This window comes from Pinibacter soli (assembly GCF_029961145.1).
In the GTDB taxonomy this organism is placed as follows: Bacteria; Bacteroidota; Bacteroidia; order Chitinophagales; family Chitinophagaceae; genus Pinibacter; species Pinibacter soli.
This window is the reverse complement of sequence record NZ_JASBRG010000007.1, coordinates 2,088,189-2,145,859: the sequence shown is the minus strand read 5'-3', so window position 1 is coordinate 2,145,859 and position 57,671 is coordinate 2,088,189. Positions and strand designations below refer to the sequence as shown.

General features: G+C 41.0%; 44 protein-coding genes and 3 tRNA genes (1 of these 47 only partly in view). 34 read left to right on the top strand and 13 right to left on the bottom strand.

Annotated elements, in window-relative coordinates; all coding sequences use genetic code 11:
- Positions 1–344, top strand: partial view of a BT_3987 domain-containing protein gene (locus tag QJ048_RS19115; RefSeq protein ID WP_282336011.1) — the 3' portion only. The gene continues 1,108 nt to the left of window position 1, outside the view; 344 of the gene's 1,452 nt are visible here — the last part of the coding sequence; its start codon lies off the left edge, out of view; its stop codon occupies positions 342–344.
- Positions 345–644: 300 nt separating this feature from the next.
- Here QJ048_RS19115 and QJ048_RS19110 read toward each other — a convergent pair whose 3' ends face one another.
- The 4 genes from QJ048_RS19110 to QJ048_RS19095 form a co-directional block, all read right to left on the bottom strand.
- On the bottom strand, positions 645–1,826 hold the full coding sequence (locus QJ048_RS19110) for an RsmB/NOP family class I SAM-dependent RNA methyltransferase (protein ID WP_282336010.1): 1,182 nt from the start codon (positions 1,824–1,826) through the stop codon (positions 645–647).
- Positions 1,827–1,842: 16 nt separating this feature from the next.
- Positions 1,843–2,022 carry a hypothetical protein gene (locus tag QJ048_RS19105; protein WP_282336009.1) on the bottom strand — a complete coding sequence of 60 codons (180 nt, stop codon included), beginning with the start codon at positions 2,020–2,022 and terminating at the stop codon, positions 1,843–1,845.
- Between the two features lie 128 nt (positions 2,023–2,150).
- Positions 2,151–3,380 carry a 2-oxoglutarate dehydrogenase complex dihydrolipoyllysine-residue succinyltransferase gene (gene odhB / locus QJ048_RS19100; protein ID WP_282336008.1) on the bottom strand — a complete coding sequence of 410 codons (1,230 nt, stop codon included), beginning with the start codon at positions 3,378–3,380 and terminating at the stop codon, positions 2,151–2,153.
- Between the two features lie 130 nt (positions 3,381–3,510).
- Positions 3,511–6,273: a 2-oxoglutarate dehydrogenase E1 component gene (locus tag QJ048_RS19095; protein WP_282336007.1), complete on the bottom strand. Its 2,763-nt coding sequence runs from the start codon at positions 6,271–6,273 to the stop codon at positions 3,511–3,513.
- Positions 6,274–6,483: 210 nt separating this feature from the next.
- Between QJ048_RS19095 and rpsT the strand changes: the two genes are divergently transcribed.
- Positions 6,484–6,744 carry a 30S ribosomal protein S20 gene (gene rpsT, locus QJ048_RS19090; RefSeq protein WP_217790345.1) on the top strand — a complete coding sequence of 87 codons (261 nt, stop codon included), beginning with the start codon at positions 6,484–6,486 and terminating at the stop codon, positions 6,742–6,744.
- A 168-nt stretch (positions 6,745–6,912) separates the two neighbouring features.
- Here the strand turns inward: rpsT and QJ048_RS19085 are convergent, their stop codons facing one another.
- Positions 6,913–7,356, bottom strand: a complete 444-nt coding sequence (locus QJ048_RS19085) for a GNAT family N-acetyltransferase (RefSeq protein ID WP_217790342.1) — start codon at positions 7,354–7,356, stop codon at positions 6,913–6,915.
- Positions 7,357–7,694: 338 nt separating this feature from the next.
- Between QJ048_RS19085 and QJ048_RS19080 the strand changes: the two genes are divergently transcribed.
- The 4 genes from QJ048_RS19080 to QJ048_RS19065 all read left to right on the top strand — a co-directional run bounded on the left by QJ048_RS19080 (position 7,695) and on the right by QJ048_RS19065 (position 15,021).
- The gene (locus QJ048_RS19080) at positions 7,695–10,757 is read left to right on the top strand and encodes a glycosyltransferase family 117 protein (RefSeq protein ID WP_282336006.1); all 3,063 of its coding nucleotides are present in this window, start codon (positions 7,695–7,697) and stop codon (positions 10,755–10,757) included.
- A 345-nt stretch (positions 10,758–11,102) separates the two neighbouring features.
- The gene (locus QJ048_RS19075) at positions 11,103–12,200 is read left to right on the top strand and encodes a vWA domain-containing protein (RefSeq protein WP_282336005.1); all 1,098 of its coding nucleotides are present in this window, start codon (positions 11,103–11,105) and stop codon (positions 12,198–12,200) included.
- Between the two features lie 96 nt (positions 12,201–12,296).
- Complete coding sequence (locus QJ048_RS19070) at positions 12,297–13,832, top strand: sigma 54-interacting transcriptional regulator (protein ID WP_282336004.1); 1,536 nt, start codon at positions 12,297–12,299, stop codon at positions 13,830–13,832.
- Between the two features lie 133 nt (positions 13,833–13,965).
- Entirely contained in the window at positions 13,966–15,021 is a 1,056-nt protein-coding gene (locus QJ048_RS19065) for a proline iminopeptidase-family hydrolase (protein ID WP_282336003.1), read from the top strand.
- Positions 15,022–15,156: 135 nt separating this feature from the next.
- On the opposite strand, the gene murB is transcribed toward QJ048_RS19065, so the two are convergent.
- Positions 15,157–16,173 (bottom strand): UDP-N-acetylmuramate dehydrogenase, encoded by a 1,017-nt coding sequence (murB, locus tag QJ048_RS19060; RefSeq protein ID WP_282336002.1) that lies wholly within the window; start codon positions 16,171–16,173, stop codon positions 15,157–15,159.
- 21 nt (positions 16,174–16,194) lie between these two features.
- On the opposite strand from murB, the gene QJ048_RS19055 reads away from it, so the two are divergent.
- From QJ048_RS19055 to QJ048_RS19035, 5 genes are all read left to right on the top strand, one after another.
- Positions 16,195–16,866, top strand: coding sequence for an NAD(P)H-binding protein (locus tag QJ048_RS19055; RefSeq protein ID WP_282336001.1), 672 nt, complete (start codon positions 16,195–16,197; stop codon positions 16,864–16,866).
- Between the two features lie 75 nt (positions 16,867–16,941).
- Positions 16,942–17,955, top strand: coding sequence for a ligase-associated DNA damage response exonuclease (locus tag QJ048_RS19050; RefSeq protein WP_282336000.1), 1,014 nt, complete (start codon positions 16,942–16,944; stop codon positions 17,953–17,955).
- Between the two features lie 23 nt (positions 17,956–17,978).
- A complete protein-coding gene (locus QJ048_RS19045; RefSeq protein ID WP_282335999.1) occupies positions 17,979–19,643 on the top strand; it encodes an ATP-dependent DNA ligase in 1,665 nt (554 codons plus the stop codon).
- Between the two features lie 224 nt (positions 19,644–19,867).
- A complete protein-coding gene (locus QJ048_RS19040; RefSeq protein ID WP_282335998.1) occupies positions 19,868–21,262 on the top strand; it encodes a c-type cytochrome in 1,395 nt (464 codons plus the stop codon).
- 273 nt (positions 21,263–21,535) lie between these two features.
- Entirely contained in the window at positions 21,536–24,034 is a 2,499-nt protein-coding gene (locus QJ048_RS19035) for a ligase-associated DNA damage response DEXH box helicase (RefSeq protein ID WP_282335997.1), read from the top strand.
- Between the two features lie 93 nt (positions 24,035–24,127).
- Here QJ048_RS19035 and QJ048_RS19030 read toward each other — a convergent pair whose 3' ends face one another.
- Positions 24,128–24,637, bottom strand: coding sequence for a hypothetical protein (locus tag QJ048_RS19030; RefSeq protein ID WP_282335996.1), 510 nt, complete (start codon positions 24,635–24,637; stop codon positions 24,128–24,130).
- 158 nt (positions 24,638–24,795) lie between these two features.
- Between QJ048_RS19030 and pdeM the strand changes: the two genes are divergently transcribed.
- The 10 genes from pdeM (at position 24,796) to QJ048_RS18980 (ending at position 38,704) form a co-directional block, all read left to right on the top strand.
- On the top strand, positions 24,796–25,473 hold the full coding sequence (gene pdeM, locus QJ048_RS19025) for a ligase-associated DNA damage response endonuclease PdeM (RefSeq protein WP_282335995.1): 678 nt from the start codon (positions 24,796–24,798) through the stop codon (positions 25,471–25,473).
- A gap of 220 nt (positions 25,474–25,693) precedes the next feature.
- Complete coding sequence (locus QJ048_RS19020) at positions 25,694–26,134, top strand: nuclear transport factor 2 family protein (RefSeq protein ID WP_282335994.1); 441 nt, start codon at positions 25,694–25,696, stop codon at positions 26,132–26,134.
- Between the two features lie 67 nt (positions 26,135–26,201).
- Positions 26,202–26,792, top strand: coding sequence for an RNA polymerase sigma factor (locus QJ048_RS19015; protein WP_282335993.1), 591 nt, complete (start codon positions 26,202–26,204; stop codon positions 26,790–26,792).
- 78 nt (positions 26,793–26,870) lie between these two features.
- The gene (locus QJ048_RS19010; RefSeq protein WP_282335992.1) at positions 26,871–27,998 is read left to right on the top strand and encodes a FecR family protein; all 1,128 of its coding nucleotides are present in this window, start codon (positions 26,871–26,873) and stop codon (positions 27,996–27,998) included.
- Between the two features lie 502 nt (positions 27,999–28,500).
- Positions 28,501–32,187, top strand: a complete 3,687-nt coding sequence (locus tag QJ048_RS19005) for a SusC/RagA family TonB-linked outer membrane protein (RefSeq protein WP_282335991.1) — start codon at positions 28,501–28,503, stop codon at positions 32,185–32,187.
- A 13-nt stretch (positions 32,188–32,200) separates the two neighbouring features.
- Positions 32,201–33,655: a RagB/SusD family nutrient uptake outer membrane protein gene (locus QJ048_RS19000; RefSeq protein WP_282335990.1), complete on the top strand. Its 1,455-nt coding sequence runs from the start codon at positions 32,201–32,203 to the stop codon at positions 33,653–33,655.
- Positions 33,656–33,689: 34 nt separating this feature from the next.
- On the top strand, positions 33,690–34,601 hold the full coding sequence (locus tag QJ048_RS18995; protein WP_282335989.1) for a zinc-binding metallopeptidase: 912 nt from the start codon (positions 33,690–33,692) through the stop codon (positions 34,599–34,601).
- Positions 34,602–34,633: 32 nt separating this feature from the next.
- The gene (locus QJ048_RS18990) at positions 34,634–35,938 is read left to right on the top strand and encodes a DUF4302 domain-containing protein (RefSeq protein ID WP_282335988.1); all 1,305 of its coding nucleotides are present in this window, start codon (positions 34,634–34,636) and stop codon (positions 35,936–35,938) included.
- A 1,206-nt stretch (positions 35,939–37,144) separates the two neighbouring features.
- A complete protein-coding gene (locus tag QJ048_RS18985) occupies positions 37,145–37,720 on the top strand; it encodes a hypothetical protein (protein ID WP_282335987.1) in 576 nt (191 codons plus the stop codon).
- A 369-nt stretch (positions 37,721–38,089) separates the two neighbouring features.
- The gene (locus QJ048_RS18980; RefSeq protein WP_282335986.1) at positions 38,090–38,704 is read left to right on the top strand and encodes a hypothetical protein; all 615 of its coding nucleotides are present in this window, start codon (positions 38,090–38,092) and stop codon (positions 38,702–38,704) included.
- Positions 38,705–38,914: 210 nt separating this feature from the next.
- Here the strand turns inward: QJ048_RS18980 and QJ048_RS18975 are convergent, their stop codons facing one another.
- A complete protein-coding gene (locus QJ048_RS18975; protein WP_282335985.1) occupies positions 38,915–39,640 on the bottom strand; it encodes a head GIN domain-containing protein in 726 nt (241 codons plus the stop codon).
- A 203-nt stretch (positions 39,641–39,843) separates the two neighbouring features.
- On the opposite strand from QJ048_RS18975, the gene guaA reads away from it, so the two are divergent.
- The 6 genes from guaA (at position 39,844) to QJ048_RS18945 (ending at position 46,047) form a co-directional block, all read left to right on the top strand.
- A complete protein-coding gene (gene guaA / locus QJ048_RS18970; RefSeq protein WP_282335984.1) occupies positions 39,844–41,385 on the top strand; it encodes a glutamine-hydrolyzing GMP synthase in 1,542 nt (513 codons plus the stop codon).
- A 181-nt stretch (positions 41,386–41,566) separates the two neighbouring features.
- Positions 41,567–42,736 (top strand): ABC transporter substrate-binding protein, encoded by a 1,170-nt coding sequence (locus QJ048_RS18965; protein WP_282335983.1) that lies wholly within the window; start codon positions 41,567–41,569, stop codon positions 42,734–42,736.
- A 275-nt stretch (positions 42,737–43,011) separates the two neighbouring features.
- On the top strand, positions 43,012–43,458 hold the full coding sequence (locus tag QJ048_RS18960; protein WP_282335982.1) for a single-stranded DNA-binding protein: 447 nt from the start codon (positions 43,012–43,014) through the stop codon (positions 43,456–43,458).
- 222 nt (positions 43,459–43,680) lie between these two features.
- A complete protein-coding gene (locus QJ048_RS18955; protein ID WP_282335981.1) occupies positions 43,681–44,475 on the top strand; it encodes a thymidylate synthase in 795 nt (264 codons plus the stop codon).
- A gap of 163 nt (positions 44,476–44,638) precedes the next feature.
- Positions 44,639–45,133, top strand: coding sequence for a dihydrofolate reductase (locus QJ048_RS18950; protein WP_282335980.1), 495 nt, complete (start codon positions 44,639–44,641; stop codon positions 45,131–45,133).
- Between the two features lie 116 nt (positions 45,134–45,249).
- Positions 45,250–46,047, top strand: a complete 798-nt coding sequence (locus tag QJ048_RS18945; protein WP_282335979.1) for an O-methyltransferase — start codon at positions 45,250–45,252, stop codon at positions 46,045–46,047.
- On the opposite strand, the gene QJ048_RS18940 is transcribed toward QJ048_RS18945, so the two are convergent.
- Positions 46,037–46,321, bottom strand: a complete 285-nt coding sequence (locus QJ048_RS18940; RefSeq protein ID WP_282335978.1) for a hypothetical protein — start codon at positions 46,319–46,321, stop codon at positions 46,037–46,039. The two genes, QJ048_RS18945 and QJ048_RS18940, sit on opposite strands and share 11 nt — an antisense overlap.
- 64 nt (positions 46,322–46,385) lie before the next feature.
- Between QJ048_RS18940 and QJ048_RS18935 the strand changes: the two genes are divergently transcribed.
- The 4 genes from QJ048_RS18935 to QJ048_RS18920 all read left to right on the top strand — a co-directional run bounded on the left by QJ048_RS18935 (position 46,386) and on the right by QJ048_RS18920 (position 53,049).
- The gene (locus tag QJ048_RS18935) at positions 46,386–47,510 is read left to right on the top strand and encodes a Re/Si-specific NAD(P)(+) transhydrogenase subunit alpha (RefSeq protein WP_282335977.1); all 1,125 of its coding nucleotides are present in this window, start codon (positions 46,386–46,388) and stop codon (positions 47,508–47,510) included.
- A gap of 40 nt (positions 47,511–47,550) precedes the next feature.
- The gene (locus QJ048_RS18930; protein WP_282335976.1) at positions 47,551–47,859 is read left to right on the top strand and encodes an NAD(P) transhydrogenase subunit alpha part 2; all 309 of its coding nucleotides are present in this window, start codon (positions 47,551–47,553) and stop codon (positions 47,857–47,859) included.
- Between the two features lie 92 nt (positions 47,860–47,951).
- Positions 47,952–49,394 (top strand): NAD(P)(+) transhydrogenase (Re/Si-specific) subunit beta, encoded by a 1,443-nt coding sequence (locus QJ048_RS18925; protein WP_282335975.1) that lies wholly within the window; start codon positions 47,952–47,954, stop codon positions 49,392–49,394.
- A gap of 337 nt (positions 49,395–49,731) precedes the next feature.
- The gene (locus tag QJ048_RS18920; RefSeq protein WP_282335974.1) at positions 49,732–53,049 is read left to right on the top strand and encodes a glycoside hydrolase family 38 C-terminal domain-containing protein; all 3,318 of its coding nucleotides are present in this window, start codon (positions 49,732–49,734) and stop codon (positions 53,047–53,049) included.
- A gap of 84 nt (positions 53,050–53,133) precedes the next feature.
- Here QJ048_RS18920 and QJ048_RS18915 read toward each other — a convergent pair whose 3' ends face one another.
- The 4 genes from QJ048_RS18915 to QJ048_RS18900 all read right to left on the bottom strand — a co-directional run bounded on the left by QJ048_RS18915 (position 53,134) and on the right by QJ048_RS18900 (position 56,791).
- Complete coding sequence (locus QJ048_RS18915) at positions 53,134–53,436, bottom strand: hypothetical protein (protein ID WP_282335973.1); 303 nt, start codon at positions 53,434–53,436, stop codon at positions 53,134–53,136.
- A gap of 171 nt (positions 53,437–53,607) precedes the next feature.
- A complete protein-coding gene (locus tag QJ048_RS18910) occupies positions 53,608–54,885 on the bottom strand; it encodes a hypothetical protein (RefSeq protein ID WP_282335972.1) in 1,278 nt (425 codons plus the stop codon).
- A gap of 196 nt (positions 54,886–55,081) precedes the next feature.
- Complete coding sequence (locus QJ048_RS18905) at positions 55,082–55,903, bottom strand: SAM hydrolase/SAM-dependent halogenase family protein (protein WP_282335971.1); 822 nt, start codon at positions 55,901–55,903, stop codon at positions 55,082–55,084.
- A 78-nt stretch (positions 55,904–55,981) separates the two neighbouring features.
- Positions 55,982–56,791 carry an SDR family oxidoreductase gene (locus QJ048_RS18900; protein WP_282335970.1) on the bottom strand — a complete coding sequence of 270 codons (810 nt, stop codon included), beginning with the start codon at positions 56,789–56,791 and terminating at the stop codon, positions 55,982–55,984.
- Between the two features lie 326 nt (positions 56,792–57,117).
- On the opposite strand from QJ048_RS18900, the gene QJ048_RS18895 reads away from it, so the two are divergent.
- The 3 genes from QJ048_RS18895 to QJ048_RS18885 all read left to right on the top strand — a co-directional run bounded on the left by QJ048_RS18895 (position 57,118) and on the right by QJ048_RS18885 (position 57,662).
- A tRNA-Lys gene (locus QJ048_RS18895) sits at positions 57,118–57,190 on the top strand.
- Positions 57,191–57,431: 241 nt separating this feature from the next.
- Positions 57,432–57,504, top strand: a tRNA-Lys gene (locus QJ048_RS18890).
- An 83-nt stretch (positions 57,505–57,587) separates the two neighbouring features.
- A tRNA-Lys gene (locus QJ048_RS18885) sits at positions 57,588–57,662 on the top strand.
- Positions 57,663–57,671: the final 9 nt, after the last annotated feature.

Sequence of the window (57,671 nt, the reverse complement as noted above, 5' to 3'; positions counted from 1 at the left end):
ATGGCTTAACGGTAGGGCAGTACATCGACTACACATACCAGGGTTCTTATAACAGATATTCTGTGCCTTCTATGCCGGGTCTTACCGATAAAAGTAAAATAGGGGCCTATTCACTGAATCTGTCCAGCCCACAAACAAGCACTTCGTTTAATACCAACGTCAACACGGTAAAGACAAACGGTTATGGCGGAACCTTTATGTGGTATAACCTGGGAGCCGCAGATCAGGTAACTTTAAGTAATGGTACCAAAGCGAACTTATCGACCTACTTCACTTACGTATCAAATCTATATTATGGCGAAACTGTAACTTACACCAATCAGCCATATGCGAAAGATTATTAGACGCAAAGAATAGCGCCAATACAAAATAGCCGTCTCAAAAGTGATTGAGACGGCTTTTTTTATTCGGGTTCCTGACGGAGCGTTGTATCGTTTAAACGAATTCTCAGGACCCCTTTTTGCTTTTGAAACAACCTCTTAATGGCAATCGCAATTCGGAAAACGCCATGTGAAACTATGAGTTGAACAGCTTTGCAACCAGAGAATAATCAAGTGTCAATGCTTGTCTCAATCAAATAATTTCAAATAACCATAGTCATTTGAAATTTATATGCGACACAAGAACATTTCACACGCCGGGTATTAAACTTTTCTCAGCAAGGCCGCAAACATCGTATCTGCTTTTTTATCGTAGCCTGAAAGCGTTTGCTTCCTTATCAATTTCAACCCTTTTTCTTCCAGATGTTTTACTGCCTCTTCATTTTCTTTTTTAAACACTGAACAGGTGATATAAAGAAAATAACCACTGTCAGCTAGTGCTTCAACAACATTTGCGGTTATATTAGTTTGCAATCTTGAGTAGTGATCAATTTTTTCTGTGGGAAAAAAAGACAATTGTTCAGGAGTTCTTCCCCATGTGCCGCTGCCTGAGCAAGGCACATCTGCAATAATGAGGTCGAAGTTTTTTGCGGGTAATTTTGCCTGAGGATTTGAAAGATCAATAGTAAATGATTGATACTTTGTGATGCCGGCTTCTTTAAAGCGTTCGTGTAAGTTGGCCAGAATGCTGTTTCGAATATCAGATACCGTCAGGTTTATGTTTTTGTTGAAGTCGTAAAACATAATCGACTTGCCGCCACTTGCTGCGCAGCAATCCCACACATTAACGACTTTTTTAGCGACGTTAATTTCTCCGAAAAAAGAGGCCACAATCTGCGAACTTAGGTCCTGAATAACTGCTTCTTTGTTTAGCTCAATGACATCATCAATTTTTACGGCGCTCGAAACCGACAAAGTATTTTGGCCAATTGTGTTGAACGTGATTTCAGCAGCATTTAACTTGCTCGCAACTTTCGTTTCATTGCCTGGTCTTACTCTCAAAAAAACATCCGGTTGAATTAAATGAGACGTGCTAAATGCTGGGGGATCGATGCTTGCGCACAATTCATCCTGCCATGAAAATATTTCGTCGATGATATTTTTTTCTGAAAGATGAAATTCATTTGCAATAAAATGTAGCTTCTCTTCTAGTGAAAGTATTGTCTGCTCTTTCCAATTTGGTTTAAAGTAGTGGAGAAAATCATTTGAACTATTGCTTGTAAGAAACAAACCTGCAAGGATTTTTTCATCCACCCCAACTTTCGCCAAAGCTTTGCCCAGTCTGAAGTAGCAGAAACACAAATGGGAAATCTGTTTTCTGTCTTTAGAGCCAAACTTCTTATGCTCCTTAAAATAATTTTTGATCCATGCACTGAAAGGAATAGTTCCTTTGTACTGGCTGATTAATTCTGAAGCGTTGCGTAAATGATGTTCGAAGATTTTCAAATCAAGTTGTTTGTTGTTAGTTGATAGATGTTAGTAGTTGCTTTGCTTGTTCGGCAGAAATTGTTTCCCCGTTCAACGATTGTTGTAGCCCCTTTTTAACTTTTTCAAGAAAAACAATTTTGTTGACCAATTGATCTATAGTAAACTTTTCGGGGAGCTGCTCAATTATACGTAAAACTTCTTCTTTTATCAGCATACAAAGTCTTTAATGAACTATGGGATAAAATTAAGGCAGGACAAATAAACAATCTTATTTGCCCTGCCTTTTATGTTTACGATAGTTAGTTATTGCTAACAACTATCAACTAAAAACCAACAACTTTCTTACAGTTCCAAGAGCGCCTTTAGCGGATCTTTACCGAACAAAAGCAACTCTGGTTTTTCCAGCAATTCTTTTACTCTAACCAGGAAGCTTACAGATTCACGACCATCAATGATACGGTGATCGTAGCTCAAAGCGAGATACATCATTGGCCTGATCTCTACTTTACCATTGATCGCCATCGGTCTGTCCTGAATTTTGTGCATACCCAGGATAGCAGATTGAGGAATATTGATGATTGGAGTACTCATCAAAGAACCGAATACGCCACCATTTGTAATGGTAAATGTACCGCCCTGCATTTCTTCCATGCTCAATTTGTTATCGCGAGCTTTAGTAGCAAGTTCCACTACTTTCTTCTCAATGCCTGCCATATCAAGGCTTTCAGCATTGCGAATAACTGGAACCACCAAACCTTTAGGTGCAGATACTGCTATGGAAACGTCGCAATAATCGTGGTAAATAATAGAGTCACCATCGATGTAAGCATTTACAGCCGGCCACTCTTGCAATGCGTAGCAAACTGCTTTTGTAAAGAAGCTCATGAAACCAAGGTTGACACCGTGTTTTTCTTTGAACTTGTCTTTGTATTGAGCGCGGATTGCCATGATGTTTGTCATGTCCACTTCGTTAAAAGTGGTTAGCATCGCAGTTGTGTTCTTTGCTTCAACCAGGCGGCGGGAAACTGTTTTGCGCAGGTTGCTCATTTTTTCACGTTTCTCCTCACGCGTAAATGCAGTAGAACCTGGGCGGCGTCCTGGATTATTTAAAGCTTCCAATACATCATTTTTCAGGATCTTACCGCCCGTGCCTGATGCGTGAATAGAAGACGGGTCAACTTTTTTATCAGCGATAATTGCTGAAGCAACCGGTGTTGCTTTAATATCATTTGAAATAGCTGTAACCGGCGCTTGTTGAGCGGCAGGTGCAGCTTTTGCTTCTTCTTTTTTAGGAGCTTGTACTGCTACTGCAGGAGCAGCTTTCCCTTCTGGTTTTGGAGCAGTTTCATCAATTTGGCAAAGTACATCACCAATTTTTAGTGTGTCGCCTTCTGCGGCTTTTGTTTTCAGGGCTCCGGCTTGTTCTGCATTCACTTCAAAAGTTGCTTTTTCACTTTCAAGCTCTGCAATTACTTCATCTCTGTCCACATATTCTCCGTCCTTCTTTAGCCATTTTACCAGCGTTACTTCGCTGATAGATTCACCTACTGTTGGTACTTTAATATCAATCATTCGATGCGTTTTTATTGATGGGGATTTATCATGAAACATGAATCGTCGATCGTGAATAAGGTGCGCTATACTCAAAATTTTTAGGCAGTGAGCAACCCGTTCACGATTCAAGTTTCACCATTCACGATCACTAAATAGAAAATGCTGTTTCGATTATTTCTGCTTGTTCCTGAGCGTGTACTTTAGCATAACCAGTAGCAGTAGCTGCACTTGGCTGTCTGCTGATTACGCCATAGTTAATAGACTTCAGGTTCATTTGCAGGAATGAAGCCGCACCCATGTTCAATGGCTCTTCCTGAACCCAGAACCATGTTGCTTTTGCGTATTTTTTATACAGGCCTTCCAGTTGAGCAGTAGGTAAAGGATACAATTGTTCCATACGAACGATTGCCACATCTTTCCTGTTGTCTTTTTGCTGGCGCTCCGCAAGATCATAATATACTTTACCTGAGCAGAACAATACTTTTTTCACGTCACTGGCTTCACCTACAAAAGAATCGTCGATCACTTCTTTAAATGCAGTGCCGGTAGCAAATTCTTTTTTATCAGAATAAGCGGCAGGCAAACGCAGGTTTGCTTTTGGCGAAAAGTTGATCATTGGTTTTCTGATCGGCCATGTTTGCTGACGACGCAGTGCGTGGAACAAGTTCGCTGCTGTTGTAATGTTGGTAACGATCATGTTCAGTTCAGCACACTGTTGCAGGTAGCGCTCCAGTCTTGCACTACTGTGCTCTGGTCCCTGACCTTCGTAACCGTGTGGCAATAACATTACCAGGCCACTCATCTGTTGCCATTTTGTTTCGGCAGCACTGATGAACTGGTCGATCATTGTTTGTGCGCCATTGCTAAAGTCTCCGAACTGTGCTTCCCAAAGAACCAAAGCTTTAGGGTTGGCAACAGAGTAGCCATATTCAAAACCTAACACACCGTATTCGCTCAACAATGAATTGAATATTCTGAAAAGACCTTTTGCATCAGGGATCTGACTAAGTCTGTTATAAGCCTGGTCATTTTCTTCGTCTCTCAAAACAGCGTGGCGATGTGAGAATGTACCACGGCGAACGTCCTGGCCGCTCATGCGTACATCGTTGCCATCCAGAAGCAAACTACCATAAGCCATTAACTCCGCAGTTGCCCAGTCAAGTTTACTTTCGTCAGTATATAATTTCACTTTGTCTTGCAGCAATTTCTCCACTTTACGAAGCGGTTTGAAATCGGATGGCAAAGTCATTATCGCATCAAAAACTTTTTTGAAATCAGCTTCGTTGATACCGGTTGCGGGAGATTTTTCAAAGTCTGCGGCAGTTGCTTTGCGCAGATCTTTCCACCAGAGTTCCGGTTTCTGATATGAGTAAGGCAAAGGATTTTGCTTGATATCATCCAGGCGTTCTTGCAGGTCGGCCCAGAATTTTTTCTCCATTTCCTTTGCAAGATCCTGTGCATCAGCTTCGCCGTTTTGTATCAGGAACTGGGTATACACTTCACGAGGGTTAGCATGCTTTTCAATCAAAGCATACAATTTCGGTTGTGTATATTTTGGATCGTCGCCTTCGTTGTGACCATGTCTGCGATAGCAAACCATGTCAATGAAAACGTCGCAATTAAACTCCTGGCGATAACGTGCAGCAATTTCGGCGCATTTCACAACGGCCTCAGCATCGTCACCATTTACGTGGAAAACAGGCGCATGAACTGTTGCAGCAAGGCTCGTACAATAGTCGGAACTTCTTGCATCGTTGAAATCAGTTGTAAAACCGATCTGGTTGTTAATTACATAGTGAATAGTTCCACCTACATAATAACCGTCCAATTCGCTCATTTGCAATACTTCGTAAACGATACCCTGGCCCGCTACGGAAGCGTCACCGTGGATAAGGATCGGAAGTATTTTATCGTAGTCGCTATTATATATTACGTCTGCCTTACTTCTTGAAAAACCGATCACCACAGGGTCAACGGCTTCAAGGTGAGAAGGGTTAGGGCAAAGCTGAAGATTTACTTTTTTGCCATCCGGAGTAGAATGTTCAGCGCGGAAACCAAGGTGATATTTTACGTCACCGCTTCCCATTGTTTGATCAGGAACAGATTTTCCTTCGAACTCGCTGAAAATTTGCTCGTAAGTTTTTCCCAATGTATTAGCCAGCACGTTCAAACGACCGCGGTGTGCCATACCAATCACTACTTCCTGAACGCCGTAGTCTGCACCAGTATTAATGATGGCATCCAATGCAGGAATAGTTGTTTCGCCACCCTCCAGTGAGAAACGTTTCTGACCAACATATTTTGTGTGAAGGAATTTTTCGAAGATTACACCCTGGTTCAATTTCTCAAGGATGCGTTTTCTTTTTTCGATCGGAAGGGGCTGGTTGAATTTCTTTTCCATTTCATTGTACAGGAAATCAACTTTTGCCTGATCGCTAATGTATTTAAACTCAACGCCTACATTGCCCGCATAGGCTTTTTGCAGGTAGTTGCGGATATCCCTAAGAGTAGCCTGACCCAGACCGATAAAGTCACCGGCGTAAAATTTAGAGTCCAGATCTGCCTCTGTAAATCCGTAAAATTCAAGTGTAAGGTTAGCCCCGCGGTCAATACGTGGACGAATCGGGTTTGTCGTAGCAATCAGGTGACCCTTATTGCGGTAGCCTAAAATCATACGATAAGCACCGATTTCTTTTTTCCAGTCGATACCACTCACTGCGGTTCCGTTTCCAGACGGAGCGACTGCTGCAGACGCGTTGCCGTTGGTTGCGTTGTTGGAGACTGCGAAATCAAAACCTTCAAAAAACTTTTTAAATTCCGGATCTACATCATTTGGGTTCTTTACAAAATCCTGATATAAACTTTCAATGTAGGCCGGAGAGGAGCTGGTTATGTACTGAAAATCCTTCATGGGAATAGTAGCTTTTTATGGAAGCCAAAAAATTGGTACGCAAATATCGGGAAATAGTGCCACGATATAATTAAATTTTTGAAGGATTACGCAAACGATAGGCAAAAAGACAATGATTTTCGTCATTTTTGAGGCAGATATATTTTTTTCAATAAAATTTGGCAGACAAAGAATAGCGTCTTACCTTTGCCGTCCTAAAAATTTCGAATAATGGCTAATCATAAAGCTACCAAAAAAGATGTGCGTCAGGCAGCAAAACGCAGAGACAGAAACCGTTATCATGGTAAAACTACCCGTAACGCTATCCGTGATTTGAAAGAGAACAAGGAGAAAAAAGCTTTTGATGAAAGCCTTCCAACCGTTGCAGCTATGATCGACAAATTAGCTAAACGTGGCGTTATCCATAAAAATAAAGCAGCTAACCTTAAAAGCAAATTGGCTAAAAAGTCAAACGCTTTAGCTACTGCTTAATTGGATTAGAAGGTATTTCTCAATAAATCGAACTTCTTTTTAATCAATAATATTAGAAGCCTGTTGTTTGTGCAGCAGGCTTTTTGTCGTATTAATTAAAAAGTAAAAATTTAAAAGTCAAAAAGGTTTTGCAAACGCGCCTCGGACTTTTTAATTTTCACTTCTTACTTACAAATGTCTCTGCTTCCAATCGGCATAGGACATTTCGAATTTGATTTCCCCCGTTTTCAGTAAACCGGCATCTCTCCAGCCTGATTTTCTGTAAAAATTCTCTGCCCGTGTGCCAGGCATGGTGCTCAACCAAATGGTCCGATGTGATTGCTCAAACCCCCAATGAAGCATCAGGTCATGCAATCTTTTTCCGATTCCTTTGCCCTCGTAAGATGGGTCGACAAATAAGGCCCAGACATTGGGATCACTTTTGGAGATGATTGAAAAACCTATTATTTCGTTTTCCAATTCGCAAACCCAGCCTTTGCCTCCAACCGTAATAAATCTTACGTAATCTTCGTGTGTAACCAGGTTGGGGTTGTCCAGCACATTTTCCTTAACCGCCATTCTTACCCTATGCATGCCCGCGATATCGTTTATGTTAGCTTCCCGAATGTTCATAATAGTAATAGAAATTGATGTTTACGGATACTGTGAAGATATGGGTTTTCACAAACCGAATCTTGGATGGGGCTTTATAGTAGGAGATATTGAATCGAAAAGATGAGAAACAGAGTATAATGTTAGTCTTCTCATGACAATTTTCAAAGCTTTATTTTTAAAAAATTAACGTTAAAAGGGAAGTGCGGCTCTCCAATTTTGTTTGCAACCATTATATTTACCCTTTATTAATAAAAATACCTAAACTATTTGAGCAGGAAGCCTCATTTTTAGAACATTATAGTAATAGCGTGTTCAAAATTCTTGTAGGTTTGCCCGGTTTAAAAAAAGAACGATTTATGACTTTTAACAAAGTGAACAACATTGTCGGATGGATTGTTTGCGCGGTTGCCTGCGCCGTTTATCTGATGACAATGGAAGCTACTGCCAGCTTATGGGATTGCGGTGAATTTATTTCCAGTGTATTTAAAATGCAAATCCCTCACCCGCCCGGAGCGCCTCTTTTCGTTATGCTGGGCAGATTATTTGTAGTTGTTTTTGGCGGAAGCAATCCAGCGAAAGCCGTAAACATTATGAGTGCTCTTAGCAGTGGGTTTACCATTCTTTTCTTATTCTGGAGCATTACCCACTTTGCGAGAAAAATATTTTTAAAAGGTGCTGCTGAACTGAACGCACAGCAATTGTTCATTACCATGAGCGCCGGCGTTGTTGGTGCATTGGCATATACATTCAGTGATTCATTTTGGTTCAGTGCAGTGGAAGGCGAGGTGTACGCTATGTCATCTTTGTTTACCGCTTTGGTTTTTTGGGCCATGCTTAAATGGGAGCACACCGCCGATCAGCCGAATTCAGATAAATGGATACTTTTCATATTCTTTATGATGGGGCTTTCAATCGGTGTTCACTTGCTGGGATTGTTAACAATTCCCGCAATCGTGATGATCTATTATTTTAAACGTTATAATGCAACTCCATGGGGCACGTTCTGGGCCTTCATCATTGGTTGCGCTGTAACAGGCTTTGTACAATTGGTGGTAATTCAGTATTCCGTGAAATGGGCCGGTATGTTCGACATCTGGTTCGTAAACGGCTTCCATTTACCATTCTTCTCAGGTTTCGTTTTCTTCTTTGTATTGCTGGCAGTTGTATTCTTTGTTTTACTGCGTTATGCAAACAAGAACAATTATACATTCCTTCGTTTGGGTATCTGGTGTTTCATTTTCATGTTGTTGGGTTACTCAAGTTATTTGACAACGATGATCCGTTCGAATGCAAATCCTGCGGTGGATATGTATAATGTAGATAATCCTAACTCATTGGTAGGATATTTGGGCCGTGATCAGTATGGTGATTTTCCTTTGATTTATGGACAGGTGTTTACCGCCACTCCAACTGATTACAAGGAAACATCCATGAAATACACAAAGGGCAATGACAAGTATGAAGAAATAGGTAAAGATGTAAAACCTGTGTACAGCTCTGATGACATGATGCTTTTTCCGCGTGTGTGGGACGCCAGCAACGACCAGGGACATGCTCAGTTCTATAAAGACTGGTTGGGATTGGAAAATGGTGAAAAACCAACAATGGCGAACAACATTAATTTCTTTTTGACCTACCAGGTTAACTGGATGTATTTCCGTTATTTCATGTGGAACTTTGCAGGCAGACAGAATGATATTGAAGGTTTTGCTCCTGGCAATGTTCGCGATGGTAACTGGATCTCCGGTATTTCTTTCCTTGATAACATGCGTCTCGGCGATCAGTCTACTTTGCCGGATAGCATTAAGAATAATAAAGCAAACAACAAGCTTTTCTTCCTTCCGTTAATTCTTGGTTTAATAGGTGCTTATTTCCAATACAGAAAGGACAAAAAAGACTTCCTTGTAGTGGGGTTGTTATTCTTCTTCACGGGTCTTGCAATTGTTCTCTATCTGAATCAGGCGGGAAATCAGCCACGTGAGCGTGATTACGCTTATGCAGGTTCGTTCTATGCTTATGCATTCTGGATCGGTTTGGGTGTAATGCAGGTGGCAGAATGGCTGAACAGGAAAATGGCACTGTCTTCTTCCAATTATGTTGCCGCAGGTTTGTGCTTCCTGGCTGTACCCGTAATTATGGGCAACCAGGAGTGGGATGACCATGATCGTAGCAAAAAAGTTTTGGCGAGAGATCTGGCTAAAGATTATCTCGAAAGCTGTCCTCCAAATGCAATCCTGTTTACTTACGGTGATAACGATACTTATCCATTATGGTACGCACAGGAAGTTGAGCATATCCGTCCTGATATCCGCGTAATCAACAACAGCTTGTTGGGCATCGACTGGTATATCAACCAATTGCGCTACAAAGTGAACGAAAGCGATCCGATTGATGTGATTCTTACTTCGGAGCAAATCCAGGGTCGTAACCGTGATTATATTGTTTACAACCCTCAAAAGAACGTAAGCCCTAATAACTACTACGATCTGTATGATGTAATGAAAAACGTGGTGGGTAGTGATGATCCTAACATGCAGGTTGCAATGCAGGGCGGCGACAGATTAAACATTATGCCAGCCAAAAAATTCCGTGTTCCTGCGGATGAGGCTGTTGTACGCGCAAACGGAACGGTGAATCCTGCTGATACTGTAACCGATGTGATGATAGATATTCCTGAGGCTAAGAACTATATCATGAAAAATGATATAGCTATTCTTAACATCATCGCGGCAAACAAATGGAAACGTCCGATCTGCTTTACTGCTGCGTACTCTGCTCAGGAGTTGGGCTTCGGTAATTTCGTTCGCAAAGATGGTTTAACATACAGACTGGTGCCGGTGAAAAATAACTCTGGCGTGAACGTAGACTGGATGGTAGACAAACTGATGAATAAATTTGGATTTGGCAGCGCCGATATCAAAGGTGTTTATTTCGACGAAACAAACCGTCTGCATTTAAATACTATTCGTATGGCATACGCAGAAGCTGCTGCAGCGGCTGCTGACCAAGGAAATAAAGATATCGCGAAGAAAGTGTTGGATAAAGCAGACAAAGGCATTCTTGAAGAAAATATGCCTTATGCAATGGTAAGCTCTAACAACAGGCACAATTACTTTACTTTCAAATTCTTAGAAGCTTGCTATAAAGCGGGTTATAAAGAATTGGCGGATCATGTGTCAAAAGCGCTTCACAAAGATTTCGATCAGCAGATGAGCTATTATAGAAATCTTTCTGAAGGAAGACAGGAATCAATGAAGCAGGAGATTGCGGGTGCGCAGCAATTGTCGCAAATGTTGCAAATGCTGGATGCACAATATAATAACGGCAATGCCCCGAAAGTAAATCCGGAAATGCAGGGTGTTATATCAAATGATACCAATGTTAAAGCGGGTGCAAAGACTAAAGATTCCAATAAATAATGACACAATAATGTGGTACAGGACAAGAACCTGTTCTGTTAATGAAAACGCTTCGCACTTGTGCGGAGCGTTTTTGTTTACAACCAAACTGATTGTAAATTGTTGTTCTGATATGGCGATTATAATGTGTAGAAATCGCCCCAAATACTTAACCCACCGTAGTCAATGTTATCGAAATGTAAACTGGAGAAAAACGGTAGACTAATTGCTATTGAAGATTTTATAGTCATTTCTTGAAAAGATAACACTCCGGAAATCCTTTTTACTTTTTGAATTTTTACTTTTAATTTAATCCCAAGGTTCTTTAATTATAAATCGTAAATTGTAGTCAAGGGAGGAAAGTTTATGAAGGGATATCTATTTAGCGGCTTCGATCCGAACGAACAAGGCAAATCTGCTTTTGAAAAACTTCTGGAAATTTTTATGCAGCTTCTCACTTATACCAACGGCGACGTGGGTGAAGCTTTGCAATGGCTCAATCAACTTGACAGAGAATACCAGATCACTGATAATGATTATGGTATGGGAGATTTTGTAGATGAGTTGAAAGACAAGGGTTATATTGATGAAAACAAGCAAACTGGTGAAATAAAAATCACACCTAAAACAGAACGCGGCATTCGTAAACGGTCGCTGGAAGAGATTTTTGGTAAGCTCAAAAAAACAAAACAGGGAAATCACAACACATTCAAGCCGGGGCTGGGAGATGAGTTAAATCCGGAAACGAGACCCTTCCGCTTTGGTGATATGCTTGAGCAAATTGATTTTACGGAGTCGATCAGAAACGCGCAGATCAATCATGGCGTGGAAAGTTTTTCGATGAAAGAAGATGACCTGCAAATCCGCGAAACTGATTTCAAGGCACAAACATCTACGGTGCTTATGATCGATATTTCCCACTCAATGGTTCTGTATGGAGAAGATCGCATTACACCTGCGAAAAAAGTAGCGATGGCATTGAGCGAACTGATCACAACGAAATATCCGAAAGACACGTTGGACATTGTTGTTTTTGGTAATGATGCGTGGCCGGTTGAAATCAAGGATCTTCCTTATCTGCAGGTGGGACCGTATCACACAAACACAGTCGCCGGACTGGAACTCGCGATGGATCTGCTGCGCAGAAGAAGAAATCCTAACAAGCAAATTTTTATGATAACTGATGGTAAACCTACCTGCCTGAAAATTGGCAAGCGTTATTATAAAAATAGTTTCGGGTTGGACAGACGTATTACAAACCGATGCCTGAACCTTGCGGCACAATGTAAAAAACTGAAGATTCCGATTACAACATTTATGATCGCAAGTGACCCATATCTGCAGCGATTTGTAAATGAATTTACAGAAACTAATAACGGTAAGGCTTTCTTCGCGTCACTCGATCATCTGGGAGCGTTTATTTTTAAGGATTTTGAAAGTGGTAAAAGAAAAACAGTGTACTAATTAGGAATTAGGAATTAGGAATTAGAAATTATTTCATTTACTACCCTTCTTAAATCTTACAACTTATTACTCAAAACTTATTACTCAGAACTTAACATGGACATAAAAAATATTGCAACATTAGGTCAGCTTAAAAAGTCGGGATATAAAAGCAAAACGGTGAAAGAAGAGATTCGTCGCAATCTTATAACCAAACTGAAACAAAAAGAAACTTCATTCAATGGCATTATAGGATATGAAGATTCTGTGATCCCCGACACTGAAAGAGCATTGCTAAGCAAACACAATATACTTTTTCTCGGATTGCGAGGACAGGCGAAAACCCGCATGGCACGTATGATGACGGGATTGATGGATGAGTACATTCCCTTTGTTTCAGGAAGTGAACTGAACGACGATCCGCTGAATCCTATTTCCAAGTACGCGAAATTATTGATCGCGGAAAAAGGTGATGATACACCCATTGAATGGTTGCACAGAAGTGAACGTTATGGTGAAAAATTAGCAACGCCTGATGTAAGCGTGGCGGATTTGATTGGAGACATTGATCCTATTAAAGCAGCAAATTTAAAACTCAGTTTTGCTGATGAGGGTGTGATCCACTACGGCATTATACCTCGCAGCAACCGCGGCATTTTTGTGATCAACGAAATTCCGGATCTGCAGGCTCGCATACAGGTTTCGTTATTTAATATTCTTGAAGAAGGTGATATTCAAATTCGTGGTTTCAAATTGCGCATGCCCTTGGATATACTTTTTGTATTTACGGCCAATCCTGAAGATTATACGAATCGCGGTTCTATCGTAACGCCATTAAAAGATAGAATTGAAAGCCAAATATTGACACACTATCCGAAGACATTGGAGACGTCGCTTGCTATTACAGAACAGGAAGCTGCTATACATGAAGAGCAAAAAGACATCGTGAATGTAAGTGACCTTGTAAAGAGATTGATAGAGCAAGTAGCGTTTGAAGCAAGAAGCAACGAGTATGTAGATAAAAAAAGTGGTGTGTCTGCAAGGCTTACCATTAGTGCGTTTGAGAATGCAGTGAGCGCTGCCGAAAGACGTGCCATTGTAAACGGCGATGCCAAAACCCAGGTTTGGATAAGTGATCTCACTGGCATTATTCCTTCCATTACCGGAAAGATTGAATTGGTATATGAAGGCGAGCAGGAAGGCCCTTACCAGGTGGCGATGAATTTACTCGACAAGGCATTGCGTTCGCAGTTTGTACAATTTTTCCCTAATCCTGAATCTTTCAAAAAGCGCCGTGGCACTGGCAAAGAGAGCATGAAGGAGAAAGAGGAAGATCCATACAAACCAATTACACGCTGGTTTGATGCCGGCAACACACTTGATATTTTCTTCAACGTAACTGATAAGGATAAGATCGCACGTTTGTACAAAGTAGATGGACTACATTCATTGGTGAAAAAGTATTTTCCTAAAGCAAATGAGTTACAAGCTGCATTGCTGATGGAGTTTGTATTACACGGCCTTGCCGCTTATTCGTTGATCAGTAAAAAAGTAATCGATAATAAAGTTGAATTCAAAGATTTGATTGGTTCTATGATGAACATGGGCCCGACAAGCTTTGGGCAAGAGGAAGACTTTGATTTCGATTCATAAGGAAAGTTGTTAGTTGATGGTTGTTGGTTATTAGACTTTATATGCGAGCTGCGTTTACTAACAACCAACAACTATTAACTATAAACTATCATAGCTTTTTGCTAAATTTATTTCACCAACCTAACCACTGAAAATGAATTTAGTAAAAAGATTATCAGGCGTAATTCTGTTAAGTTTTGCGGTATTATTTCTCGGATGTAGCGAAGACGCGACTACAACGCAAAACAGAGTTGAAAGTATAAATTATCTTACACCCGTAGATACTGGTGTATTAACAGGCGGTGTGAAAGTTATTCCTATCAAAACACCGAAGGGAACCTTTAAAATTTGGACGAAGCAGATTGGGAATAGTCCAAGAATGAAGGTTCTGCTACTTAACGGTGGGCCCGGATGCACACATGAATATTTTGAATGCCTGGAAAGTTTTTTTCCGAAAGAAAGAATTGAATTTATTTATTACGACCAGTTGGGCTGTGGTAATTCGGACAATCCAAAAGATACATCGCTGTGGGATCTGCCAAGGTTTGTGGATGAAGTAGAGCAGGTAAGAACGGCGCTTCATCTGGACAGCACTAATTTCTATTTGTTAGGGCATTCCTGGGGCGGTATTCTTGCTATGGAATATGCATTGAAATATAAACACAGTTTGAAAGGATTGATCATTTCAAACATGATGTCGAGCTGTCCTGATTATGGCAAATATTCCAGAGATGTGTTGGCTAAACAGATTGATCCAAATGCGCTTGCTTCCATTAGAGCCATAGAAGCTAAAGGCGATTTCGAAGATCCACACTATATGGATCTGTTGATGAACAATTTCTATGTGAAACATATTTGTCGTATTCCTTTAGATCATTGGCCGGAACCAGTTACCCGTTCTTTCGGTAAGTTGAATCAATCGTTGTATGTTACTATGCAAGGCCCGAGCGAGTTTGGCATTTCCGGAAAACTTGCCAATTGGGATCGTAAGGCTGATTTGAAAAGTATAAAAATTCCAGTGCTTGTAATAGGTGCGCAATATGATACAATGGACCCCGATCATATGAAATGGATGTCAACACAATTTTCCAATGGTAGTTTCCTGTATTGCCACAACGGCAGTCACATGGCGATGTATGACGATCAACAAACTTACATGAAAGGATTGGTGAGGTTTGTGAAAGGAGTGAATGAGTGGCAGAATAAGTAGAGAGAATTAATAATTAATAATTAAAAATTAATAGGGGTAACATTTTATAAAGAATGCTTCCCTGTGTTTATGTAAATCTGATGAAAGTGGCATTTCATTCATCGCACCTATTAATTATTCTTTATTAATTATTAATTACAAAATGTTCACTTCTCTTTCCAATTCTACCCCAAACTTTTCTTCTACACTTTTCAAAATGTCGGTGCTGAGATCGAAAACTTCTTTGCCTGTGGCATTGCCATAGTTGACCAAAACAAGTGCCTGTTTTGCATGACAACCTGCATCTCCTTTGCGGAAGCCTTTCCAGCCGCATTGTTCAATCAACCAGCCTGCCGCAAGTTTAAAGTGATTGCCTTGTAGCGGATAGCCTACAATGTGAGGAAATTCTTTTTTTAATGATTCGAATTTTTCAGTAGTAACTGAAGGATTTTTGAAGAAGCTTCCGGCGTTGCCAATGTCTTTGGGATCAGGAAGTTTAGAGGACCTGATATTAATAACGGCTTGCGAAATGGCTTGTATGCTTAAGTCTTTCACATTCATTTTTTCAAGCTCTTGTTCAATCGCGCCATAGGTTGTATTGAACTGAGGTTGTTTCCGCAGTTTGTAGGTAACATTTGCGATGGCAAATTGGTTCTTATAAATATTCTTGAAAACACTTTCACGATAACCGAAATGACAATCGCTCAATGTGAATTTTACTGATTTTCTATCATGCAAATGAAATGCTTCCAACTCGTGAAAAACGTCTTTTATCTCAACTCCATATGCTCCGATATTCTGCATGGGGCTTGCGCCAACATTGCCAGGGATCAAAGAAAGGTTTTCAACGCCGGCATAATTATACCGAATGCAGTACAAAACAAACTGGTGCCAGTTCTCACCAGATCCTGCTTTTACGTACACGAAATCGTCGTCCTCTGCCACTTTTTCAATGCCTTTGATTTCATTTTTCAAAACGATGCCATCAAAGTTTTTGGTAAAAAGAATGTTGCTGCCTCCACCTAAAATCATCTGGTTGTTATTCTCCGCAGGTTTTGCTGCAAGCAATTCATTCAGTTCGTCTATTGTAGAAAATTTGGTAAATTGTTTGGCAATAACATTAATACCAAAAGTGTTGTAACTTTTAAGAGAAACGTTTTCGAGAATTTGCATACGCAATAATACTTTAAAAAAATGAGTAGAACAGCAGCATTGATCGGTGCAACTGGATTAATTGGCGGACATATACTGGATTTGTTGATGAAGGACAATAGCTATGGCAAAATAAAAGCGATTGTGCGTCGGCCGTTGGAAATACCTGTAAACAGTAAGGTTGAACAAATTATTGTTGATTTTGGAAATCAAAAGGCATTGGAAAATGCAATTGCCGGAAGCGATGTTGTGTTCAGTGCGATCGGGACAACCAACAAACAGGTAAAAGGCGACAAAAATGCGTATCGCAAAATTGATTATGATATTCCTGTAAATGCAGCCAAAGCTGCTGCGAAATATGGTGTGTATTCTTTAGCTATGGTTTCGGCGATCGGAGCCAATGCTGGAAATAACAATAACTTTTATATCAAGTTAAAGGGCGTAGTGGAAGAAGCAGTTTCCAAAGAACAAATTCCGCAGATCGTCATCACGCGTCCGTCGCTGTTAATGGGCAAGCGAAAAGAATACCGTTTGATGGAGAAAATATTTCAGGACATCATGCCCGTTTTTGCCATTTTCTTTTTTGGAGCCTGGAGAAAATATAAACCCATCAAGGGAGAGGATGTTGCGAAGGCAATGATCAATGCCGTGGGCGAAGGGAAAAAAGGAATATTCATTTATGAGTATGATGATATGAAGAAGTTAGCGCGGTAGAGACAAGGCGCTGCCTTGTCTCTACGGGCATGCATCCCCAGAATGCGGGCACAAAATTAGTAGATTCATATACCTATGGCGCTCATTCAATTTACCGATAAAGGGCTTTACTGTGCCGAAGGAAATTTCTACATCGATCCCTGGCAGCCGGTTGATAAAGCCGTCATCACACACGCCCATAGCGACCATGCCAGATGGGGCAGCAAATCCTATTTGTGCCATACTTTCACAAAGCCACTATTACAACAACGTTTAGGTGACAACAATTACGAAACGCTTGATTGGGGACAAGCTGTTTTAATAAACGGAGTAAAAGTATCGCTGCATCCTGCCGGGCATATCATCGGGTCGTCGCAAATCAGAGTCGAGCATAACGGAGAAGTGTGGGTAGTGAGCGGTGATTATAAAACAGAGAATGATGGCATCAGCGGTGAGTTTGAACCGGTAAAATGCAACACGTTTATTACTGAGTCTACTTTTGGATTACCTATTTACAATTGGAAAAAGCAAGCAGATATTTTTATTGATATTCAAAACTGGATTAAAGATTGTTTTGAAAAAAATACCAATGGGGTGATCATCGCTTATAGTTTAGGCAAGGCACAACGCATCATTGCACCGATTGCAGAAGTTACCTCCAACATCCACGCACATGGAGCTGTTTGGAATATTTTTCAAACACTAAAAAACACTGGCTTTAATTTTCCCGACATAAAAAGAATTGAAATTGATGCGCCTAAAGAGAAATACAAAAATGCTGTGATTATTGCGCCGCCAAGCGCCGAAGCATCTTTGTGGATGCGGAGATTTACGCCTTTCGAAGTGGGTGTGTGCAGCGGCTGGATGCAGGTGCGGGGTAATGTGAGAAGACGCAATATTGATGCAGGCTTTGCGCTAAGTGATCATGCGGATTGGAACGGATTGCTGCAGGCCATTGAAGCAACAGGCGCATCAAAAGTTTTTGTAACACATGGCTTTCAATCAGCTTTTAGTCGTTATTTAAATGAAAAGGGAATTGAGGCTGCGGAGGTGAAGACGGAGTTTGGGAATGATGAGGAAGCAAGCGAGGAATTGAAAATTGAAAGTTGAAAATTGAAAATGATTAGGAGTTCGTGGATGAAATACTAACATATGGTGAAGATGTGAACGAAGCGCCGATGCAGGTCGGTGGTATGTCGCTGTTTGCAGAATTGATCATGTCGTTGGGAACTTCCACTAAAATCAATGACAAGCTCGAAGCATTATCAAATTATTTTTCTGTTGCGGGTGATAAAGACAAAGTGTGGATGATAGCAATTTTTAGTGGAAGAAGGCCTCGCAGATCGGTGAGTGCTGCGCTGCTACAGCTATGGTGCCTTGAATTGGTAAATCTTCCGCAATGGCTATTTGCAGAATGTTATTTAACTGTTGGTGATTTGGCAGAAACTATTTCATTGCTCATACCGCCGGAAATAATGGCACCGAAAGAAGAGCAATCTTTGCATTATTATATCGAACAACTCATCGCCATTGATAAGCAAAGTGAAGAAGTGAAGAAACAGTTTGTAATTGATGCGTGGCGGCAAATGAATCAGCAGGAACGTTTTGTTTTCAATAAATTGATTACGGGAAATTTTCGAATCGGCGTGTCGCAACAATTGATGGTAAATGCTTTGTCGAAAGTTACTGAGCTTCCAGCTGCAACGGTTGCTCATCGTATCAGTGGCAACTGGGATCCGGTGATGACAACATTTTCAGCGCTCTTGCATGAAAGTAACACAGATGACTCAAAGCCTTATCCATTTTATCTGGCTTATGCCATCGAAGGAGAGCCGGCTGAACTTGGTGCACCGGATGAATGGCAGGCAGAGTGGAAATGGGATGGCATTCGCGGACAAATCATCAGACGCAATAACGAGTTATTTGTTTGGAGCAGGGGAGAAGAATTGATCACGGAAAAATTTCCCGAATATCATTTTTTAAAAGACAAACTACCGGATGGAATCGTAATGGATGGCGAAATTATTTCCGGGCGGCAAAGCGATGAAGGCTTTTTGGTATTGCCATTTGCTAATTTGCAAACACGTATCGGCAGAAAAAATATTTCCAAAAAGCAATTGCAGGAAGCGCCTGTTATTTTCATTGCATATGATCTGTTGGAGTACAATCATGAAGACCGGCGCGAAAAAACAATGCAGGAACGAAGAACGCAATTAGAACAAATAGTTGCAGCATTACATAGCAGCACCGTGTTTCTTTCTCCCCTTATACAATTCAACTCATGGGCGGAACTGGCCACGACTCGTGAAACGGCGCGATTGATCAATTCAGAAGGAGTGATGTTAAAAAGAAAATCGTCAATCTATCAAGTCGGTAGAAAAAGAGGTGACTGGTGGAAATGGAAAATAGATCCATTGACCATCGATGCGGTAATGATCTATGCACAAAAAGGAAGCGGCAGAAGAAGCAATCTTTATACCGATTATACATTTGCTGTAAAAGATGGCGACAAGCTAGTGCCGTTTACAAAAGCTTATTCTGGTCTTACGGATAAAGAGTTTGGAGAGGTGGATTATTTTGTAAAAAGAAATTCTTTGGAAAAATTTGGTCCCGTGCGCACCGTTAAACCTGAACTTGTTTTTGAAATCGCTTTCGAAGGAATCGCAGCGTCCAATCGCCACAAATCTGGTGTCGCGCTTCGTTTTCCAAGAATCAGCCGCTGGCGCAAAGACAAGAAACCAGATGAAATCAATACGCTGGAAGATTTGAAGCAGATGCTGGAACAATACGGGAAATAATTGCCTCCATCGTCTACCTGTAGAGACGCTTTGAAAGCGTCTCTCTCAAACATCCATTATGTTATTCAAAATACACACGATTGTAACAGAGACGCTTTCAAAGCGTCTCTACAAATGATACCCAAAATCTGTGTAAATCAGTCTAATCTGTGTCATTTGCGTGCCTTCTCTCTGCCACCGATTTTTCCTTAAATTTATACCTCTTAAAAACAAGTATGCCTGTAATGAAATCAATGATAGTGGGACTGGGAGTGCTGGCATCTGCGGCTGTCATTTTGAGTAGTTCCACAAAATCATCCGAGCCTGGAAGAGAAGAAAATCCTGTGCCTATTCCTGCAAGCGTGCAGCGTACTGGAAATGCAGAGCAAGGTTATAGTTATTTAACAACGGGCGATTATGTGAAAGGCGGCATCCCCTACAGTTTCTTTAAAATGGCGATGGGAAAGGAGAAGAAGAATTATTTGCAACGCGAAGGCCTCAATGCAAATGTGAGCTATGACTATACTGTAGTAAAAGCCTCAAATGGCGAGAATCTTGTTGCACCAAATTGTATGCAATGCCATGCTCAAGTGTTCAACGACTCTGTGTACATAGGCATGGGCAATACTTTTATTGATTTTAGCAATGGTCAAAAGCTCGATATAAGACAACTCAATACACTCGAAAAAGTATTAAAAACAGCTGCCCCAAAAAAATATCGTGCGGCACTTCCATTTATAACAGTCGCTAAAACAATCGGTCCTAAACTCATAACAGAAGTTCGTGGCGTAAATGCGGCGGACAGGCTGGCGGCGGTTCTTGCGGCACATCGCAATCCCGAAACTTTTGAGTGGAGCGATGAGCCGTTGCTCGATATTCCTGATGAAGTCTATCCCACAGATGTGCCTGCATGGTGGTTGTTGAAAAAGAAAAACGCTATGTTTTACACGGGCTTTGGTCGCGGTGATTTTGGAAGATTCTTAATGGCGTCAAACCTGCTCACTGTAAATGATACTTCGGAGTCGAGAGAAGTGGATAGCAAGATAAATGATGTGCTTGCTTATATTTACTCAATTCAACCGCCAAAATATCCTGGCAATATCGATGCGAATTTAGCCATGAAAGGGAAAGAGCTTTTTATAAATTACTGTTCTGAATGTCACGGAACATATGGGAATGATAGCGAGTACCCAAATTTGCTGATTCCGGAATCTGTTATTAAAACAGATTCAATGTTGTTCAAAAGCAATTATCAAAATCCGCAATTCGTAAAGTGGTTCAATAATAGCTGGTTTTCCAAAGGTGATCATCCGGCAAAGTTGCAGCCATTCAATGGTTACATTGCTCCACCGCTGGATGGCGTTTGGGCAACAGCTCCTTATTTACACAATGGCTCAGTGCCAACGATTGAAGGTGTTTTAAACAGTAAAGCAAGACCTAAATACTGGTCACGCGATTTCGATGAACCGCAATACGATTACCAAAATCTTGGCTGGCAATACAAAACAGAAACTAAAGCCGACAATACAGTAACTTATAACACCACACTTAAAGGCTACGGCAACTACGGGCATTATTTTGGTGATATACTTACGGAGCAGGAAAGAAAGGCCGTGGTAGAGTATTTGAAAACGCTTTAGCCAGGAATTAGAAATTAGGAATTGGAAGTATGTCTGAGCGCCGAATGTTTTAACTAGCCCCAGCGGGGCGACATGTTAGTAGAAAAAGGCAAGAATTTAGAATATGAAATCGAGCCTCAGAGGGGCGATATGTTAAACATTGTCTGTTTATTTGAGCAGACATTTTTAAAGTTAACGAATGCCTCAGTTAGTGTCTTCTCGACGGCACAGAAATGTGCAAACAATAGGGGAAATACACTATTAATTATTCTTTATTAATTATTAATTTAATTTTTGAAAAAAACTCCCGGATACAAAATCATCAAGTCTTGGCTAGCGGAAAAAGACCGAACTCCTTTTCGTTTCCAGGAGGAAGCATGGATGCACATTGCAGATGGCAAACATGGGTTGGTAAATGCGCCAACAGGCTTTGGTAAAACTTACTCGGTATTTCTCGGTGCATTGATTCAGTTTATCAACGCTCACCCGAAAGATTACAAAACAAGAAGCAAGAATGGATTGCAGTTAATCTGGATTACGCCATTGCGTGCATTGGCAAAGGACATTGGTCGTGCAATGGAAGAAGTGATCGCAGAGCTCGGCATGGAATGGAAGATAGGCGTTCGTAACGGTGATACTGAAATAAGTGAGCGCCAAAAGCAAAAGCGTCAAATGCCGGAAGTGCTCATCATTACGCCGGAGAGTTTGCATTTGTTGCTGGCTCAAAAAGGTTACTACGATATTTTTAAATACTTGCGTATCATAGCGGTTGATGAATGGCACGAATTGCTGGGCAGCAAACGTGGAGTGCAGGTAGAGCTTGCTATTTCACGTATTGTCAATGTTGGCAATTCGTGGTTAAAAGGAACAGCCTCTTCGTCAAATGGCTATGATAGGCCTATACAAGTCTGGGGTATCAGTGCGACAATAGGTAATCTTGATCAGGCGAAAGATGTTTTGTTATCGCCTGTAAAAGAACACGGCGTTATTGTTAAAGCAGATCTGAAAAAGAAAATAGAGATCATTCCTATCATTCCTGATGAAATAGAGAAGTATCCATGGGCAGGGCATTTGGGATTGAAGCTTGTTCATAAAGTAGTGCCAATTGTAAGAGAAAGTAAAACCACACTAGTGTTTATTAACACGAGAGGCATGAGTGAACGATGGTACCAGGCTTTGCTCGATGAAGCGCCGGATCTTGCAGGAGCTATTGCTTTGCATCACGGAAGCATTGAGCAGGCACTTCGATTATGGGTGGAAGACAGTTTGCATACCGGAAGATTGAAAGTGGTAGTAAGCACCGCCAGTCTTGACTTGGGTGTAGACTTCAGGCCGGTGGATACGGTAATACAAGTAGGCTCGCCAAAAGGCGTTGCCCGTTTTTTACAGCGTGCAGGACGAAGCGGCCACCAACCTGACGCAGTGAGTAAAATTTACTTCCTTCCAACACATTCTCTTGAGCTTGTTGAAGCTGCGGCATTAAAGAGTGCAGTGAAGGAAAACCTGATTGAAAGTCGCGAGCCAATGATGTTGTGCTTTGATGTGTTGATACAATTTCTGTGCACATTGGCAGTGTCAGATGGCTTTTATCCTGATGAAATTTTCAACGAAATAAGATCAACTTTTTGCTTTAGTGATATTACATACGAAGAGTGGCAGGAGATGCTATATTTTGTTACCAACGGTGGCAATGCTTTGCAGCAATATGATGAATATAAAAAAGTAGAGATTCTTAATGGCTTGTACAAAATAACCAGCCGCAGGATTGCCATGAGGCACCGCCTGCACATCGGCACTATTGTAAGTGAATCAATGTTGAAAGTGCGCTTTATCAGCGGTGGCTATATTGGAGTAATAGAAGAATGGTTTGTGTCACGATTGGAACCTGGTGAAGTTTTTACACTTGCCGGAAGAAACGTTGAGCTCGTCATGATCAAAGATATGACGGTGCTTGTGCGCAGATCAACTTCTAAAAAAACGATTGTTCCAAGCTGGCAGGGTGGCCGCATGCCACTTTCTGCAAACCTTGGCCGCAAGCTTCGTGAAAAGTTTGATGAGGCAACAGTGGTAAAACCAGATCATGACATAGAACTGAAGGTATTGCAACCATTGTTCGAACTGCAGGAATATCTTTCGCGTGTGCCAAGGGCAAATGAACTGCTGATTGAGCAAATTGAAACAAAGGAAGGCTTCCATCTTTTTGTACACACTTTTGAGGGAAGACTTGTTAATGAAGCTATGGCCGCTATTTTGGCTTACAGGATAAGCAAGATCGTCCCCATCACATTTTCATTTGCGATGAACGATTATAGTTTTGAATTGCTGAGTGATCAGCCGATTCCCGTAGATGACACAAACGTTTATGAGCTCTTTACTACCGAGTTTTTGCTTGATGACATCCAGCGAAGTGCCAATGCAACAGAGATGGCTAAGCGAAAATTCAGAGATATTTCTGTAATTGGTGGATTGATCTTTCAAGGCTACCCCGGTGAATATAAAAAAGCCAGACACTTACAATCATCTGCATCTCTTTTGTTCAAAGTGTTTCGCGAGTACGATAAAGATAATTTGCTCCTGCGGCAGGCGTTCCAGGAAGTGTTGTTCCACCAAATGGAAGAAGTGCGTTTGCGTAACATGCTGGAACGCATTCAACAATCTAAAATCATATTGAGCTTTCCCGAACGTCTTACTCCATTCAGTTTTCCGGTAAAAGTCGACAGCATGCGTGAAGCCTTATCATCTGAAAGTTTGGAAGATAGAGTGAAGAAGATGCAGCAACAGTTGGGGAGTTGAAAATTGAAAGTTGAAAATGAATTCTATTGGTCTGGTTTTGGGATTGAAACTATAAAACAACATTTTCAATTTTCAACTTTCAATTTTCAATTGCTAATGCATATGCTTCAACTGTGAGCCATACAGAATGATGAACAACACAGGGAATATTAAGAAGAAAAGGAAAAATGGAGAAAAGGCTCCAGCTCCTATGAATATAAATGTTGTAATAATTGGCAATATTTCTCCGATCAGCCAAACATAATAACCTTGTTTCAGTAACTTTCTCATTTGCATCGCCCCATATATACACAGGCCAGTTGCGATGAGCGCTACCAATAAAATCGGAACCCTGTTTTCCATTGATTTTCTTGATACTTCAAGCATCTCAGGGCCCGTCATTTTTTTTACAAATTCAGGAGCATTTTCAAGTTCAGGTGATCCTTGCATTTTTTCCAGCTTTTCATAACCTGATTTTGCTGTTGCAAAACTGTAAAAAGATGAAATAATGGTAATACCGCACCAAATAAAAGTCAGAATGGTTAATACATTTATGGTGCTGGGAAGTTTTTTGGGCTCTTCGATACCGGAAAGGTGATCGTTGGGCGAGGCGAAATCGTTCATAAAAAAGAGTTTGTTGATTGTTTAATTGAGTTTAAATGTAGCAAACCAAATGAATACTTTATAATTGAGTGCATAACATTTTTTGATCTAGTCATTTCAAGGCTGTGCTTTATTTTCAAATTTTCAAATCCTCAAATTTTCAAATTAAATTTGCTTCTATGCAAGCGCCGGTTAAGTACACATTGAGGGAGCAGACACTTTGGTTATCGTCACAAAGAGTCATTTATTGGGAAGAAGCAAAAGCACTTTTACTATCCGATCTTCATTTTGGCAAGACCGGCCACTTCAGAAAAGAAGGGATCGCTGTCCCTCAAAACATGTACAAAGAAGATCTTCAACGACTTTTTCAATTAATACAGTTTTTCAAACCTGAGCAACTCATCATTGTTGGTGATATGTTTCATAGCAGCGCCAATAAAGAAATGGACTTCTTTCGCCGCTGGCGAAGTGATTTCGAGAACCTGCACATACAGTTGGTTAAAGGAAATCACGACATTTTGAAAGATGAACTGTATCGTCAAATGGGCATTTCCGTTTGCGATTCGGATATTGCCACCTGCATGGCAGAGGGCGATGGTGCTTTTTTGTTTACGCATGATATATCCGATGTCGATTTTGGTCTGCTGGATAAATATGTTTTCAGTGGGCACATTCATCCTGGTGTGCGTATAAACGGGTTGGGCAAGCAATCGCTGGCATTTCCCTGCTTTTATTTTGGCGAGCAATTCGCGGTACTACCCGCTTTCAGCAAGTTCACCGGTTTCGCAAGAATTGACATCTACAAGAAAGATGATGTTTTTGCACTGGTAAATGATTCGGTAATTCGAGTGAATTAAGAATTAAGAATTCTTTCTGTGTGTTATTGTTTACTGAATCTTCCCTTTAAAAGGGTTACCATTAAAGCAAACTAATCAATCAAATTGAATGTATCACCGGAGCAATTCTTAATTTTTAATTCCTAATTCTTAATTGTTCCCCGATAAATCTTTACAACTCGCCGATTTTTTTCTCTCAATTACGTTACAATTCGTAAGTTTAGCCACAATCCAAAACACCATGTTCAAAAGATTACTTGCATTAATCGCCATCACCACACTCACCATGACTAACGTATCTGCACAAACGAAAGATGAAAAAGCAGTAGCTGATGCTGTAGAAACATTGCGCAAAGCGATGATCAGCGCAGAAAAAGCTACGCTGGAAGGAATAACACTTGATCAGTTGTCGTACGGACATTCAAGTGGCAAACTGGAAGACAAAAAAACATTTGTTGAAAATATTACAAATGGTAATTCTCATTTTCTGGATATCACTTTAACCGACCAAACAATTACAGTTGTAAAAGAAACGGCTATAGTAAGGCATAAACTGTTTGCGAACACCGATGATAAAGGAAAGGGGCCGGGAACGGTTAATTTGTACATACTCCTGGTATGGCAAAAAAATGGAGGAAAATGGAAATTGCTGGCGAGACAAGCGGTTAAGGTTAATCCATAAGGAATAATTTGAAAATTAAGCACAGTCTTGAGTTTCAAGATCAGGAAAATAACTGTAATTATCGGGAATGACAGCTTCAGAAGACCGGGAAATATTGGAGCTCTTAAAGCAAGGAGAAGCAGCTGGATTCAAGGCATTGTTTGATAAGTATTACAAACAGCTTTGTATGCAGGCGACCCTTCTTTTGCCCGATGAAGCTGACGCAGAGGACCTTGTGCAGGATGTGTTTGTGAAATTCTGGCACGAACGCAAGTTCGACGCGATCAATGAATCCCTCGGTTCTTATCTTGGCGTTTCCATTCGCAATGCAGCACTTAACATTTTGAAGGTCAAAAGCAGGTACACCGAAAAGGAAAAAGGCTATACCAATTTGCTTAGCTCGTCCGTGCAGGTCAATCACATGGAGTTGGCAGAAATTACGACCGCAATTAATGATGCGTTGAATGAATTACCCCAGCAGTGCCGCCAGATTTTTGAATTGGTATACGTGGACGGAAAAAAGTACCAGGAAGCCGCTGATACCTTCGACGTGTCAATCAACACCGTAAAGACCCAGTTAAAGAGGGCGTTTACTAAACTAAGAACGAGTTTGAAAAATTATAGTTCCTTTGTTGGGATATTGTCACCCGTTTTTATTTATTTGTTGTCTAACAAATAAATAAAAATGTTTGAGTTTATTGAATACAACAGATAGTTGTTTGTTATTATAGATAAATAATTGAAAAATAGTTTCATATTGACAGAATCTGCTGCCATACCGCCAATTGAACAGTTGATTATCGACAGATTAACCAACCAGATCTCGGAAGAAGACAACCAGAGATTGAATGAGTTATTTGTAACCGATAACCACGCACAGGATTTGTGGCAACAAATGTCGCAGGTGCACAACCTTAAGAAACTGGTTTCTTTTAATAAATCTTACAATGCCGAAAATAGCTGGCAGGCTTTACAGGATAAACTAGCCGCTTCAAATCAGGAAAACAATGTGCTTCCGGACGTGGTGGTAGCACCCGTGGTGAAAATGTCTGGTCGCAACAAATGGTTGAAATATACAGCAGCAGCGATGGTAAGCGGTATAGTTATAACCGCAGGTGTGATGCTTTTTCAAAGCCGCTATGACACAGCTGGCAATTTAAAGCTCCTGCTTGCAAACGGAAAATCTATTTCTGTTGGGCAAAATGACAATCTTAAGGACGTTTTTGCGAATGCAGGAACTGTTGATGTCAACAGCATTAACACGCTATCGGTTCCTAAAACAAAATCATACAAACTGCAATTAACAGACGGTACGCAAGTGTGGATGAATGCTGCTACTGATCTGGATTTTCCTTACCAGTTCAACGGATCTTCAAGAGAAGTAACTGTGAAGGGAGAGGCCTATTTTAAGGTGGCACAAAATGCAGGAGTACCATTTATAGTAAAAGTGAATGGTATAAAAATTAATGTGCTCGGCACGGAGTTTAACGTTAAGGCATATCCGGGCGAACCAATGCAGATTTCGCTGGTGAACGGAAAAGTGAGTGTGGAAAGCGATCATGACACGCAAATACTCCAACCAGGTGAAGCAGTAGATATACAGTCTGATAAAGAATTAGCCAAGATCAATTTTGATGAATCCATGGTGCTGGGTTGGATGCATGGCATTTATTATTTCAAAAATGAAGAGCTGGGAAACATCATTCCGGCTATAGAAAGATGGTTTAACATTCAGGTAAAAGTTGATAATCCTTCTCTCGCAAAAGTTCATATCACCGGTGCATTGGAGAAACAAAAATCCATCACCGACTTTCTCGAAATGCTTTCCAAAACCACCGGCATTAACTATGACGTGAGTGGTGGAGAGATTTTGCTACGCAAATAGTTTGGAACGCCCGTCTGAATGGCTTTAGTCGGGCAGGCAGATTTTCATGATTGTCATGTTAAGTTATGATCTTTGTACACTGCATTCGCTACGGTGTACTATTCCAAATGTCCACGTTCTAAGAACAATAGGCAACCCTTAGGTCCTTAGTGGTAAAGATTCGAGAGCCGCACTCCAAAGACTCTCGTACCTCGTACACCGTACATTCGCAAATTTTATAACGCCAACGCACATACTAAAATTGATTTTCACTATATTAGAATCTCTTTTCCACCTTATCCTTCAATTTTTTTTCGTTTTTCGCTTATCATATGGGGTTATTAAGGCTATTGGGTAAAATGAAACAAAGCATATTATAAATTGCAATATTTAATATATGATAAAATGAGTGTTAACCCCTACGTATTTTTTCGCGGAACTCCCAAATATTTGCAAAGGTTTGTCACCCATTTTTTTTGAATGGCTGTCTTACTCTTATAATTTAATCAAAACTTAATTGCTTATGAGATTCTTCGGAGCTGGCCGTTCCGTGTGGCGCAATGCCATCTTGGTATGGCTTTTAGTTACGGTAACAGCGGCACTTCAAACCATTCCGCTTACCGCTCTCGCTTCTAAACACAAGAGGTTAAATCAAGAAATTAAAGTGACGCTGCATGTAAAGCAAACAAGCTTTGGCGATGTGTTTTCTGAGATCAGAAAACAAACGGGCTTGGTGTTCTTTTACAGCAATGAAGTTTTCAACGACAAAGAAAAAGTTGATGCAAATTTCACCAACACTGCTCTTGAGAAAGTGCTGGAATCTCTATTGAACGGGAAGGCCCTCTCTTACAAAATCGCGAACAATTACATAGTGATCTCAAAAGCCTTCAGCAAAAAAGCGGAAAGTTTTTTAAAGTCCCCGGCCAGCTATAACGCCCCTGATAGTGTGCCGGCAGTTAAACTAAGGGGTAAAGTAACAGGTCAGGAAGATGGAGCGATCCTCAGCCAGGTATCTGTTGAAAACCTTGGTACGAAAAGGGGTGTGTTCACCACTACACAAGGTGAATTTGCTATTGACGTGCACAACGGAGATAGCATCCGCTTTTCCTATGTAGGTAAAGCTGCCAAAACAATCGTTTTTAAAGGACAGACCTTTTTAACCGTTACATTATCAAACGAGGGAGATAAAGGATTATCTGAAGTAATCGTTACAGGTTTCCAGAATATCGATAAAAAGAAATTCAGCGGAGCTGCTGTAAAATTGAAAGGTGATGAAATTAGAACAGATGGTGTAACAGATGTGAGCCGTATGCTGGAGGGTCGTGCTGCGGGGGTTTCTGTACAAAACGTATCGGGAACTTTCGGTAGTGCGCCTAAAGTGCGCGTGCGTGGAGCCACTTCCATCATGGGGGATAATAAACCTCTGTGGGTGGTGGATAACGTTGTGCTGGAGGACCTGGTAAACATTTCGAACGATCAGTTGTCAAGCGGCGACCCTGCAACTTTGCTGGGTTCTGCAGTGGCCGGTTTAAACGCAAACGATATTGAAAGCCTGGACATCCTTAAAGATGCTGAGGCTACTGCAAAGTACGGGGCAAGAGCGATGAACGGTGTTATCGTTATTACCACTAAAAAAGGTAAAGTTGGTAAACCTGTTGTAAACTACACTGGCAACTTCAGTACTCAGTTGAAACCTAGCTATAACAACTTCAACATCATGAACTCTGGTGAGCAGATGTCTGTGTATGGTGAGTTGGAAAGAAAAGGTTTCCTGAACTCCTCAATCCTTGATAGTCCTGATTTTGGCGTATACGGAAAAATGTATGAGTTGATGAATAGCCTGGATGGAAACGGCAACTTTCTTTTGAAAAATACGCCGGCAGCAAAGAATGCATTTTTAAAAAGATATGCAACTGCAAACACAGATTGGTTCGATCTGATGTTCCGCAACAACCTGATGCAGGAGCATTCTCTCAGTATTTCTTCCGGTACGGACAAATCCCAGACTTATTTTTCTACGAGTTTTTATACCGACAATGGTTGGACAATAGCTGATAAAGTAAAACGTTACACGTTGAATTTCCGCAACAACTATAAATTGTCTGATAAAATTTCAACCGGTTTCTCTACACTTGCTTCTGTGAGACAGCAGAGAGCTCCGGGATCTTTGAGCAGACAATCAAATGCTGTTGAAGGTAAATATGATCGTGATTTCGATATCAACCCATTCAGCTATGCGTTGAACACAAGCCGTGCGTTGACTGCTTATGACACCAGTGGCAACCTTGAATATTTTACAAGAAACTTTGCGCCATTCAACATCATGAACGAGGTGAAGAATAACTATATCGACCTTAACGTGTTGGATATCCGTTTGCAAGGCGATCTTACTTACAAAATCAACAAGAACTTTAAGTATGAGTTTGTAGGTGCATTGCGTTATGTGAAATCTACACAGGAGCATAATATCACTGAAAACTCAAACATGGCAAACGCTTACCGTGCTGCTAATACAGCTACTATCCGCCAGCAAAACAAATTCCTTTACAGGGACCCGGATAATCCTGAAGCAGAGCCTATCGTTGTGTTGCCTTATGGTGGATTCTACAACCGTGCCGAAAACGATCTGGTCAACTACGACATCAGAAACAGTTTGACTTTCAATAAAACAATTGCCGAAAAACACAGTGTGAACTTGCTGGTGGGTAACCAAATCAAGTCTGCAGATAGGCAGGATTTTAGCAATACAGGGTACGGTTATCAGTATAACAACGGTGGTATTCCTTTCATCGATTACAAAATCCTGAAACAAAATATCGAAGCCAATTTCCCTTATTATGGTATGGCAAAAAGCTATGACCGTTTCGTAGCGTTTTACGGAAGTGCACAGTATACATACAATAACAAGTACAACATCGGGGGTACTGCACGTTACGACGGTTCCAATAGATTGGGCGAAACGAGTGCTGCACGTTGGTTGCCTACATGGAGTGTCAGTGGTTCATGGAACATCGAGAATGAAGATTTCATGAAGGATTTTGATTGGTTGGATTATTTGAAACTGAGAGGTAGTTACGGTCTTACTGCAAGTATGGGGCCTGCTACAAGTGCCAGCGTTATTTATAAAAACCAGATCACAAACAGGCCATATTCAGACGAAACAGAAAATGCAATTAGCTTGGAAAGCCTTAAAAACTCAGATCTTACCTGGGAGAAAAACTATTCCGGTAATATCGGTTTGGATGGAGGCTTTCTGAAAAACAGAGCGGTTTTCAGTCTTGATGTTTATAGAAGAAAAAGCTTCGACCTGATCAGTATAATGAAAACGTCTGGTATTGGTGGCGAAGCTTACAAATATGCTAACTATGGCGATTTGGAATCTAAAGGTGCGGAGGTAATGATAGGTGGCGATATCATCAGATCTAATAACTGGAAATGGAAAGCGAATTTTACTTTCGGTTACAATACTACAAAGATCACATATGTTAGAAACGAACCAATGATCTTCGATCTTGTAAAAGCTGAAGGCGGCAACGCCGAAGGATATCCGGTAGGAGGCCTGTTCTCAATCGACTTTACAAAACTGGTTCACGATAATGGTGTGCCTTTGTTTATTAACGAAACAGGAAAGGAAAGCCCCGCTGTTTTCTTACAGGATCAAACCACTAAATACCTCGTGTACGAAGGTCCGGTTGATCCTAAATACACAGGTGGTTTAAACAACTCTTTCACTTACAAATCATTTGCATTGAATGTGTTCGTTACTTACCAGTTTGGCAACAAGATCAGGTTGTATCCTGCATTCAGGTCGTCCTATTCAGACTTGTCTGCAACTCCTAAAGAGTTTAACGACCGTTGGGTAATACCGGGTGACGAAAAACAAACTGATGTAATGTCAATCATGGACATGTGGACGCAGTACATTCTGTCTGGTGCTTATCCTGCAAATAACTATAACTATTCAACTGCGCGTGTTGCGAAAGGAGATATGATCCGTTTAAAATCAGTGTCACTGAGCTACAACATGACGCCAAAGACACTTCAAAAAATTGGATTGGGTAGCGCATCTCTTTCATTAACGGGTAATAACCTTTGGTTGATCTACTCTGATAAAAAGTTGAAAGGCCAGGATCCTGAGTTTTTCAACGCAGGTGGTGTTGCACAGCCAATTCAAAAGCAAATTACTCTTTCATTAAAAGTTGGTATTTAAAAAAAAAGAGACAATGAAGAAATTATCAATATATGCGATAGCCGGTGTGTTGATGGTGACTGCAGGATGTAGCAAATTTCTTGCGAAAGCACCCGACAACCGTACAACGCTCGACACACCGGAAAAGGTATCACAATTGTTGGCTACTGCTTATCCGCAGGCTAACTACATGGCGTTTACAGAATCCATTTCTGATAACGTTACTGATAAAGGCCAAGGTAGCGCAGACCACACAACAATGGATCCTTATTACTTTAGAGATGTACAGGACAACCAGCAGGATTCTCCCGAGTTTTACTGGAACGCCTGTTATGCAGCAATCGCTGCCGCTAACCACGCATACGCAGCTTGCGTAGCAGCAACAGACCCGCAAAACTATATTCACCAAAAAGGTGAAGCATTGGTTGCACGTGCCTACTCGCATTTCATGTTAACTACACTATTTGCGAAAAGGTACGATGCGAAAGGAACCAACACAACTCCTGGTGTTCCCTACGTTACAGAACCAGAGGAAGTGGTGATCAAACAATATGACAGAAAAACAGTGGCATACGATTATGAAATGATCGAGAAAGATTTGCAGGCAGGTATGCCATTGCTGGATGATAATTCTTATGTCGTTCCAAAATACCATTTCACAAAAGCTGCTGCACATGCATTTGCGGCAAGATTCTATTTGTACAAGCAACAATATGACAGCGTAATCAAGCACTCTACGGCTGTATTTGGTACTGCGGGTTTTGTAAACAACCTGCGTCCATGGAACACAGACTATTTACAACTTAACTATAACGAGCTTTTCGCGAGATATGCAAAAGCATCAGAAAATGCAAACATTCTACTGGTAGAAACATCGTCATGGTGGGCGAGAAGCTTTGTAAGCTCACGCTTTGGGTTCAGTGCTGCGGCAAAAGATGATGTTTTCCGCACTCCGGCAACAGGCGGTACATGGGCATTTACAAACCAAACGTACACAGCCGGTGAAGAGAACTATATGGTGCCAAAGATTAATGAGTACTTCGTTCGCGTGTCAGTAAATGCGGCTACAGGTTATGGTTTTGTAATGGTTCCTTTGTTCACTGCTGAAGAAGCATTGTTCAACAGAGCAGAAGCTTATATTTTGAAAAATGATCTTGCATCTGCAACAACAGATCTTAATACTTATATGAGCAAAAGAATTAAGAACTATAATCCGGTTACCCACGCTGTTACTGCCAGCAAGCTTCAAAACTATTACGGTACATCAAATACCCAGGCTGCGTACCTGGCTGCGTTGATGGATTTTAAACGTGCAGAATTTGTACAGGAAGGCATGAGATGGTTTGACCTTGCGAGATACAATATACCGGTTTTCCATGCCCACGCGGATACTGGCAAAGTCGATACTTTGAAAGCTGATGCTAACATGAGAATGTTCCAGATACCGCAATCAACATCTATTTCAGGATTGCAGCCTAATCCACGCTAAACCTTAACTTAAGAAACTTAATAAGCGCTTTATTATGAAACTATTAAAATACAGCCTGTTTTTTTTGATTGCAGCAGTTGCAATGACTTCCTGCACAAAAAAAGATACTTTACCCGATCCGGACACAATTACCGGGCTGGGTGGTGATACATGGGTTAACGGCCCAATTGATAACTGGGTACTGCAGAACTATGTTGATCCGTACAACATTTCCGTAAAGTACAAATGGGATCAATCTGAGCTGGACCTGAACAAACACCTGGTGCCCCCAAAAGAGGAAAAAGTAATTCCGCTGATGCAATCCATTAAATCAGTATGGATAGATAACTACATAGCAGAAGCAGGTGCTTTGTTCTTCAAAAAATATTGCCCTAAATTCTTTGTACTGGTAGGTAGTGTACAATACAATACAAATGGTTCAATCACACTTGGCCAGGCAGAAGGCGGACGCCGTATCGAAATTTTTGGACTGAATGATTTCAACATAAAAGGAATGCCCGGTTACAAAGCGGCAAATGACTCTGATGGAGTTAAGATGAAGATGCACACTATCGAACACGAGTTTGGTCACATTTTGCACCAAAACATCATGTATCCACAGGAGTTTAAAAAGATCTGCGTTGGGCAGTACACTGCCAACTGGAACAATATTGAAGATTCTATAGCACAGAAAGAAGGATTTGTAACATCCTATGCAATGAATGGTACGGATGATGACTGGGTAGAAACGATTGCTATATTGTTGATTGAAGGACATGACGGTTTCGACAGGTTGGTGAACAGCATTCATGGTACGAGTGACAATGGCACTACGGCGGCAACAGCGCAGGCAAGATTGAGGCAAAAAGAATCAATGATAGTAAACTATTACAAAGACATCTGGGGAATTGATTTCTATAGTTTACAAAAGAGAACGAGAGCGTCTGTTGAAGCATTACTTTACTAAACGCATTTAATTAATTGAATCAATCAATAAAAATGAAAAAAATTCTTTTATATCTTTTTGTGGTAGCGGCGGTGCTTTCTTCCTGCCAGAAAGAAGAGAAATCAGTGTTTAATCAAACGCCTGATGAAAGGATCAACGCAGCTTTGGCACAATGGCAGACTAACATCCTTAGCTCTGCAAATGGTTGGAAGGCATTGTACCACACAGGTACCGGCCAGGACTTTAATTTCTATTTTACTTTCAATAATCAGAACCGCGTTGTGATGTACTCAGATTTTGATACATCAACAACATCTGCACGTGAGAGCAGCTACCGCATTAAAGCACTGCAGCAGCCCGCTTTGATCTTCGACACTTACTCTTATTTGCACTTGCTGTCAGACCCTAATCCATATGTAAATGGCGGTGATGCAGGTGTTGGGCTTCAGGCAGATTTTGAATTTGCATTTGATACAATGGTGGGTGATACGATCAAATTGAAAGGAAGACAAAACGGAACCACTTTGAATCTGATCAAAGCTTCAAAACAAGAAGCTGATGACTGGATTAAAGGCAACTGGAAAAACGCGCTGTCAATGATGCATATAGGTGAGTTTCTTACATACTTCAAAAGATCAAGTGTCGGTGGGACAAATGTGGACGTGGATTATGATCACTATGGTCGTCAGATCGCGTTTTATACTTATAACACAAGTGGTATCAGAACTCTAAATGTTTCCTCATTTGTTTATAACCCTCAAGGGATAGTTCTTACAACTCCTTTAAAAGTCGGCACAACCACTGTTTCTACAATGACGAATATGAGTTGGGATGCAACCGGAAAGAAAATCAATTTCAGCCTTAATGGCACTTCGCCTTCAACAATTGCAGAAAATGCTGTTCCGGTAGTGGTGAATAAAAACGGCGCAACAAACTGGTGGTTGTATAAAATACAACAAGGTTACTGGGCTAATCTTGGTTTTCATCAAAATGGTGTGGAGGATGCTTTCAACCTGCAGGCATCAATACCAGGATTCTACTATTGTGCTTACTTACCGGCGTATGACACCATTACGAAAACAACTTACTGGGACTGGATGGCATATGCAGCAGTTAGCAACAATTCGTTAATTGTTCCTACCAGCAGCAGCTTTGTACCTACGTTCACTTCAGATGGAAAAGCAATTTTTAAAACATACAAACCTGACCCCACCAATGCGCCTGTTTATGTTAAGCAAACAACCGCAGCACTTACTGAACCGCAAGGTTTCTACTTTATCCAGATCAGCTCAACCACTATTGACATGGTTGGCGTGAAAGATGCCAAGACGTGGGTGCGATGGTATTGGGTGCAGTGATGAATAATTGAATGACTGAATAATTGACCATTGAACAATTGAATAACTGAATAATCCAAATGAATCTCAAAGTTGAGAACACAGGATTATTCAGTTATTCAATTATTCGATGGTTTGTAAGCAACACCATTGAACTTTTATCATGAAAAATATAAACAGCAAGTTGCTGTGTAAACGATTGGCTTGCTGTATCTGCTAATTACCAGGTTGGAATTACTTTCTGATCCTTAGTTCAACATGGTTCTTCCCTTATTTATCCGGTGTATGATCTGCAAAACAAATTGATCGTAACGATGCAAAGTTTCTTGGCGAGGGAGTTTTCCGGAAAAAGATATTTACAGCAAACATCGAATAAAAGAATAGTTCAGTTGCGGGGGAGGGGCTTAGAGCAATGCTTGTTAAAGTCCGTAACAGGCGCAGAAAATATTCTGCAAACCATTTAAAGTCCTACCCAAACCCGCGGGGAATTGAAAATTGAAAGTTGAAAATTGAAAGTTGTTGAACTCTCTGACGGAGTCTACTTCCGGGTCTAATAATTTTCAACTTTCAACTTTCTAAAATCTGTTTTCTCATGGTGACTAATTCAAGGGATTGTTTCCACAATGTCCTTGCCTTTTGAAAGAAAGTTTCAGGCGTCACCCAAAAGAAAAAAATGTCTGTGAAAAGGAAAGGTGATACACAATTATAGCGCCTTAACGAATTGATACGAACAAAATAGATAGCTGAGTGTTTATCGCTATGAGTGATCAAAACAATTAGCCAGATAGTAAGAATATTTCATTCACGTTTTTTTAGAAGCTATTGTCAATAAACTGGCTTAAAAATTTTCCTTAAGCATTAAGTTTAGACCCAAGGGATTGTTTCTACAATGTCCTTGTTTTTTAGAATATACAGAGCGTGTGATTGCAGAGCGGAACTAAAACGGTTAAAAAGTTATTTTTAGTTAAACGGGGAGAGTTTTTGTCTGTAAGGGGTTTCGCCCTTTCTTTTTTGTTCTAAAAATTTAGAAGAAAGGAAATAAAATTGCGGTGTTTTCGTTACAGAATTTTTAAGGATTAACAGTTTGATTTAGATGGCAATAACCCTTACGTTTTTCTAGTGGTAAATACCTGTTTTTCAGTCAATATTAGTGACACAACAAATGTTTGTTTAAATTTAAATCTTAATACTTAATCAACTATTATTCACATTACAAAATTGATCGTTATGAGAAAAATTAAGCTTCTGGCCCTGGTTGTAGCGGCCTCCATATTTGCGGTATCATGTCAAAAAGGTGACGCGGGTCCTGCCGGTCCTGCCGGTGCAACTGGTCCTGCCGGTCCTGCTGGCCCTGCTGGTGCTGCTGGTACTGCTAACGTTATCTATTCTGATTGGATCGACGTTACTTACAGCAGTTCGACTTACTCAGGCACAATAACTGCTGCGCAATTAACTTCAGATATCATTACCAAAGGTGAAGTGAAAGTATATTGGAACCTTAGAGGCTCAGATACATTATCAGTGGTCCCTTTGCCTGTAAGTAATTTGTATGCAGGTACAGATGCTAGTAACGTTGACTATTACTTTAATATTTTGCCTATTTTTCAAGTTGGTAAAATTACATTGGCTTTAAACGGTATACTTGACTATGGCATTTCCAATCCTTCAACTTATACAACGCCCTGGAATAAAAAATATTACCAATACCGTTACGTGTTGATCCCTGGAGGCGTAAAAACTACAAGCAAAATAGATTGGAACAACTACGCTCAGGTAAAAAGTTATTTACATTTGGAGAACTAATCAATCTCGGTTATCATACATATTTGAAGGGAGGCATAATTGCTTCCCTTTTTTTGTTGTGAGTTAGTAGCCTTTCTTGTTGGGGTCGGCCTACTACGATAGTCGACAGTAAATACTGAAAGTGGCATTGGTGTTAGTACCCCTTTTTTATTCGTGCAATTACTTCGAGTCAAAACGAATAGTGGTCCCGCTGCACAGACACTACTTGCTTCGGCATTGAAAACCATTACAGTTATTGAGTTCCAGGGGATTTGGTAAAACGCAGGCAGAAACTACGCCCTGTTTTGCCGGCATTGGCACTGGACGGATATTTAGCTATTTTGGCCGCAGATTGAAAAATACCTGGTTAAAAATCCAAATCGTAACACTATGAAAAGCTATTCATTCTTCGGGCTATTGTTAGCCTTCTCATTGCTTGTATACTCCTGCCAGAAAGGCGATGCAGGTCCGGCTGGTCCTACGGGCCCAACAGGTCCTACCGGAGCAACGGGCGCCAACGGCAAGGATGGCAAAGACGGTTCCACAGGAAGTAAAGGAGATACCGGTACTGCCAATGTAATTTATTCAGCATGGCTTGACATAGGCTTTCAGCCAACCACTGTAAAAGATCCTAAGGATCCATCCTTACTTGATACCACCGGTTATTTTGCACAAATTGCTGCACCCAAACTCAGCTCGGCTATTGTAAACACGGGTGAAGTAAAGGTTTACATGAATGAGTATGATCCTGAAACAGAAATCACCACCGTATATCCGCTTCCATTTGATGACGGCACCATAAAGGCGGTGCTCTCTTTTTATGAACAAACCATTACCATCAAAGCAAACAAGGATATCAGTACCATCAGCTATTCGCCGAATCCGAACAAATCGTACCAGTTCCGGTACGTACTGATTCCAGGAGGTGTCAAAGATCAAAGTACAAGCAAAATTGATTGGAACAATTATGCAGAGGCGAAGAGTTATTTAGGAATTAGGAATTAGGAATTAGAAGGGTGGGATGTAAGTGTGGGCTATCGCACCAAAATAAATGAATTGCTATTTTTAAAAAGCAAAGGCTTCGACAATCTCAACCGAGATTATCGAAGCCTTTTTTAGCTGCCAGTGAACTAAGGATGCCGCAAGTTTCCCAACTACTCAAACAATCGGCAAGCAATTCCTAATTCCTAACTTCTAATTTCTAATTCCTGAGTTTTACTCCAGTTTCTTCAAACTGCCGCTCCCGTGCATATTGCTTTTTACCTGAGGAGCGTTGCCTTTGTAACTCACGTCGCCGCTACCGTTTACGGTAACATCCAGTTTCACACTTGCAAATAAGTTCGCATTTCCACTACCGGAAATTTCAACCTTCGCCTCTTCAGCTTTCAGTTCAAATGCATTGATATTGCCGCTGCCTCTCACATTGCCATTAAATTTTCTTGTTTGTCCAACCAGGTTCGCATCGCCGCTGCCGGTAACTTCGGATTGTACTTCGGGGGCATCAACAGTTGCTTTGATATCTGCACTGCCGCTAACCGATAGTTCAATTTTAGAAGAATCATAGATTGTATTTTGACTGGTAATATTGCCGCTGCCATAAGAACGGATTGCAGAAAAAGTAGGAGCAGTTATATAGACCTTCAGGCCTTTCGTTGGGCGGAGCCAAAAATCGTGTTTAGTATTTATTTCCAGTTTGCCATTATTTACAGTGGTTTCAATATAAGGAAGCAAATTGTCTTCTGCTTCAATTTTCACCGAATACGTACTGCCGGTAGAAACATACACATCAAATGAGCCTTTTTGCTCAACTTGGGTAAAAGGGGGGACTGTTTTTTCAGAAGTGGTTACATTGCCATTTCCTGGTACCCGCTTGCCTCCCACAAAATTGCAGGAAGAAGCTACGATAAGAACAGCTAAGAACAGGAATGCTAAGTGTTTCATTATGTTGTGTTTATTATAAAAATCGAAGATATGACGATGATTGCAGTTTTAAGGTTACAGGGGGAGGAATTTGAAAATTTGAAGATTTGACAATGAGCGAGCTGCATTATCACGTGGTATGTCGCAGTCACGTTTCACCATTTTCCGTTCACGGTTCAAATTTCTAATCTCGTTTTTCAAATCTTTTTTACCTTCGCGTCACAATGACGGAAAAAATATTAATTCTCGATTTTGGCTCCCAATATACACAATTAATAGCCAGGGCCGTACGTGAGGCCAATGTTTACTGCGAAATTATTCCCTACCACAAAAAGTTTGAAATTGATGCCTCTCTTAAGGGCATAATCCTTTCAGGATCACCTTTTTCTGTAAATGAAGAAAAGGCGCCTGTGGTAGATATTGCAGACTTTATAACAAAAGTGCCTGTATTAGGTGTTTGTTATGGAGCACAGCTTACTGCCAAAGTTTTTGGCGGACGTGTGGAAAAAAGCAACAAGCGCGAATACGGTCGCGCCATGATGCAAAAACACATCAACGATGTACTGTTGCACAATGTAAGCGACATGAGCCAGGTGTGGATGAGCCACAGCGATTCCATCAAAGAATTGCCTGAAGGTTTTGAAGTATTGGCAACTACGGCGAGCATTCCTGTGGCCGCTTTCCGCAGAATCAACAACAACAACGATACACATTCACTATACGGGTTGCAATTTCACCCAGAGGTATACCATTCTGCCGAAGGCAAGAAAATACTGCAAAACTTCCTCGTAAATGTTTGTGGTTGCTCACAGGACTGGACGCCTGCACACTTTGTGACCGACACAGTTGAACAATTGAAAAAACAGATTGGTAACAGAAAAGTGATCATGGCACTGAGCGGCGGGGTAGACTCCACAGTAGCTGCAACGCTTATCCACAAAGCAATTGGCAGCAACCTCTTCGGGATTTTTGTTGACAACGGCGTGCTTCGCAAAAATGAATTCCAACAAGTACTTGATACTTATAATAAAATAGGACTAAATGTAAAGGGCGTTGATGCAAAACAACGTTTCTACGATGAGTTCAAAGGCAAAACTGATCCTGAGGCAAAACGAAAAGTGATCGGTAAACTGTTCATCGATGTTTTCCAGGAAGAAGCGCACAAACTTGAAGGCATTGAAATGCTTGGTCAGGGTACCATTTATCCTGATGTTATTGAAAGCATTTCTGTACATGGTCCATCGGTTACCATCAAATCTCACCACAACGTAGGAGGCCTTCCTGAAAAAATGCACTTGCAACTGGTAGAGCCATTGCGTTTCTTGTTCAAAGATGAAGTAAGACGCGTGGGTAAAGAATTGGGTATTCCTGATGAAATGTTGGGACGCCATCCTTTCCCGGGTCCGGGTTTAGCCATCCGCATTTTGGGCGAAGTAACAGAAGAAAAAGTAGAGCTTTTGCAAGACGCAGATCACGTTTATATAAATGGGTTAAGAGAACACAATTTGTATAACAGTATCTGGCAGGCAGGCGCTATTTTACTTCCGGTAAAGAGTGTAGGCGTAATGGGTGACGAAAGAACTTATGAATACACTTTGGCTCTGAGAGCCGTTACTTCTGTAGATGGTATGACCGCCGACTGGGCGCATTTGCCGTATGATTTTCTGGCACACATTTCGAATGAAATTATCAATAACGTAAAAGGTATAAACAGAGTAGTATACGATATCAGTAGCAAGCCACCGGCAACTATTGAGTGGGAATAAGATAATATTTGTAAGCGGCAGATTGTTCAGGGATAATTACAAAAATAGCTGGGAATAAACCATTTAACCCAGTGTTTAAATAAATTTTCGTTTATTCGCGTGAGCTGTTAATAGAAAGGTACTGGTATAATGCCATACGACCGTTATTAACAACTCACGTTTTTAGTTATAATTATTTCCAATGAAAAAACTTCTTATCGCCTTTATTCTATTATGTTCGTTTGGAAAAAATGCATTTTGTTTTACACCATCCGATACCACGAAACGAAGCACCGTCGCTATCTTTTTGCCTCTCTATTTAGATTCGGCATTTGATGCTACCAACAATTACCGTTACGGAAAACAGTTCCCTAAATTCCTCAATCCTGGCTTGGAATTTTACGAAGGCGTTCAACTGGCCATTGATTCCATGAGAAAACTGAATCTGGCGCTGGACGTGCAGATTTATGACACCCGGTCGAACAAATCTATTTATGAAATAACTCAACTGCCTGAGTTTGGTGATGTGGATCTCATCATTGGGCATACTGCCAGTACTGAAATGAAGATGCTTGCGGAAATAGCGCTGCGCAAAAAGATTCCCTTCATTAATCCTAACTTTCCGAACGACGGTAACATTACCAATAATCCATATTTTGTTTTACTAAACTCAACGTTGCGTACGCACTGCATTGGGATATATAAATTCTTACAGAAAAATTACGGCACATCTCCTGTAATTATTTTTCGCCAAAAAGGAGAACAGGAAGATCGCTTAAAAGGATACTTCGATGAAATAGCAGCCAACACGGCCTCTGTAAAATTGAAATTGAAATATGTAAATCTTGAAGAAGGATTTACCGCTGATCAGCTGCTTCCTTATCTCGACAGCACAAGGCAAACAATGTGCGTAGCCGGCAGCCTGGATGCAGATTTTGCTACCAATCTTTGTTCGCAATTATCCACACTTTCAAAAACTTATCCGCTGCAGATAGTCGGCATGCCAACCTGGGACGGCATGAAGGATCTGGAAAAATTCAATCTTGATATTTTCTACTCCACGCCCTTTTATAATGCCAAAGTTGATGCTGTTAGCACAAGCATCAACAACTATTTTAAGACCAATTTTTACTCAAGGCCAAGCGACATGGTGTTCCGCGGTTATGAAACATTCATGCATTTTGGTCTTTTGCTGAATACCTACGGGAAAAATATTGATTCTAATATAGGTGACAAAAAATTTAAAGTCTTTACCGACTTCGACATTCAACCCACCATTCTCAACACGCAAACGCAACAGCTCGAATACTTCGAAAACCACAAGCTGTACTTTGTGAAGAAAACAGGCGGCGTGGTGAAAGCGGTGTATTAATTTGAAAACGGAATTAATTTGAAAATATAAGAATTTGAAAATGGCAGGTGTAGCATCTGCCATTTTTATTAAAAAGTTCTTGTGGAAAAGATTAATTGACAATGATTTTCAAATAAATAGCACCCGAAAAATATACTTTCTTGAGAATGACGGTTTAAATATCAGGATGTGCACAGAAAGTTAATTTTCATATTTTCAAATCGTCAAATTTTCAAATTTTTCTCTCTAAATTGCCCGCTTAAACTATATTAATTACGAAGCTAAATTTTTAAGTTATGATTAAGCTACAAGTTATCGGCAATCTCGGTAAGGACTGTGTTACAAGCAATGTAAATGGAAGAAGCGTGATGAATTTCAACGTGGCACACACAGAGAAATACAAAGATGCACAAGGTAACCAGGTAGATAAAACTATCTGGGTAGAATGCGCTTACTGGAGCGATAGAACAGCTGTAGCAGCTTATTTAAAAAAAGGCACACAGGTTTACGTAGAAGGTACTCCCGAAGTGCGAACTTATTCAAAAAACGATGGTAGCACCGGTGCGTCACTTACATTACGCGTACAGAGTGTACAATTATTGGGTCAAAAAGCAGCGGGTCCTGGCGACTACAGTTCTCCGGCAGCGGGCAACACCTATGGTGGTAACACTGGCGGTGGTTACAGCCAACCGCAAAGCGGACCTTCTGTACCATCAGAACCAGTTGACGACTTGCCATTCTAAGAAAAGCATTTTTCTACTGAGACCCGAGCCTACAAGTTCGGGTTTTCTTTTTTGCGACAACGCTTAAAGTTGGCGCAGATATGCCAGCTTTTCCACACACTTTGGCGCAGATATGCAGTTTGGCATTGTGCTCTGCGTATCTGCGACATCGCTTTTCCCCGCATTTTCCCCACCTCCATTTTTCAATTGTGCCATTTTCCAATTAAGAGCTAATTTGCACGCATGCAACAATATCTTCAGCTTCTGCAGCATATAATGGACAATGGTGTTTCTAAAACCGACAGAACCGGTACGGGCACCACCAGTTGTTTTGGATACCAGATGCGCTTCGATTTGTCGAAAGGATTTCCTTTGGTAACCACTAAGAAACTGCATTTGAAAAGCATCATTTATGAGTTGCTTTGGTTCCTGAAAGGAGAAACCAACATCGCATATTTAAAAGAACATGGTGTAAGCATTTGGAACGAGTGGGCCGATGCAAACGGCGAACTCGGTCCCGTGTACGGCAAACAATGGCGCAGTTGGGAAGGTGCCGATGGCAAAACGATCGACCAGATCAGCGATGTTGTAAAACAGATAAAAAACAATCCCGATAGCCGCCGTATGATCGTGAGTGCCTGGAACGTAGCCGAGCTTCCCGAAATGGCATTGATGCCTTGCCACTCATTGTTCCAGTTTTATGTTGCAGACGGTAAACTAAGTTGCCAGTTGTATCAACGCAGTGCAGATGTATTTTTAGGGGTACCTTTCAACATCGCATCTTATGCATTGCTCACAATGATGATGGCGCAGGTTTGCGGATTGGAAGCTGGTGATTTCGTACACACATTTGGTGATGTTCACTTATATAACAATCATATAGAACAAGCCAAACTGCAATTGTCAAGAACGCCGTTTCCATTGCCAATCATGAAACTCAATCCTGAAGTAAAAGACATCTTCAATTTTAAATTTGAAGACTTTACTTTGGAAAACTATCAGAGCCATCCGGCGATTAAAGCGCCAGTTGCCGTTTAGGAATTAAGAATTAGGAATTAGGAATGCATTTTGTGTTACGATTGCGATAAGTGGCTGGCATACTTTGAGTGCATTAAATCTCAGATTTCAAATCGTCAATCTTAACCAATCATGACAATCATGAAAATCTGCGTTCCATTCTCTCCATTTTCAAATTAATTACATGAACATTTCTTTCGTAGTAGCGGCTTCCGAAAATAATGCAATAGGTAAGAACAATGAATTGCTTTGGCGATTGCCAAATGATACAAAGTTTTTCAAGAATATCACATGGGCAATGCCATGCATAATGGGGCGCAAAACATTTGAATCGCTGGGTAAGGCGCTCAACGGAAGGAAAAACATTGTGATTACGCGTCAAGATGACTGGAAAGGGGAAGACGCTATTGTTGTAAAGAATATACAAGATGCATTGAAAGCAGCCGAAGCAACTGATTCGAAAGAAGTATTTGTAATCGGCGGTGCACAGATCTATAAGGAAATGTTGCCAATGGCAAACAAAATTTACATCACCCGTGTTCACGCTTCCTTTGATGATGCAGATGCATTTTTCCCAGAGATCAATACCAATGAATGGCAATTGACAAATAACCAGGATTTTCCCATTGATGGTAAACATGCGTATGAATATAGTTTTCAGGTGTGGGAGAGGAAGTAGAGAATAATTGAAAATTGAAAGTTGAAAATTAATAGGTGCGCAGTTGTTATGAAGTGTAGTATAGTTCACTTGAACCGTTTACTCACAACTCATAACTCATAACTCACAACTTTTTCATGTATAGTAAATTCAAACTGGCTCAAAAATATCTCGGGTATTACGTTACTGCACTTAATGGAAAGGGGCATGGCATTCATTCTCCTTTTGTGTTTGATTTTGTGATAAACGTACTCAACGACAAACGGCAATATTATGCATTTGAAAAGATCGAAGCTTTAAGAACCAGGTTGTTGAATGATCATAATGTAATACAAGTAGAAGATTTTGGTGCTGGTTCAGTAAAGGATAATAAAAAACAACGCAGTATTGGCAATATTGCAAAGCTTGCGGCAAAGCCCGCAAAACTGGGGCAGCTTCTGTTTCGCATAGTCAATTACTATCAGCCGCAAACAATTGTGGAATTAGGCACTTCATTTGGTATGTCGACATCTTATCTTGCCTGTGGCAACGCACAGTCTTCCGTAATTACAATGGAAGGCGCACCAGCGATAGCGCAAAAGGCCAAAGAGAATTTTCACTTGATAGGTTTGCAAAACGTGCAGGTTGTAACGGGTAATTTTGATGAAACACTTTTGCCAGCCTTATCATCGTTGCAAAAAGTTGATCTTGCATTTATCGACGGCAACCATCGCAAGAAGCCAACACTTGACTACTTCAATGCATTTTTGCAAAAAGTAAATGATCACTCCATTTTAATCTTCGACGACATCCACTGGAGCCAGGAAATGGAAGAAGCCTGGGAAGAAATAAAAAAACACGAAGCCGTTCAATATTCCATCGATCTATTCTTCATCGGATTGGTTTTCTTCAGAAAAGACTTTAAAAAGAAACAGCATTTTGTAATTAGGTTTTAGAGAGAGCACGCAGATGACGCGGATTGAGCAGATTGCCACTGATCTTCTGACGACTGGCGAATGTATAGTGCTTAACCGCAAAGCACGCAGAGAGGTGGCCAGCAAAATGAATAGCAACTTGATGAATCGCAAAGGTAGCGAAGAAATACTTAGTGATAGAATATGAGGCTGCTCTAAAATTTTCGTGTTGCCAAGAAATGGCTTCGTTTCCTTTGCGCCACCTTTGGATATTTGCGGTTAAAAAATCTGCGTTGATCGGTTTCATCGGCGTCATCTGCGTGCTCCCTTAGTTGTTGCTCTGAAAAAAAAAAGTTATATTGAAGCAAGAATAACTACTTATGATTGTAGGAATTTTAAAAGAGCTATCCTTTGAAACACGCGTCTCCATGTTGCCTGAAACCGTTTCTGCGCTGATAAAGAAAAATGTGGAAGTTTGGGTAGAGCGCGGAGCGGGAGAAAAAGCATCTTGCGCAGACAGTGACTATGTCAGTGTGGGCGCAAGCATAAAATCGGCTGTGGAAATATTTCAATCGTCAACCATTATTCTATCTATTCATCCGCCGGACGAAACTTCGCCTTCACCAAATCCTTCACAAATAATCATAGGCGTTTTTCAACCTTTATATAACGGTCCTTTAATGGATCAGTGGGCGAAAAAAAATATAACTACATTCAGTCTCGATATGTTACCACGCACTACGCGTGCACAAAGTATGGATGTATTAAGTTCCCAGGCAAACATTGCAGGCTACAAAGCTGTATTACATGCAGCAAATATTTTTCCGAAATATTTTCCCATGTTCATGACCGCAGCTGGCAGCATTGCTCCGGCAAAGGTCCTGATACTTGGTGCCGGTGTAGCAGGTTTGCAAGCGATTGCAACAGCGAAGCGGTTGGGCGCGGTGGTTGAAGTGTTTGATACAAGGCCTGCCGTTAAAGAAGAAGTAATGAGCCTTGGTGCAAAATTCATTGAAGTAGATGGCGCGGCTGATGTTTCCAAAGCTGGCGGCTATGCAGTGGAGCAAACAGAAGAATACAAACAGAAGCAGCAGCAAAAAATTACAGAAGCAATCGCCAAAGCAGATATAGTAATTACAACCGCGCAAATTCCCGGCAAGAAAGCGCCGTTGTTGATTACCGACGAAATGTTGGCGCAAATGAAAAAAGGCTCTGTAATCATGGATCTTGCCTCTGCAACAGGAGGCAACACTAATGTTACAAAAAACAACGAAACGTTTTTGCACAATGGAGTAACGATTGTGGGTAATTCAAGCCTGCAGTCAACAATGCCGAGCGACGCAAGTAAAATGTATGGTAAAAACGTATTGAACTTTTTACAACTCATCATAGACAAAGAAGGAAAGCTCAACCTGAATTTCGAAGACGATCTTGTAAAAGGCGCATGTATCACACACGGCGGAGAAGTGCTAAACTCAAGAGTAAAAGAAATTTTGACCGACTAGAGAAATCAAAATTTCAAATTTCAATTTCAAATCCAACAGCATGCAAAACATCCTCGAATGGTTTTCGCTACATGAACAATATATCTACATCGTGGTGTTGATGATCTTTTTAGGAATAGAGGTCATTGGGCGTGTGCCTGCGGTTTTACATACACCGTTAATGAGTGGTGCCAATGCGATACATGGGGTTGTAATCATTGGAGCCATAATCGTAATGGGCAAAGCTGATACTGGCAATTATCTTGCACTTTCTCTCGGCTTTCTGGCGGTGGTCCTCGGTACGTTGAATGTTGTAGGTGGTTTTGTGGTAACCGATAGAATGTTGGAAATGTTTAAAAAGAGGAAGTAATGAGTTATGAAGGATGAGTTATGAGTAAGGGTCGCTAAACTCATAACCCCCAACTGAAAACTCATAACTCAAAACTCATAACTCCCACAAGCATGGAAATAAGCATCCTCACAATTTGTTATCTCGTTGGATCGATCAGTTTTATACTGGGACTAAAAATGTTGTCGAATCCTGCAAAAGCAAGAACCGGCAATCGCATTGCAGCGCTTGGAATGACGATCGCAATTCTGGCAACTATTTTTTTATACAAAGATGAAGAGGGAAATCATTTGCATAATTATGCGTGGATCTTCGGAGGATTGTTGATAGGAGGTATAGTAGGAACGCTGGCTGCGAAAAAAGTAAAAATGACCGCAATGCCGGAAATGGTAAGTCTCTTCAACGGAATGGGTGGGGCATGTGCCGCATTAATTTCTATCGTGGAATACGATCACCTTGTAAAGCCGGCGCTTAAAGTTCTGGCTGATGCCGAGAAAAACAATACAGAGTTCTCTTTAACAGACCTTTCCACTATGCCCGTTATCATTTTGGGTTTGATAATAGGAAGTATCTCTTTTGCCGGAAGTATTATTGCGTGGGGCAAACTAAATGGTAAGATCAAAGACTTTTCTTTTCCGGGACAACATATTGCCAATCTTTCCTTGTTTGCGATCATTCTTGCGTTGGGAGTGTGGTTGTGGTTTGATCCGATCGCCGCGCCAAGGTTCTATCTCATTTTTGCACTCGCCATTTTGTACGGAGTAATGTTTGTGTTGCCGATCGGTGGGGCAGACATGCCTGTCGTTATTTCCCTATTGAACTCTTTCACCGGTGTCGCTGCAGCTTGCGGTGGATTTTTGTACAACAACAAAGCCATGCTAACCGGCGGTATACTGGTAGGAGCGGCCGGTACATTGCTTACCATACTCATGTGTAAAGCAATGAACCGCTCGTTGAAAAACGTATTGATTGGTTCATTCGGTGGAGTATCAAATGGTGTTGCACCAGGTGAAAAGGCACAGGGCAACTACAAAGAAATTTCATTAAGCGATGCGGCAGTATTGTTAAGTTATGCGCACAAGGTAATGATCGTTCCCGGCTACGGTTTAGCAGTAGCGCAGGCTCAGCACGTTTGCCATGAGCTTGAAAAAATGCTCGAAAACAAAGGCGTGGAAGTTGACTATGCGATACACCCCGTTGCCGGACGCATGCCCGGACACATGAACGTGTTATTGGCAGAAGCAGATGTGCCGTACGATAAACTGAAAGAAATGGAGCAGGCAAACGATGAATTCGGCACAACAGACGTAGTGCTGGTGCTTGGCGCAAATGACGTTGTAAATCCTGCTGCTAAAACAGATCCATCTTCACCAATATATGGAATGCCAATTTTGGAAGTGCAGAATGCAAAAAATATTATCGTCAACAAACGAAGTATGAAGCCTGGCTACGCAGGTATAGAGAATGAGTTGTTTTTTCAGCCAAAGACCTCAATGCTTTTCGGCGATGCGAAAAAAGCGTTGCAGGATTTGATAGCAGAGATTAAGCAGCTTTAATTTGAAAGTTTGAAAACTTGAAGATTTGAAAATGAGGAAGCAGGAACGCAGATTTTCAAGATTGTCATGATTTGTCAAGATTTTTTGATGGGAGATTGGATGGCACAATACCTGTATGAATGAACTTATTCAAGCAGGGGATTGACTGATTTCTCCTGATCTTTTGTGGAACAGACGAGTGCTTGTCGACAATCCCGATACCGCACAGAATGCATTCTTAATTCTTAATTCTTAATTCAACGTCACAGCCTTTTAAGCTAACATTGAGCATTAAAATAGAAATAAACAGGAGTTCAAATTTCTTACATTCAAGTTCCTTTATCAACAACTATTTACTATGTGGAAAATCTTTTATAGCATCGCAGTTTTGCTTGGCTGCGTGCTCACAGGCGCCGCCCAAAAAACGGTTCCCTATCTGGGAAAAATTGAGTGGATCAATGGTTTTGACCATGAGATTGAAGGCGAGAATATCCGGTATTATTCGGCCTTTCCTGACTATGCTACCACAGCATTGCTCACGCGTGCCACCGACGGCAACAAGGTCATCGCATGGGAAACAGCCCCTGTACCTGCGCGTATTAAAGGGCCTTATGTTTATTTCAGTTGGGTTGCGGGTCATTCAACCGGTACCAGCAGCGGCGATCGTTATTTTGATGTTTACGTAGATGATAAAAAACTTCTTACCATCACCACGAAGCCCGCTAATCAGGCACCTGTGTGGTCATTTGCTGCTTCTGACAGCAGCAGGATCGTCTTTCAGCAAACCAAAAGAGATGGTGCGAACGATGCACACGGCCTTATGTTCCTGCGGTTGCCGGTAAGCCGTGTAAAAGCAGGAAGGTCTGTGAAATTGAAAATCATCGGTCAGGCCCAGCAAAGCAATGACTGGCTCATGACGTTTAAGTTTTCCTTCCAGGAAAAAGTAGATATCAACCCTCAACCTTTTATACTTAAAAACGGTCAGCAACCTGTGGCCCTTACTGCACTTCATTTTGGCGCACGCCAAACCCTGCAGGTTAAAGTTGGCGGGAAAAAAGAATATTCGTTTCAGGTAGAAGATGGCGTTAATCACTTCGACATACCTGTAGAGCCGGCGCGTAAGTTAGATAGCATTCGTGTGGTGGTTTCCAATGCAGGAAAAATACTGGCGGACAAATTCGTTACACTAAAACCTGTTACGTACCGCGAGCTCAATTTCATACACCATGCCCATACAGATATTGGTTACTCTCACCTGCAACCGGAAGTGATGAAAAGACACATCAAGAACATCAACGATGCACTGGATATGATTGCAGCTACCAGGAACTATCCTGAGGAAGCAAAGTTCAAATGGAACGTTGAGTCGCTGTGGGCAGTGGAACATTTCCTGGAACAGGCAACGCCTGAAAAAAAAGAGGCATTCATAAAGGCAGCGAAAGATGGCTATATCTGTTTGTCGGCACTGTATGCGAATATCCTCACTGGAATGTGCCTGCCGGAAGAAACACTTCACTATACTGATTTTGCGGCACAGCTACGCAAAGCATATGGCCTGCGTATTCCCAGCGCTATGATCTCTGATGTGCCGGGCTATACCTGGACTACCGTAACAGCACTTGCAAAAGGCGGTGTAAAATATTTCTCCAGTGGTCCCAACTACATGGGTGAAAGCCATCCTTACCTTGGAGATCGTGTGGGTGAATTTGTTCGCGCCTGGGGCGATAAACCTGTGTGGTGGGCATCGCCGTCAGGAGAAGAAAAAGTGTTATTCTGGGCAGGTGGAAAAGGATATTCTTCCTGGCATGGCACTGCTCCCGGAGCGGTGTTTGAAAGCGGTGCACAAAAGATCGCCAATTATTTGAACGAGCTGGATGAAAAAAAATACCCCTATGATATTGTTCAATGGAGGTACAATATCGTTGCCGATAATGGCCCTATTGATACTTCTATTTCCCGGTTTGTTAAACAATGGAATGAGAAGTATAGCTCGCCTAAAATAGTACTTAATACAACGGACAAACTTTTTGAAACATTTGAAAAAAAATATGGCAAAGATCTGCAGGTGGTAAAAGGCGATATTACTCCCTATTGGGAAGACGGCGCTATTTCTACCGCCAGAGAAGAAGGGCAGAACCGGCTCAACAGTCTTCGTTTGTCACAGTTGACCAATGCATATGCAATGCTGGCTCCCAGCCAATATAACGAACAGCAATTTTATAATGCATGGACCAATGTCCTGCTCTTCCATGAGCATACCTGGGGAGCCTATAATAGCACGACAGAGCCTGATATACCTTTTGTGACAGAGCAGTGGCGCATTAAAAAGCAGTACATGCTGGATGCCGACAGTCAGATCAATGTTATTGCTGATAAACTATTTCAACCATTAACAGATGCAAACTCTCGCAATATTGCTGTAGTGAATACACTTTCTTGGTCACGAAGCGGACCTGTGAAGATCAATGTAGCTGGTAAATCTGTGAAAGACGCTTATGGCCGCACATATCCACTTCAGCACCTTTCGGATGGTTCCTATGTATTTATCGCCAGCAACGTACCGGCTTTCGGAACGGAAGTTTATACAGTAAGTGATGATGCCGCTTCAGTAAAAAATTCGTTTACACAAAACGGAAATATGCTCTCTAATGGCGACATTACCGTTGCGTGGGATCCTGTTTATGGAAGCATTACACAACTTAGTGCAAAAGATGGTCACAACTACGCCGGCACGTTTCAGGCACAGGGACTAAATAGTTATTGGTATGTACCCGGATATAACCCGGCAGATGCCATTACCAACCAGCAAGTGCAAATACAGGTATTGGAAAATGGTCCCGTGGTAACTTCTATCGTTCTGCGTGCGCAGGCACCCGGCGCAAATTCGCTGGAGAAACGTTTAACACTGTACGCTAACAGTAACGCCGTGCTAATTGAAAACATCGTCGATAAAAAAGCTATAAGACAAAAAGAAGGTGTACACTTTGGTTTTCCATTTGATGTGCCTTCCGGAAAAGTTACACTTGACGCAGGTTACGGCACATTGAGGTATCTTGATGATCAGCTTCCCGGATCCAATATGGATTTCTTGTATGGCCGCCGGTGGATGGACATCTCTGGCGCTTCCAATGGTTTGCAATGGATGTTGTTGGAAACACCGATAGTAGAACCTGGTAGTATGAACGATGAGCGTTTGCAAATTGCCCAAAGTCTTAAAGCATGGAAAAAAACGGGTCAGCCAACATCGCTTTGGTTTTCTTATGCGATGAACAACTATTGGTATACGAACTACAAAGCAGATCAGGAAGGACGTGCCAGCTTTCACTACGCACTACAGCCGCACGGTGAAGCAAACGACGCGGCGTTGGAAATGGCAGGATCAGATTTTACGCAACCGCTGATTAGTTTTCCTGTGAAGAAGGATGTTGTTTTATCAAAAGGGCTTTTTAAACTTACCAATACATCTATCGTTGTTACTGCTATTGTGCCCCAGGCGAGGGGCCAATATATTATTCGTCTGTTTAACCCTGGTCATACACCACAAAATACAGGCTTCAACTGGGGTACACTAAATCCGGGTAAGATTACAGATGTAAGAAACGGAGTGACGAAACAGGCAAATGCAACCGTTACTTTGCCGGCAATGGGTGTTGAAGAATATTTGATTGTACCGTAGGGGCGAATTGCATTCGCCCTTTCATTCACCGCAATTTGCAGTCGCAACAAACTTTTGTGGCTGGTCTTTTTAGACCGGCCATTTTTATTTCATCAGATTAAACGACACGACAATGATTGTAATGCTTATGCAAATCAACCCAACAAGAAATGCATAATCCGCAACCAATTCCAGCCTTCGGCTTATTGTAGCAAGACGTGAGCGCATTGATAAAAATGATAATAAACAACTCGCCATTAAAAGCATTGCAGCCATTCCTGTAGAATCATCAATAAAAGTAGCAGAGTTGAACTTTGCTATCTTAATAGATGTAAGCACTATCAAACAAAAACCTAACAGGTTAGAAGATGTATTGAGAATGTGCGGAGATTTATTTTCAACTGCCATAGCCTTATTTTATTAAACAAATTAAAGTAGTGTACCTGATTTAAAAAGGGGCTGCCGCTAACAGTTGGTTATTTAGTAAAATATTATGGTGCAGTCAGTAGCTTTTAAAAAAATGACGGTAAATAAAAAAGCTCCGGAATGACCGGAGCTTTTAAACAATTCCATTAGTGATTACTGTCGTTGATAAATTCCGGTATAAGTGTATGTTTTGCCATCGTTGGCTACATCGTTATATGAAATTTTGAATTGATTGTCTGATACTTTTTCTAATGAAGCTTCTTGCATATATGGATCGAGCGTAGGGCCATTTCCATCATCAGAATATTCACTAATAATAATGATTTTCTTTGTTTTTGAATCATAGCTCCATGATCCGTTATTTAGGGAGTTGTGCGAGAATTCTCTAAGGGAAGGCCCATTCGAACTCCAATAAATAGATTTTGTAGCATCGGAATATTCTCCAATGTATTTATCACTATTTAAAGTGATATTGTTTTTCTTGTAATTAATAGAGTCGGTACCTAGTAATATATCCGTGGGACGTGGCGTGTATACCCCGTTGATGGAATAATAATCGGTAGATGATTTCATCACCATGTACCAGGCGCCGACCGTACCGGAGTACGATTGAATATATATAGCTGAATCGCCGCTCTGATAGACTTTGGCAGGTGAAAAATCAATGGCCCAAAGCGCTTCTTCCCGGTCAACTATCCACTTATTATAAGTATAATTGAAATAGTCTTTTAACTGACCAATTTCGCTTCTTTCCAATCTTGTGGTAGTCCATGTGCCTTCCAGCCATTTGCTACCATCGTCGCCCCCAAAATGATCAATATAAATACAAGTTGTAACAGGGTTGCTCACATGATTGTTGAAGTCATATGCCATATAGGTTACACACACCGTATCCGGGGTTTTAATATTTACGGGAATGTTGATAACGATAAGGCTGTCGTTATTGTTATCACTGCCACCCATAACGCTTATAAGCGAGCGATGGAGGTTTGTTGATTCAGCTGGCTTGCCAAACGGATGTACAGAAGCTGTTGAAATGCTGCCTTGCTGAGTACTGCTTTGAACCACTGGTTTAGCGTAATCAACTTTGAAATACTCGCTGGCGCCATTGATTTGCACGTAATATCCGGCAACATCTCCTGATTCAATATTCGTGTGAATAAATGCATGGCGGCCCGCTATGGCATTTACGGAAGATTCATTCGGGGTGCCAAGTTTAATATCAGTAGTATTGCTGCTTGCTGGCATTGCACCTGTAGTGCGTTTACCGTGCCAAACAGTAATTGCAGCAGACAAAGCCTGTGGATCTTTGGAAGAAAGCTTTGAAGACTCGGGAATAGTATCGTCGGCGTTTTTTTGACAAGAGAATAAGGCAATGCTTAGGGTTGCGGCACACAATAGCCATGAAGGGTACTTCAGTAAATATTTCATATTGTACTAATAGGTTTAATGGTAAAGGTAATTGTTCTTTTGTAAAAACAACTTGCTCATGCTTAAACGCCAAAGACGATCTTTTATTATAAAACATAATAAAAGCTAAGGTAGTGTTATAGAGCAGAAATATCAGTGTAAATCAGTCAAATCAGTGTCATCCCCGTCCGAACGGTTTCAGCCGGGCGGGTGTGGCTCACTCGAAAAACACCTTCACTGTCTGATAAAACAACCTGTTTTGCAAGTAAGCATTTTGTGTTTGTTCAAGATAACCTTGCAAGCCGAAGAGGCCAGCCGCATTGCCTTTGTTGATGGCAATTTCAAGATAACCGGCAGAATTAAACAGCGCCAGTTTTTCGCCTTCGGAAACATCAGCATACGACTCACTGATCTTATCAATCACTTCATCTCTTTTAAAAACAATTCTGAAACTGCGGCCGCGACGTTGTTGCTCAAAATCATCCCGTGTAATATTTACAATAACGTTTTCAAAGTTGTCAATGAAAATAATTTGTCCCTCCATCCAGTTATCGCCAAGCAATGCACGCAAATGATTTTTTTCAATGATGGGAACATCCGGTTCGCCGATGGTTAGCAAACTTTTCCCTTCAGAAATATCCTTGATCGTTTTGCCGAATATCTGTGCGCAATACAAAGTATTTTTAATAGCATTGCTGTCAAGCTTCAGTCCGATCACCATTTCAGGTTTCTCTTCCAGTATCATTGTAAGCAAGCCGTTGTCTGCACAAAGAATATATTGATTTTTGTGAAACGCCAATAGCAATTGCTGAGGCTTGCGCTCAAACAAATTCACCATTACAATATGAAAAGTGAAATCCGGAAAATTCTTAATCGCATTTCTGCTAACATAAGCAGACTGCGGATAGTTAAAAGGAGACAGTTGATGTGTAACGTCAATAATATTGAATGAAGGATTAATTTGGAGCAATTGACCCTTCACCGCGCTCACCAGGAAATCCTGCTGACCAATGTCGGATGTAAGGGTAATTAACGCCATTCAATATATTTTCTTGTTGCGATTTAAGTTAGAAATGAAATTCGCTGCTAATAAACAAATTCCTTTTGAATAGAATAACTATTTAACCAGTTTTCCTTTCTTGTAATAAAAATTATGAACCAGTTTGTCTGCCAGTGAAGGAAAAAATTTATTTAGGAAAATAGTTTGCTTGCCCTGGAAAGTAAGCACCATTGTTCTCTTCTTTTTCTCAATTGCGTTCAGAATATATTTCGCACATTCTTCTGCAGGCATAATTTTTCCTTCGTCCATCACGCTTTCTCCTGTTGCCTCACCTTTATTGTTCAATGCACTAAAGCGAATATTAGATGCCGTAAAGCCCGGACAAACCCACATTACATTCACTCCGTCTTCCAGCAGTTCCGTGCGCAGAGATTCCAGCCACCCCTGCAATGCAAACTTCGAAGCACTGTAACCGCTTCTTCCCGGCAATCCGCGATAACCGGCAATAGAAGAAACGCCAACAACCGTTCCTTTTCTTTCAATCAAACTTGCCAAAGCATGTTTGGTGCAATAAACAGTGCCGAAGAAATTAATGTCCATCAATTTCTTAATTACATCCACGCTAGAATCCTTAAAAAGGGCACGCATAGACATACCGGCATTATTAATAAGAATATCGATGCCGCCGAATGTTTTGATGGTAGAATCGATGAATTTTTTACAATCCTGCTCGTTGCTTACATCTGCGACAACAGTGTGAAGCATTACGTTGGTATACTCCATTTGCAGGTTGTATAATTTCTCATAAGTTCTACCACAAGTGGCAATTTTGGCACCCATAGGAATAAGAAGATCGATAAGCGCTTTTCCTATTCCCTCACTGCCTCCTGTAATGGCAACAACTTTATTTTGAAAAAAAGATGACATGTGTTAAAGGATAAAAATTTGGTGCGGCAAACCTACACGAAAACTACTGCTTCACAAAGAAGTAAAGGGTAATGATTTGCCCTATTTATAACTTTATCAAACTGTTAGAAGTTGAGACGACTGAGCCTTTTTCAAAAAAAGTTGAATATTTTTTTTGAAAAATTTGGTGCGAATTGCTGAATCCTTATCTTTGCACTCCAATTTTGAAACGGCCTTATCGCCGGTAGTTCTTAAGAGGAAGTTCTTACAAGAAAAAATGATTTGTGGCTCAGTTAATAGAGCATCCCGATCTTAAAATCGGGAGGGTCTTGGGTTCAAATCGAATTGATTCCGTAGCTCAGTTGGTAGAGCAATACACTTTTAATGTATGGGTCCTGGGTTCGAGTCCCAGCGGGATCACAGAAGAAGGCCTTCAAATCAGACTTTGAAGGCTTTTTTATTGAATTGAAAAGTAAGAGATTTTATAAGGGTTTAAATGAACCGGAATAGAGTTTCGAATGTTCTTAGGAAAATTGATTTTGTGGCTCTGTTGTTAGAGTATCATGAATTCAAATCGATTCCGTAGCTCAGTTGGTAGAGCATCCCGATTTCTAATCGGGAGGGTTCTAAGGTTGGAGAGATAAATTGAAATAAAAATATTGATTCCGTAGCTCAGTTGGTAGAGCAATACACTTTTAATGTATGGGTCCTGGGTTCGAGTCCCAGCGGGATCACAAAAATTAAGTAGCCTTTGGTCAAATCGATCGAAGGCTTTTTTATTTCGAAAATTTTCAGTTTCGATGAACAATCGAATTTTGATTCCATTGCTCAGTTGATAGAGCATCCCGATCTTTGATCGGGAGGGTCCTGGGTTCGAGTCCCAGCGGGATCACGAAAATTA

What these genes read in the sequence shown, in the direction of transcription:
- QJ048_RS18985 (WP_282335987.1), top strand. Translation starts at nt 37,145, where the DNA reads ATGAGAAAAATTAAGCTTCTGGCCCTGGTTGTAGCGGCCTCCATATTT.
- QJ048_RS19055 (WP_282336001.1), top strand. Translation starts at nt 16,195, where the DNA reads ATGAGTAGAACAGCAGCATTGATCGGTGCAACTGGATTAATTGGCGGA.
- QJ048_RS18955 (WP_282335981.1), top strand. Translation starts at nt 43,681, where the DNA reads ATGCAACAATATCTTCAGCTTCTGCAGCATATAATGGACAATGGTGTT.
- QJ048_RS18900 (WP_282335970.1), bottom strand. Translation starts at nt 56,791, where the DNA reads ATGTCATCTTTTTTTCAAAATAAAGTTGTTGCCATTACAGGAGGCAGT.
- QJ048_RS19080 (WP_282336006.1), top strand. Translation starts at nt 7,695, where the DNA reads ATGACTTTTAACAAAGTGAACAACATTGTCGGATGGATTGTTTGCGCG.
- QJ048_RS18990 (WP_282335988.1), top strand. Translation starts at nt 34,634, where the DNA reads ATGAAAAAAATTCTTTTATATCTTTTTGTGGTAGCGGCGGTGCTTTCT.
- QJ048_RS18975 (WP_282335985.1), bottom strand. Translation starts at nt 39,640, where the DNA reads ATGAAACACTTAGCATTCCTGTTCTTAGCTGTTCTTATCGTAGCTTCT.
- QJ048_RS19050 (WP_282336000.1), top strand. Translation starts at nt 16,942, where the DNA reads ATGGCGCTCATTCAATTTACCGATAAAGGGCTTTACTGTGCCGAAGGA.
- QJ048_RS18935 (WP_282335977.1), top strand. Translation starts at nt 46,386, where the DNA reads ATGATTGTAGGAATTTTAAAAGAGCTATCCTTTGAAACACGCGTCTCC.
- QJ048_RS18920 (WP_282335974.1), top strand. Translation starts at nt 49,732, where the DNA reads ATGTGGAAAATCTTTTATAGCATCGCAGTTTTGCTTGGCTGCGTGCTC.
- QJ048_RS18915 (WP_282335973.1), bottom strand. Translation starts at nt 53,436, where the DNA reads ATGGCAGTTGAAAATAAATCTCCGCACATTCTCAATACATCTTCTAAC.
- QJ048_RS18960 (WP_282335982.1), top strand. Translation starts at nt 43,012, where the DNA reads ATGATTAAGCTACAAGTTATCGGCAATCTCGGTAAGGACTGTGTTACA.
- QJ048_RS19095 (WP_282336007.1), bottom strand. Translation starts at nt 6,273, where the DNA reads ATGAAGGATTTTCAGTACATAACCAGCTCCTCTCCGGCCTACATTGAA.
- murB (WP_282336002.1), bottom strand. Translation starts at nt 16,173, where the DNA reads ATGCAAATTCTCGAAAACGTTTCTCTTAAAAGTTACAACACTTTTGGT.
- QJ048_RS19105 (WP_282336009.1), bottom strand. Translation starts at nt 2,022, where the DNA reads ATGCTGATAAAAGAAGAAGTTTTACGTATAATTGAGCAGCTCCCCGAA.
- guaA (WP_282335984.1), top strand. Translation starts at nt 39,844, where the DNA reads ATGACGGAAAAAATATTAATTCTCGATTTTGGCTCCCAATATACACAA.
- QJ048_RS18950 (WP_282335980.1), top strand. Translation starts at nt 44,639, where the DNA reads ATGAACATTTCTTTCGTAGTAGCGGCTTCCGAAAATAATGCAATAGGT.
- QJ048_RS18930 (WP_282335976.1), top strand. Translation starts at nt 47,551, where the DNA reads ATGCAAAACATCCTCGAATGGTTTTCGCTACATGAACAATATATCTAC.
- QJ048_RS18940 (WP_282335978.1), bottom strand. Translation starts at nt 46,321, where the DNA reads ATGACGCCGATGAAACCGATCAACGCAGATTTTTTAACCGCAAATATC.
- QJ048_RS19030 (WP_282335996.1), bottom strand. Translation starts at nt 24,637, where the DNA reads ATGAACGATTTCGCCTCGCCCAACGATCACCTTTCCGGTATCGAAGAG.
- QJ048_RS19015 (WP_282335993.1), top strand. Translation starts at nt 26,202, where the DNA reads ATGACAGCTTCAGAAGACCGGGAAATATTGGAGCTCTTAAAGCAAGGA.
- QJ048_RS18995 (WP_282335989.1), top strand. Translation starts at nt 33,690, where the DNA reads ATGAAACTATTAAAATACAGCCTGTTTTTTTTGATTGCAGCAGTTGCA.
- QJ048_RS19065 (WP_282336003.1), top strand. Translation starts at nt 13,966, where the DNA reads ATGAATTTAGTAAAAAGATTATCAGGCGTAATTCTGTTAAGTTTTGCG.
- QJ048_RS18945 (WP_282335979.1), top strand. Translation starts at nt 45,250, where the DNA reads ATGTATAGTAAATTCAAACTGGCTCAAAAATATCTCGGGTATTACGTT.
- QJ048_RS19075 (WP_282336005.1), top strand. Translation starts at nt 11,103, where the DNA reads ATGAAGGGATATCTATTTAGCGGCTTCGATCCGAACGAACAAGGCAAA.
- QJ048_RS18910 (WP_282335972.1), bottom strand. Translation starts at nt 54,885, where the DNA reads ATGAAATATTTACTGAAGTACCCTTCATGGCTATTGTGTGCCGCAACC.
- QJ048_RS19040 (WP_282335998.1), top strand. Translation starts at nt 19,868, where the DNA reads ATGAAATCAATGATAGTGGGACTGGGAGTGCTGGCATCTGCGGCTGTC.
- QJ048_RS18905 (WP_282335971.1), bottom strand. Translation starts at nt 55,903, where the DNA reads ATGGCGTTAATTACCCTTACATCCGACATTGGTCAGCAGGATTTCCTG.
- QJ048_RS19070 (WP_282336004.1), top strand. Translation starts at nt 12,297, where the DNA reads ATGGACATAAAAAATATTGCAACATTAGGTCAGCTTAAAAAGTCGGGA.
- QJ048_RS19005 (WP_282335991.1), top strand. Translation starts at nt 28,501, where the DNA reads ATGAGATTCTTCGGAGCTGGCCGTTCCGTGTGGCGCAATGCCATCTTG.
- QJ048_RS19020 (WP_282335994.1), top strand. Translation starts at nt 25,694, where the DNA reads ATGTTCAAAAGATTACTTGCATTAATCGCCATCACCACACTCACCATG.
- QJ048_RS18925 (WP_282335975.1), top strand. Translation starts at nt 47,952, where the DNA reads ATGGAAATAAGCATCCTCACAATTTGTTATCTCGTTGGATCGATCAGT.
- QJ048_RS19085 (WP_217790342.1), bottom strand. Translation starts at nt 7,356, where the DNA reads ATGAACATTCGGGAAGCTAACATAAACGATATCGCGGGCATGCATAGG.
- QJ048_RS19000 (WP_282335990.1), top strand. Translation starts at nt 32,201, where the DNA reads ATGAAGAAATTATCAATATATGCGATAGCCGGTGTGTTGATGGTGACT.
- QJ048_RS18965 (WP_282335983.1), top strand. Translation starts at nt 41,567, where the DNA reads ATGAAAAAACTTCTTATCGCCTTTATTCTATTATGTTCGTTTGGAAAA.
- odhB (WP_282336008.1), bottom strand. Translation starts at nt 3,380, where the DNA reads ATGATTGATATTAAAGTACCAACAGTAGGTGAATCTATCAGCGAAGTA.
- rpsT (WP_217790345.1), top strand. Translation starts at nt 6,484, where the DNA reads ATGGCTAATCATAAAGCTACCAAAAAAGATGTGCGTCAGGCAGCAAAA.
- QJ048_RS18980 (WP_282335986.1), top strand. Translation starts at nt 38,090, where the DNA reads ATGAAAAGCTATTCATTCTTCGGGCTATTGTTAGCCTTCTCATTGCTT.
- pdeM (WP_282335995.1), top strand. Translation starts at nt 24,796, where the DNA reads ATGCAAGCGCCGGTTAAGTACACATTGAGGGAGCAGACACTTTGGTTA.